The sequence below is a fragment of the Mesoflavibacter sp. genome, assembly GCF_964226795.1.
Lineage (GTDB): Bacteria > Bacteroidota > Bacteroidia > Flavobacteriales > Flavobacteriaceae > Mesoflavibacter > Mesoflavibacter zeaxanthinifaciens.
The window spans coordinates 346028-389648 of sequence record NZ_CAXQQP010000007.1; the positions used below are offsets into that span (position 1 = coordinate 346028).

At 30.9% G+C, this 43621-nt stretch carries 42 protein-coding genes and 1 tRNA gene (1 of these 43 only partly in view); 22 read left to right on the top strand and 21 right to left on the bottom strand.

Annotated features, from left to right (window positions below; translation table 11 throughout):
• The 4 genes from ACEQT4_RS06765 to ACEQT4_RS06780 all read left to right on the top strand — a co-directional run.
• Positions 1-569, top strand: the 3' portion of a protein-coding gene (locus ACEQT4_RS06765) for an NADH:ubiquinone reductase (Na(+)-transporting) subunit D (protein WP_027881108.1). 76 nt of this gene lie to the left of the window's left edge; only the last 569 of its 645 coding nucleotides appear in the window; the start codon falls outside the window, past its left edge; the stop codon is at positions 567-569.
• A gap of 52 nt (positions 570-621) precedes the next feature.
• Complete coding sequence (gene nqrE, locus ACEQT4_RS06770; protein WP_027881109.1) at positions 622-1356, top strand: NADH:ubiquinone reductase (Na(+)-transporting) subunit E; 735 nt, start codon at positions 622-624, stop codon at positions 1354-1356.
• Between the two features lies 1 nt (position 1357).
• Complete coding sequence (gene nqrF, locus ACEQT4_RS06775; protein WP_027881110.1) at positions 1358-2668, top strand: NADH:ubiquinone reductase (Na(+)-transporting) subunit F; 1311 nt, start codon at positions 1358-1360, stop codon at positions 2666-2668.
• Positions 2669-2851: 183 nt separating this feature from the next.
• Positions 2852-5656: a M43 family zinc metalloprotease gene (locus ACEQT4_RS06780; protein WP_370226673.1), complete on the top strand. Its 2805-nt coding sequence runs from the start codon at positions 2852-2854 to the stop codon at positions 5654-5656.
• A gap of 54 nt (positions 5657-5710) precedes the next feature.
• Here the strand turns inward: ACEQT4_RS06780 and ACEQT4_RS06785 are convergent, their stop codons facing one another.
• The gene (locus ACEQT4_RS06785) at positions 5711-6184 is read right to left on the bottom strand and encodes a Na(+)-translocating NADH-quinone reductase subunit F (protein ID WP_223077392.1); all 474 of its coding nucleotides are present in this window, start codon (positions 6182-6184) and stop codon (positions 5711-5713) included.
• Positions 6185-6261: 77 nt separating this feature from the next.
• Here ACEQT4_RS06785 and ACEQT4_RS06790 point away from each other — a divergent pair, with 77 nt between their 5' ends.
• Positions 6262-6639 carry a Na(+)-translocating NADH-quinone reductase subunit F gene (locus ACEQT4_RS06790; RefSeq protein ID WP_370226675.1) on the top strand — a complete coding sequence of 126 codons (378 nt, stop codon included), beginning with the start codon at positions 6262-6264 and terminating at the stop codon, positions 6637-6639.
• A gap of 4 nt (positions 6640-6643) precedes the next feature.
• Complete coding sequence (locus tag ACEQT4_RS06795; protein ID WP_370226676.1) at positions 6644-7627, top strand: FAD:protein FMN transferase; 984 nt, start codon at positions 6644-6646, stop codon at positions 7625-7627.
• Positions 7628-7629: 2 nt separating this feature from the next.
• Here ACEQT4_RS06795 and ACEQT4_RS06800 read toward each other — a convergent pair whose 3' ends face one another.
• Genes ACEQT4_RS06800 through map form a run of 4 tightly spaced genes read right to left on the bottom strand, consistent with a single transcriptional unit; the run spans position 7630 to position 10047 of the window.
• A complete protein-coding gene (locus ACEQT4_RS06800) occupies positions 7630-8004 on the bottom strand; it encodes a DUF423 domain-containing protein (RefSeq protein WP_370226678.1) in 375 nt (124 codons plus the stop codon).
• An 8-nt stretch (positions 8005-8012) separates the two neighbouring features.
• Complete coding sequence (locus tag ACEQT4_RS06805) at positions 8013-8780, bottom strand: class I SAM-dependent methyltransferase (RefSeq protein WP_370226679.1); 768 nt, start codon at positions 8778-8780, stop codon at positions 8013-8015.
• 25 nt (positions 8781-8805) lie between these two features.
• Complete coding sequence (locus ACEQT4_RS06810) at positions 8806-9180, bottom strand: GxxExxY protein (RefSeq protein ID WP_370226680.1); 375 nt, start codon at positions 9178-9180, stop codon at positions 8806-8808.
• Between the two features lie 48 nt (positions 9181-9228).
• On the bottom strand, positions 9229-10047 hold the full coding sequence (gene map / locus ACEQT4_RS06815; protein WP_370226712.1) for a type I methionyl aminopeptidase: 819 nt from the start codon (positions 10045-10047) through the stop codon (positions 9229-9231).
• A gap of 122 nt (positions 10048-10169) precedes the next feature.
• On the opposite strand from map, the gene ACEQT4_RS06820 reads away from it, so the two are divergent.
• Positions 10170-11441 carry an acetyl-CoA hydrolase/transferase family protein gene (locus ACEQT4_RS06820; protein WP_370226681.1) on the top strand — a complete coding sequence of 424 codons (1272 nt, stop codon included), beginning with the start codon at positions 10170-10172 and terminating at the stop codon, positions 11439-11441.
• Here the strand turns inward: ACEQT4_RS06820 and ACEQT4_RS06825 are convergent.
• The 4 genes from ACEQT4_RS06825 to ACEQT4_RS06840 form a co-directional block, all read right to left on the bottom strand.
• A complete protein-coding gene (locus ACEQT4_RS06825) occupies positions 11438-11836 on the bottom strand; it encodes a BT0820 family HAD-type phosphatase (protein WP_027881119.1) in 399 nt (132 codons plus the stop codon). The two genes, ACEQT4_RS06820 and ACEQT4_RS06825, sit on opposite strands and share 4 nt — an antisense overlap.
• Before the next feature lie 127 nt (positions 11837-11963).
• On the bottom strand, positions 11964-13481 hold the full coding sequence (gene gpmI / locus ACEQT4_RS06830; protein WP_370226683.1) for a 2,3-bisphosphoglycerate-independent phosphoglycerate mutase: 1518 nt from the start codon (positions 13479-13481) through the stop codon (positions 11964-11966).
• 80 nt (positions 13482-13561) lie between these two features.
• Entirely contained in the window at positions 13562-14323 is a 762-nt protein-coding gene (locus tag ACEQT4_RS06835) for a M48 family metalloprotease (protein WP_027881121.1), read from the bottom strand.
• Between the two features lie 97 nt (positions 14324-14420).
• On the bottom strand, positions 14421-15359 hold the full coding sequence (locus ACEQT4_RS06840; protein WP_370226684.1) for a GNAT family N-acetyltransferase: 939 nt from the start codon (positions 15357-15359) through the stop codon (positions 14421-14423).
• 51 nt (positions 15360-15410) lie between these two features.
• On the opposite strand from ACEQT4_RS06840, the gene ACEQT4_RS06845 reads away from it, so the two are divergent.
• A complete protein-coding gene (locus ACEQT4_RS06845; RefSeq protein WP_106680216.1) occupies positions 15411-15836 on the top strand; it encodes a GNAT family N-acetyltransferase in 426 nt (141 codons plus the stop codon).
• A gap of 48 nt (positions 15837-15884) precedes the next feature.
• Positions 15885-15957: transfer RNA gene (locus tag ACEQT4_RS06850), tRNA-Gly, on the top strand.
• A gap of 185 nt (positions 15958-16142) precedes the next feature.
• Here the strand turns inward: ACEQT4_RS06850 and pepE are convergent.
• The gene (gene pepE / locus ACEQT4_RS06855; RefSeq protein ID WP_370226686.1) at positions 16143-16850 is read right to left on the bottom strand and encodes a dipeptidase PepE; all 708 of its coding nucleotides are present in this window, start codon (positions 16848-16850) and stop codon (positions 16143-16145) included.
• Positions 16851-16964: 114 nt separating this feature from the next.
• Between pepE and ACEQT4_RS06860 the strand changes: the two genes are divergently transcribed.
• From ACEQT4_RS06860 to ACEQT4_RS06880, 5 genes are all read left to right on the top strand, one after another.
• The gene (locus ACEQT4_RS06860) at positions 16965-17780 is read left to right on the top strand and encodes a carboxypeptidase-like regulatory domain-containing protein (protein ID WP_370226687.1); all 816 of its coding nucleotides are present in this window, start codon (positions 16965-16967) and stop codon (positions 17778-17780) included.
• Positions 17755-18564, top strand: coding sequence for a hypothetical protein (locus ACEQT4_RS06865; protein WP_370226688.1), 810 nt, complete (start codon positions 17755-17757; stop codon positions 18562-18564). Before ACEQT4_RS06860 ends, ACEQT4_RS06865 begins: the two co-directional genes overlap by 26 nt.
• 57 nt (positions 18565-18621) lie before the next feature.
• A complete protein-coding gene (locus ACEQT4_RS06870; RefSeq protein ID WP_370226689.1) occupies positions 18622-19122 on the top strand; it encodes a DUF6702 family protein in 501 nt (166 codons plus the stop codon).
• A 62-nt stretch (positions 19123-19184) separates the two neighbouring features.
• Positions 19185-21494: a M1 family metallopeptidase gene (locus ACEQT4_RS06875; RefSeq protein ID WP_370226690.1), complete on the top strand. Its 2310-nt coding sequence runs from the start codon at positions 19185-19187 to the stop codon at positions 21492-21494.
• Positions 21495-21629: 135 nt separating this feature from the next.
• On the top strand, positions 21630-21959 hold the full coding sequence (locus tag ACEQT4_RS06880; protein ID WP_370226692.1) for a thermonuclease family protein: 330 nt from the start codon (positions 21630-21632) through the stop codon (positions 21957-21959).
• A 45-nt stretch (positions 21960-22004) separates the two neighbouring features.
• On the opposite strand, the gene ACEQT4_RS06885 is transcribed toward ACEQT4_RS06880, so the two are convergent.
• From ACEQT4_RS06885 to ACEQT4_RS06895, 3 genes are read right to left on the bottom strand one after another with little or no spacing between them, the layout of a single operon-like run.
• Positions 22005-22550: a DUF4136 domain-containing protein gene (locus ACEQT4_RS06885; RefSeq protein ID WP_370226693.1), complete on the bottom strand. Its 546-nt coding sequence runs from the start codon at positions 22548-22550 to the stop codon at positions 22005-22007.
• Between the two features lie 13 nt (positions 22551-22563).
• Positions 22564-24558: a urocanate hydratase gene (locus ACEQT4_RS06890; protein WP_370226714.1), complete on the bottom strand. Its 1995-nt coding sequence runs from the start codon at positions 24556-24558 to the stop codon at positions 22564-22566.
• Between the two features lie 14 nt (positions 24559-24572).
• Positions 24573-24740, bottom strand: a complete 168-nt coding sequence (locus ACEQT4_RS06895) for a DUF5522 domain-containing protein (protein WP_162138988.1) — start codon at positions 24738-24740, stop codon at positions 24573-24575.
• Positions 24741-24789: 49 nt separating this feature from the next.
• Between ACEQT4_RS06895 and ACEQT4_RS06900 the strand changes: the two genes are divergently transcribed.
• The gene (locus tag ACEQT4_RS06900) at positions 24790-25113 is read left to right on the top strand and encodes a hypothetical protein (RefSeq protein ID WP_370226694.1); all 324 of its coding nucleotides are present in this window, start codon (positions 24790-24792) and stop codon (positions 25111-25113) included.
• A 3-nt stretch (positions 25114-25116) separates the two neighbouring features.
• On the opposite strand, the gene ACEQT4_RS06905 is transcribed toward ACEQT4_RS06900, so the two are convergent.
• Positions 25117-26541, bottom strand: coding sequence for a hypothetical protein (locus ACEQT4_RS06905; protein ID WP_027881132.1), 1425 nt, complete (start codon positions 26539-26541; stop codon positions 25117-25119).
• A 284-nt stretch (positions 26542-26825) separates the two neighbouring features.
• On the opposite strand from ACEQT4_RS06905, the gene ACEQT4_RS06910 reads away from it, so the two are divergent.
• Genes ACEQT4_RS06910 through hemL form a run of 3 tightly spaced genes read left to right on the top strand, consistent with a single transcriptional unit; the run spans position 26826 to position 29847 of the window.
• On the top strand, positions 26826-27749 hold the full coding sequence (locus ACEQT4_RS06910) for a 1-aminocyclopropane-1-carboxylate deaminase/D-cysteine desulfhydrase (protein WP_370226696.1): 924 nt from the start codon (positions 26826-26828) through the stop codon (positions 27747-27749).
• 4 nt (positions 27750-27753) lie between these two features.
• Complete coding sequence (locus ACEQT4_RS06915) at positions 27754-28566, top strand: glucosaminidase domain-containing protein (protein WP_106680186.1); 813 nt, start codon at positions 27754-27756, stop codon at positions 28564-28566.
• Positions 28567-28569: 3 nt separating this feature from the next.
• Positions 28570-29847 (top strand): glutamate-1-semialdehyde 2,1-aminomutase, encoded by a 1278-nt coding sequence (hemL, locus tag ACEQT4_RS06920; protein ID WP_370226698.1) that lies wholly within the window; start codon positions 28570-28572, stop codon positions 29845-29847.
• Positions 29848-29925: 78 nt separating this feature from the next.
• Here the strand turns inward: hemL and ACEQT4_RS06925 are convergent, their stop codons facing one another.
• From ACEQT4_RS06925 to lysS, 4 genes are all read right to left on the bottom strand, one after another.
• The gene (locus tag ACEQT4_RS06925; RefSeq protein WP_027881136.1) at positions 29926-30282 is read right to left on the bottom strand and encodes a hypothetical protein; all 357 of its coding nucleotides are present in this window, start codon (positions 30280-30282) and stop codon (positions 29926-29928) included.
• 135 nt (positions 30283-30417) lie between these two features.
• Positions 30418-30891 carry a hypothetical protein gene (locus ACEQT4_RS06930; protein WP_027881137.1) on the bottom strand — a complete coding sequence of 158 codons (474 nt, stop codon included), beginning with the start codon at positions 30889-30891 and terminating at the stop codon, positions 30418-30420.
• A gap of 223 nt (positions 30892-31114) precedes the next feature.
• Positions 31115-33166, bottom strand: a complete 2052-nt coding sequence (locus tag ACEQT4_RS06935; protein ID WP_370226699.1) for a response regulator — start codon at positions 33164-33166, stop codon at positions 31115-31117.
• 148 nt (positions 33167-33314) lie between these two features.
• Positions 33315-35009 carry a lysine--tRNA ligase gene (gene lysS / locus ACEQT4_RS06940; protein ID WP_370226700.1) on the bottom strand — a complete coding sequence of 565 codons (1695 nt, stop codon included), beginning with the start codon at positions 35007-35009 and terminating at the stop codon, positions 33315-33317.
• Positions 35010-35185: 176 nt separating this feature from the next.
• Here lysS and ACEQT4_RS06945 point away from each other — a divergent pair, with 176 nt between their 5' ends.
• Genes ACEQT4_RS06945 through lipB form a run of 3 tightly spaced genes read left to right on the top strand, consistent with a single transcriptional unit; the run spans position 35186 to position 36862 of the window.
• Positions 35186-35344, top strand: coding sequence for a YqaE/Pmp3 family membrane protein (locus ACEQT4_RS06945; protein WP_081653219.1), 159 nt, complete (start codon positions 35186-35188; stop codon positions 35342-35344).
• A 41-nt stretch (positions 35345-35385) separates the two neighbouring features.
• On the top strand, positions 35386-36147 hold the full coding sequence (locus tag ACEQT4_RS06950) for a hypothetical protein (RefSeq protein ID WP_370226701.1): 762 nt from the start codon (positions 35386-35388) through the stop codon (positions 36145-36147).
• Positions 36148-36151: 4 nt separating this feature from the next.
• The gene (gene lipB / locus ACEQT4_RS06955; RefSeq protein WP_027881141.1) at positions 36152-36862 is read left to right on the top strand and encodes a lipoyl(octanoyl) transferase LipB; all 711 of its coding nucleotides are present in this window, start codon (positions 36152-36154) and stop codon (positions 36860-36862) included.
• Between the two features lie 39 nt (positions 36863-36901).
• Here lipB and ACEQT4_RS06960 read toward each other — a convergent pair whose 3' ends face one another.
• The 3 genes from ACEQT4_RS06960 to ACEQT4_RS06970 are packed head-to-tail and all read right to left on the bottom strand — an operon-like array spanning position 36902 to position 41004.
• On the bottom strand, positions 36902-37951 hold the full coding sequence (locus tag ACEQT4_RS06960) for a nucleoid-associated protein (RefSeq protein ID WP_370226702.1): 1050 nt from the start codon (positions 37949-37951) through the stop codon (positions 36902-36904).
• 8 nt (positions 37952-37959) lie between these two features.
• Positions 37960-40371, bottom strand: a complete 2412-nt coding sequence (locus ACEQT4_RS06965) for a DUF3352 domain-containing protein (protein ID WP_370226703.1) — start codon at positions 40369-40371, stop codon at positions 37960-37962.
• 33 nt (positions 40372-40404) lie between these two features.
• Positions 40405-41004 carry a ribonuclease HII gene (locus ACEQT4_RS06970; protein ID WP_370226705.1) on the bottom strand — a complete coding sequence of 200 codons (600 nt, stop codon included), beginning with the start codon at positions 41002-41004 and terminating at the stop codon, positions 40405-40407.
• 139 nt (positions 41005-41143) lie between these two features.
• On the opposite strand from ACEQT4_RS06970, the gene ACEQT4_RS06975 reads away from it, so the two are divergent.
• Positions 41144-43102: a putative porin gene (locus ACEQT4_RS06975; RefSeq protein ID WP_370226706.1), complete on the top strand. Its 1959-nt coding sequence runs from the start codon at positions 41144-41146 to the stop codon at positions 43100-43102.
• Positions 43103-43621: the final 519 nt, after the last annotated feature.

Consider the following 43621-nt stretch of genomic DNA (forward strand, 5'->3'; position numbering starts at 1 on the left):
TATTAGGTATTTGTTCTGCGTTAGCAATTACTGCAGAACTTAAAGCTTCTATAGTAATGGCAATTTCTGTATTATTTGTATTAGGAGTTGGTAACGTTGTTATTTCTTTAATGAGAAATATCATACCTTCAAAAATTAGAATTATAGTACAACTTATTGTTGTAGCTGCTCTTGTAATTATTGTAGATCAAGTACTAAAAGCTTTTGCTTACGAGTTAAGTAAAACACTTTCTGTATTCGTTGGTTTAATTATTACAAACTGTATCATTATGGGACGTTTTGAAGCATTTGCTTTAGGTAATGGACCGTGGAAATCTTTCCTTGATGGAATAGGTAACGCATTAGGATACGGTGTTATATTAATAATAGTAGGTTTTTTTAGAGAATTATTAGGTTCTGGTACTTTATTAGGATTTAAAGTTTTAGGAGATCCTATCGAAAAATCAGGATTGTATGCAATAGGATATGAAAATAACGGATTTATGTTATTATCGCCAATGGCATTAATTGTTGTAGGTATTATTATTTGGGTACAACGTAGCAGAAACAAAGATTTAATAGAAGACTAAACATTGACTCGTTTTTTGAAGTATACTTCAAAAAGACATCAAAAAATAACATATGGAACATATAGAATTATTTTTCAAATCAATCTTTATAGATAACATGGTATTTGCAACATTCCTTGGGATGTGTTCTTACCTTGCAGTATCTAAAAAAGTATCAACAGCTGTAGGTTTAGGTGCTGCAGTAATCTTTGTATTAGCAGTTACTGTGCCTATAAACTGGCTTTTAGATCAATATGTATTACAACCAGGTGCATTATCTTGGTTAGGAGAAGAATATGCTAGTTATGATTTAAGTTTCTTATCATTTATCATGTTTATTGCAACTATAGCAACCATGGTACAATTAGTAGAAATTGTTGTAGAAAAGTTTTCTCCTTCATTATATAACTCACTAGGTATATTTTTACCGTTAATTGCAGTAAACTGTGCAATTTTAGGAGGATCTTTATTTATGCAGTCAAGAGAAATCGAAACTATAGGTTTAGCATTTAATTATGGTATAGCTTCTGGTATAGGTTGGTTCTTAGCAATTTTAGCTATCGCAGCAATCCGCGAAAAGATTCGTTATTCTAACGTACCAGCTCCCTTAAGAGGACTAGGAATTACATTTATTATTACTGGTCTTATGGCAATTGGATTTATGAGTTTTGGAGGAATGTTAACTGGAGGAGATGATGAAGGTTCTAAAAAAACAGAACAAGCAGCTCAAATTGAAAAGCAAGATAAAACCGAAACTAAGGTTATAGAGAATAACTCAACTATAGCTAACAATACAACAGTAGAGTAATATGATTTTAGCAGCAAGTACATTAGGAACAGTTTTAACAACTGTTATCGCATTCTTAGTAATAACATTGGTATTAGTATCATTATTATTATATGTTAAGCAAAAATTATCACCATCAGGTCCTGTAACTATTAAAATAAATGGTGAAAAAGAAATTGAAGTATCATCAGGTGGTACATTATTATCAACATTAGGTAACCAAAAAATATTCTTGCCATCAGCATGTGGTGGTGGTGGAACTTGTATCCAATGTGAATGTCACGTTTTAGATGGAGGAGGAGAAGCTTTACCAACAGAAACACCTCACTTTACAAGAAAAGAATTACAACATGGTGCGCGTTTAGCTTGTCAAGTTAAAGTTAAACAAGACATGGAAATTACGATACCAGAAGAAGTATTTGGTATTAAAAAATGGGAAGCAACAGTTGTACGTAATTACAATGTAGCCTCTTTTATTAAGGAGTTTGTAGTTGAAATCCCTGAGGATATGAATTACAAAGCAGGTGGATACATTCAAATTGAAATTCCTAAATGTGAAGTAAAATATTCAGATATGGATATTACCGCACATCCAGAAGAACACGATTCACCAGATAAGTTTCAGGCAGAATGGGATAAATTCAATTTATGGCCATTAGTAATGAAAAATGACGAAACTGTAGAACGTGCTTACTCTATGGCTTCTTACCCAGCAGAAGGTAGAGAGATTATGTTAAATGTTCGTATTGCAACGCCACCATGGGATAGAAATAAAAATGGATGGATGGATGTAAACCCAGGTGTAGCATCATCATACATATTTAACTTAAAGAAAGGTGATAAATGTGTAATTTCAGGACCTTATGGAGAGTTCTTTATTAACGAATCTGATGCAGAAATGCTTTACGTTGGTGGAGGAGCAGGTATGGCACCAATGCGTTCTCACTTATATCATTTATTCAAAACGTTAAAAACAGGACGTAAAGTAACATATTGGTATGGAGGTCGTTCTAAGCGTGAATTATTCTATATTGAACATTTCCGTGAGTTAGAAAGAGATTTCCCTAACTTTAAATTTTACTTAGCTCTTTCAGAACCTTTAGAAGAAGATAACTGGAAAGTTAAGAAAGACATACATGATGAAGAAGGAGATGGTTTTGTAGGGTTTATTCATAATTGTGTAATAGATAACTACTTAAATCATCATGATACACCAGAAGATATAGAGTTATACTTCTGTGGTCCTCCTTTAATGAATAAAGCAGTACAAAAAATGGGTGAAGATTTTGGTATTCCAGATGAAAACATCCGATTTGATGACTTTGGAGGATAGTATAAAACCTCTTCAAATAAAAAAAAGCCAATGTTTTTACATTGGCTTTTTTTTTACTTAAAATCAGAAAAAAACCGAATATTTCCTTTTTTTTTAGTTTTTTATCGAAAAATGATTAAAATCATTCTATTTTTAAGTTTAAAAGTTAATTTGCATCGGTTAAATGTAAATATTCTTATATCTATGAAAAAAAATACTAAATTATTGTTAATAGCGATACTTTTGTTAAGTGTTAATCTCAGTTACTCTCAAAATAGAAAGATTAATAAAGAAAATTCTAAAAGTATTAGTCATAATCATCCTAATACAGAGCAGGATGTTATATTAAATGAAGAAAATCAAAGATTTTTAAATGAGAATGGTGTTGTTCGTTGTCTTACTGAAGAAATGAATAACAAGTATAGATTAAACAACCCAAATGTGCAATCTAAACAACAGTTTGAAGATTGGATTGCTCCTTTAGTTCAGCAGTATAAAGCTCAACAGGCTTCAAGAGTCGCTAATAGTGTAGAATCTGCTCAAATGCAAGTATATACTATTCCTATTATTTTTCATGTAGTTTCTGGAACACAAGGTGATGCAGCAGATTTAGATGCTCAGTATGTAAATGCTCAAATCGAACAATTAAATCTTGATTTTTCTAACCAAGCAGGCGGAGCAACAGGATATTGGTCTTCTGTAGCAGCAGATGCACAAATTGTATTTGTCCCTGCTCAAGTAGATCCCAATGGAAATCCTTTAGCAGAACCAGGTATTAATCGTGTTTACGGATATCCTGGACAATTATCAACTGCAGATTTTGATAATACAATTAAACCTGCAACAATTTGGGACAGAACATTATATGCTAATTGTTGGACAGGAAATTTAGGAGGTGGATTATTGGGATATGCTCAGTTTCCTGATAGTTCAGGATTGCCAGGTATGCCAGCTTCAGGAGGATCTGCAAATACAGATGGTGTTGTTTGTTTATATACATCAATAGGATCTGTAGCTAACCCACATCCAAACGGAGGTGTTTATGCAGCAGGAAGAACTTTAACACATGAAATAGGTCACTGGATCGGTCTAAGACATATTTGGGGAGATGGAAATTGTAGTGTAGACGATTTTTGTAATGATACACCAAACCAAAACGGATCAAGTTCAGGTTGTCCAAATACTAACGATACCTGTACTGGTGGAGATAGAGATATGGTAGAAAATTTTATGGATTATAGTTTTGATACTTGTATGAATTTATTTACTGCAGATCAAGTTGCAAGAATGGCTGTAGTTATGCAAAACTCTCCTGGTCGATCTGAGTTAGCTAGCTCTAACACAGGTAACGCTGGACCTATAATTTCTTTTGCTTTAGCTAGTGATAATGTTATTGAAGGGTCTGATTGTAATTTTACAGATGTAACTGTAGATTTAACAATTGCCGAAGGAGCTTCTCAAAACACAACTGTTAACTTATCAGTACAAGGGGCAACAGCAGATGCACAAGATTATACGCTTTTAAATAATTCAGTAGTCTTCAGTGCAGGTTCAACAGCAACACAGTCTGTAGTAATAAGAGTTTTTAATGATGGCTTTGTTGAAGGAGAAGAAAGTATAGATTTAACTTTTACAGTTAATGCTAATGGAGGAGATGCTACAGCAGGTAATAATAACTTTACATTAGTAATTACAGATGATGATGTTGTTCCTGTAAATATTCAAACAATTACTCTAATAGATTCTAATTTAGAAACAACAGATGCTACAAATTGGTTTGTAATAGATAATGATGGTGATGGAAATAATTTCTTAAGTGCTAATTCTTCAGGTACAGATTTATATGGTAATGGGACAATAGTAAGTGTATTTTTTGCTTCAGAATCTAATGGTGCAATTTTTGGTACAGGAGCTAATTTTACACCAGATAATTTCTTACTGTCTGATATGATATCTATACCTTCAAATGCATCTTCAGTTAACTTATCTTATGGTATTGCAGGATATGGGGATAGTGAACCGTATGAGGTTTATTGGACTACAGATAACACTAATGTAAGCACTATAACTAGCGGTAATTTAATTGATTCAGGAAATACACTTGATGATAATGGTGAGTTTAGAAATATAGATATGTCTGCTTATATTGGTCAGACAGGTTATTTAGCATTTAGGCACAATAGTCCTGGTACAAACAACGGTAACGGGGTAACAGAAGGACTGTTCTTATTAGATAATATAAATTTTGAAGCTATAGTAGCTAAAAGTATACAAACAGATGTTAATACAGGTACATCTAATGATTTATTAGCTTTAAGGTCTAGTGGATCTGTTTATGCTTCAGATTCTGTTAGTACAGATTTAATGTTAGATATAACCAATATAAATAATGATGATTTTGGTTGTGTAGACATATCTGTATCTAGAGCAGGTACTAGTGCACAGAGTTATAACGGAAGTTCAGTGTCTAATTATGTAACAGATAAGACGTTTACTATAACACCTTCAAATGTACTTACGACTTCTAATATTACTGTAGATTTTTATTTTACTGAAGCAGAAATATTAGGTTATGAAGCTACTACTGGACAAAGTAGAAACTCGATTAGTATATTAAGAGATAATGGAGTTACAACAGAAGTAGTATCAGCTTCAGTCTCATCTTTTGGTTCAGACTATAAATTATCAGGAACATTTACATCAGGAATTGAAGGGACTTATTATTTTGGTGTGCCTGCTGCATTATCAACTTCAGAATTTGATTTTGACCAATTTGCAGTATATCCAAACCCAACAAATGGCAAAGTGACTATTGCTTTAAGCACCAATCAAGATGTTAATCTTTCTTTATTTGATATTAGAGGTCGTCAAATTTTTAATAATTTATACTCTAACAACAATTCAATATTTAATAAGACTATTAATTTAAATACAAATTCAACAGGAATTTATATACTTAAAGTTGAAGCAGGTAATAAGTCTGCATTTAAAAGAATTGTAGTGAAGTAGATTAATGATAAATATTTAGAAAAGCCCAATACTAAAGTGTTGGGCTTTTTTATTTTAAACATTTTCAAATTCAAAATTTGTAAATTTTAAATCACTATTTTTTGTAATTACAGCTTTAAATACGTTGGAATAATCCATAATATTTTCAATATTATCAAAGTCGCATAGTACTTTAATAGTTTCTTTTAAACCATTAAATAGTATGTCTTTATTTGTTGAGTTTTTAGGTCTTTTATTTTTATGATGAAGTGGTAGTTCGTAACCGCAACCTTTTAAAAAAGCAGCTTCAATTTTTAGTAACTCTAGTGGCGAATATCCGTTAAAAGTTCTTCCTAAATTTTGATGTACTAGTCCAAGGTAATTTAACTTTAAAGAGCCATGATCATCAGATAAATATTTCCAAGCATCTTTTTGGTCTAAAATATTTCCAACAGCACATTGTTTACAACATTCTGGGTTTAAAAGGTCTTCATTAAAAGCTGTGTATAGTTTTTTAATAGCGTTATCAAATCTTGTTGATGTTTTCATTTTAAATTTCTTAGCGATTTTCTTCTTTTAAAATAAGAAAATTTCAGCAAATAAATGTTAAAACGTATTTTTGTACTATGAGTAAAGCCTTAACAAAACAAGAACTTCATAATCTAGCAATGAACCATGTTGGAAAAGACTTAGAACAACGTGGTTTCGAGTTTATTGCTATAAATAGTAAGCTAAAAAGACATCCGCAATTTGTTTGTATGGATAAAAATAAACAGTACTACTTTGTAATAGTAAAAGCTGTAATTTTACCTGAAAATGCTAATAATTATGATGTCGTTTGGATGGAATCTTTTAAAAAACATGCACAAGAGCATAATGCAAAAGTTTTATATGCTGGTGTTGGTTTAGGTAATCCACAAGGAGAGGATTTACCGATATACTTAAATGAAGAGTATTTAATAGAATATAATGGTATCCAAGTGATAGAAACTCATTTAAATTAAATTTATGTTACAGCGTTTATCTTCAATTTTATTATTGTTATTAGTTTTTATTTCTTGTAAAAACGAACCAGAATTAGTAAAAATTAAAGGACCAATTTTTGGTACTGCTTATCAAATACAATATTATGATGTTGGCAGTAAAAGTTATCAAAAGGAATTTGATAGTATTTTTGAAGTACTAAATCAATCCATGTCAAATTACATTCCGTCTTCAAATATTTCTAAAATTAATAGAAACGAAAGCGTAAATACAGATCCTCATTTTGACACTGTTTTTAAGGCAGCTAAGAAAATTTACAGAGAAACAGAAGGAGTTTTTGATCCAACGATTGGTAAGTTAGTAAACGCATGGAATTTTGGATCAGAGAATAATAAATCTGCTGTAGATAGTATTAAAGTGGATAGTTTAATGAAGTCTGTAGGTTTTAATCGTGTTGGTGTTGTAAACGGAGTTATAATGAAACGCACTAATACGTTTATAGATTTTAATGCTATAGCTAAAGGTTATGGTGTAGATGTTATAGCAGATTTTTTAGAAAGTAAAGGCATAACTAATTATTTGGTAGATATAGGAGGAGAGTTAAGAGCTAAGGGAATAAATTTAAATAAACAAAAAGAATGGGCAATTGGCATAGAAAACCCAAATTTTGATGGCTCTCAAAGTTATTCTAAGGTTATTGGTATTACAGATAAAGCTATGGCTACTTCAGGAACTTACAGAAAGTTTAAGGTAGATAATAACGGTAACAAATACGCTCATATTATAAATACAAAAACAGGCTATCCAACACGAACCAGAATCTTAAGTGCTTCGGTAATTACAGATAAATGTATGATGGCAGATGGTTATGCTACAGCATTTCAAGCAATGGGAATAAAAAAAGTAGATTACTTTTTAGCAAAACACCCAGAATTACAAGTGTATTTAATTTTTGAAAACGAAAAAGGAGAGTTAGAAACGAAGTCTTTTAATGGTTTTCCTGAATAAAATTAAAAGTTAATAGCTTTAAGTATTAATAACAACCAACCAATCACAAAAAGTAAGCCGCCAATAGGTGTAATTGGACCTAAAAACTTTAGTTTTTTTCCTTTAGCATCACTTAAAACCAAACCGTAAATACTAAAAGAAAAAAGTAGAATACCTAAAGTGAAACACCAATACATTGCAGAAGTTGAAAACTGAAAATTAAACCCAAGAAGTAATAAAACAATAGCATGATACATTTGGTATTTAATACCGGTTTCAAAACTTTTAAGTTGATCATCTGATAAGATTTTCTTTAAAGCATGTGCTCCAAAAGCGCCAAATATTATGGCTAACATACCAAAAAATGCACCTGTAATGATAAAAGTTTGTTGTGTCATAATTGTTTCTATTTATAACAAACAGGGATAATTTCCCCTTTTGCTAAACGATATTTGTCTATTTTTTCTAAAGAAAGTTTACTTGTATAATCTACTTCTTCAACTTTAAAACCTATGCTTCTAAGTTTGTCAAAATAATCACGACCGTAAATGCGTACATGATCGTATTGACCAAAAATTTCAGCACGTTCTTTTTTGTCTGTAATGGTGTTATCCTCAAAAGTAGTTTCACGATTTAAGTCTTGCGGTATTTGCAAAATAGCAATTCCGTTAGGTTTTAAAACACGATACAGCTCTTGCATTGCTTTAGTGTCATTAGGAATATGTTCTAACACATGATTACATAAAATAACGTCGTAAGTGTTATCTTTAAAAGGCAAATCGCAAATATCTGCTTTAACATCAGCTAATGGAGATAGTAAATCTGTTGTTGTGTAATCTAAATTTTTAAGTTGCCTAAAGCGTTTGTAAAATGCTTGTTCTGGAGCAAAATGAAGCACTTTTTTATTAGAAGTAAAAAAATCTGTTTCATTTTTTAAATAGAGCCACAAAAGTCTATGTCTTTCTAAGCTTAATGTAGAAGGCGACAGTACATTAGGTCTTTGCTTACCATAACCATAAGGTAAAAAAGACTTAAAACTCTTACCATCTATTGGGTCTGTATATTTTTTGCCTCTTAAAACAAAAGCTAAAACAGGTTTAGCTAAATAACTTAACCTGATTAAAATAGGTCTCGGTATAATATTAAGTATGTATTTAAAGAGTTTTTTTGACACTAATTTCACGAATTAACACAAATTATTACAAGACAATTCGTTTATATTTTAAACTTTCATCACCAAAATTAATTAATAAACCTAATTTTAATTTTGAGACAGCAAGATAGTTTAATGTTTGTTTTACATGAGCAGAATTTAAAGCTTCAATAGCTTTTAGTTCTAAAATTATTTTATCATCAATGATAAAATCTGCTTTATATTTATGAGGTAAAGTGTTTCCTTTATAGCTTATTGCAAATTTAGTTTCTCTAGAATAAGCTATATTGTTATCAATTAATTCGATTTCTAAAGCATCAGCATATACAACTTCATTAAAACCTTTTCCAAGTTGGTTATGTGCTTCCATACAAAGACCAATTATCTTATAAGCTTCATCTTTATAAATTAAATTTTTCAATAGAAAGTGAATTATTAGTGAGAATTAGTGTAATTCGTGTCTTTAGGTCTATAAAACTAAAGCTTGTTGTCTAAATTCATCTTCCTCGTCACTTTCAATACCTAAAGCGTCATAAATGTATTTAAAAGTAGATAATAGCTCTGGTTTACCATCTACAATAGCAACATCATGCTCGAAATGTGCGCTAGGTTTACCATCTAAAGTTGTAATTGTCCAGCCATCACGGTGTTGTTTAATTCGTTTTGTTCCCATGTTTATCATAGGTTCAATAGCTACGACCATACCTTCAATAAACTTTTTTCCTCTTCCTCGTTTTCCGTAATTTGGCATTTCTGGATCTTCGTGCATAGTGCGTCCTAATCCATGACCTACTAATTCTCTTACCACGCCATAACCATGATCTTCGCAATATTTTTGAATAGCATAACCTACATCTCCAACGCGGTTTCCTAATTTAAACTCTTTGATACCAACATACAAAGATTCTTTAGTAACTTGAAGTAGTTTTTCTGTTTCAGGATTAATTTCACCTACAGCAAATGTGTAAGCATGATCACCGTAAAAACCATCTAAAATAGCACCACAATCTATAGATATTATATCTCCTTCTTCAAGTGGCTTGTCGTTAGGGATACCATGTACCACTTGCGAGTTAGGACTCATACAAAGTGTGTTAGGGAAGTCATATAAACCCAAAAATCCAGGTATAGCTCCAAGATCTCTTATGTGTTCTTCTGCAATTTTATCTAGTTGAAGTGTTGTTACACCAGGTTTTACAGCTTTAGCAACTTCTCCTAAAGTTTTAGATACCACTAAAGCAGCTTGGCGCATTAATTCTATTTCTTCTCTTGTTTTTACAATAATCATAATCTCTAAAATATCTGCAAATATACTTAAAATAAAAGTCAAATTTCTTTTAGAAACATGACTTTTAGCAGGATTTATCTATACGATGCATTGTAATTTTGTAAAATAAAAACAAAACCAATATGTATTCGCCAGTAACCGCAGAAGAAGCAGTAAAAGTTATAAAATCTAATGACAGAGTATATGTGCAAGCTGCAGCAGCTGCACCGCAATCTTTAGTAAAAGCAATGTCTGCTAGACATGAAGAATTAAAAAATGTTGAAATATGCCACTTACATACCGAAGGTGAAGCGCCATATTCAAATCCGGAGCTTAAAGATAGTTTTCATGTTAACTCATTTTTTATAGGTAAAAATGTACGTCATACTTTAAAAGAAGGAAATGGCTCATACACACCAGTTTTTTTAAGTGAATTACCGCTTTTATTTAAAAGAAATATTATTAATTTAGATGTAGCGTTAATCCACGTATCGGTACCAGATAGACATGGGTATTGTTCTTTAGGTGTTTCTGTTGAAGCAACATTAGCAGCAATAGATAATGCTAAAATTGTAATAGCTCAAATTAATAAATATATGCCACGTACACATGGTGCTGGTATTATTCATATTTCTGAAATTGATCAATTTGTAGAACATCATGAACCATTACCAAGTCACGATGCATTACCACCTAATGAAGTTGAAGCAAAAATAGGCGAATATGTAGCTAATTTAATTGAAGATAGAAGTACGTTGCAAATGGGTATTGGTAGTATTCCAAATGCAGTTTTAGCCCGATTAACTAATCACAAAGACTTAGGTTTACATACCGAAATGTTTTCTGATGGTGTTATAGATTTAATTTTAAAGGATGTAATTAATGGTAACTATAAAGAAATTAATCGTGGTCGTGCTTTGGCTACTTTTTTAATAGGTTCGCAAAAGTTATATGACTATGTAGACGATAACCCATTTATAGAAATGCGTGCATCAAATTACACAAACGATGTTTCGATTATTAAACAAAATCCAAAAATGGTAGCCATTAATTCTGCTATTGAAGTAGATGTAACGGGACAAGTTTGTGCAGACTCTATTGGTGCACATATGTATTCTGGAGTTGGTGGACAAATGGATTTTATTAGAGGCGCATCTTTAAGTGAAGGTGGTAAAGCAATTATAGCATTACCATCTGTAACTAGAAATGGTATTAGTCGAATTGTACCATCTTTAAAACCAGGTGCTGGTGTGGTAACTACAAGGTCGCACGTACATTATGTTGTAACAGAATTTGGTGTGGCTAGCCTATACGGGAAAACTATTAAAGAGCGTATAAAAGCTTTGGTTAATATAGCTCATCCAGATCACAGAGAAGAAATAGATAAAGCGTATTTTGAAATGATTGGTTGTTAAAATTTAAACCAGCTTTTTTTCTTAGGTTTTGATTGTTGTGGTGTTTGGTTGGTAAGCATTTGATAAATTTCTCCCCAACCTAAAATGCCACCAATATTACGATCGTCTATAAATAAATCGGCGTTAATTTTTCGGCTTACATCACCTTTAAACGTTTCTTCAGGAAAACTTTTATTTACAGCGTAAAAGTCTATACCGTTGTCTTTACAGAAATTAACAGCTTCCTCTAGACGTTTACCATGTCTATAGGTCCAAAGTATAAGTCGATGACCATCATTTTGAAGACGTTTTAAGGTTTCAAAAGCAAACAAACGAGGTTTGCCTATACCTGGATATGCATCTTCTACAATAGTGCCATCAAAATCTACAGCTATTATTTTTCCTTGTATATTCATTTATATAGAAATAAGATTGTAAAAGTACAATAAATTTAATTTTTTGAATTTAAAATTCAATTGATTTAAAATGAAAAATCCGCTTCGTATTGAAGCGGATTTTTTTAATTACAATTATTTTTTTGTATTAAACTAAAGATTTTTGCGTCATCGCTTCAGGTTGCTTTACACCCATTAACTTTAAGATAGTTGGTGCCATATCTCCTAAAATACCGTTTTCTATATGCTTTAATTCATTATCAATTAAAATAACAGGAACAGGATTTGTAGTATGTGCTGTATTTGGGCTACCATCAGGATTTATCATAGTTTCGCAATTACCATGGTCGGCAATAAGAAGTGTTGTATACCCGTGATCTAATGCAGTTGTTACCACTTTTTCTACACATTTATCTACAGCTTCGCAAGCTTTAACAGCAGCGTCCATAACACCAGTGTGACCAACCATATCACCATTTGCAAAATTTAAACAAACAAAATCTGTTGTTTCGTTTTCTAATTCTGGTACTAAAGCATCGGTTAGCTCAAACGCACTCATTTCTGGTTTTAAATCGTAAGTTGCTACTTTAGGCGAATTTTTTAAAATTCGTTTTTCGCCTTTAAAAGGTGTTTCACGTCCACCAGAAAAGAAAAATGTAACGTGAGGATATTTTTCAGTTTCTGCAATTCTAATTTGTGTTTTATTATGCTTTTCTAAAACTTCACCTAAAGTATCTGTTAAATTTTCTTTGTTGAAAACAACGTTGATACCTGTAAAAGTTTCGTCGTAATTAGTTAATGTTACATAATGCAGATTTAACTTATGCATGTTTTGCTCATGAAAATCGCGTTGGGATAACGCTTCTGTTAATTCGCGACCACGATCTGTTCTAAAGTTGAAAAAGATAACCACGTCATCTTCTTTAATAGTTGCTATTGGATTACCAGCTTCATCTGTTTTAATAATTGGTTTGATAAATTCGTCTGTGATATCATTATCATAATTTGTCTGAATTTTATTAGATAAATCCAGCGTTTTTTCACCGAAACCATTTACTACAGCATCGTATGCTAATTTAACACGTTCCCAACGTTTGTCTCTGTCCATTGCATAATAACGACCAGTAACGCTTGCAATTTTTGTGTTTGTATTTGAAGTGAAATTTTCTAAATTTTCAATAAATGCTTTACCAGATTTTGGGTCTACATCACGACCATCTGTAAAGGCATGAACATAGCTATTTGTAACTCCAGCATTTTGAGCAGCTGTAATTAATCCTTTAATATGGTTGATGTGCGAGTGTACGCCACCATTACTTACTAACCCTAAAAAATGAACATCTTTATTATTTGCTTTAGCATAATTAAAAGCATCTATTAATACTTGTTCTTTGGCAAGTGTGTTATTTTCTACAGCAAGATTAATTTTTGCTAAGTCTTGATAAACAATGCGCCCAGCACCAAGATTCATGTGGCCAACTTCACTATTTCCCATTTGTCCTTCTGGAAGACCAACATGTAGTCCGTCTGTACGCAATTGTGCATTAGGAAATTTGGTGTATAAACTGTCTATAAAAGGTGTGTTAGCATTATCTATTGCAGATACTTTTGGGTCTGGAGATTTTCCCCAACCATCTAGTATCATTAAGATGACTTTTTTATTCATTACTGTAAATTTTATTATAACAAATATAAAAACAAAAGTCCTGCAAAAGCAGGACTTTGTTGGTTTTCTACTAAATCGTTTTAGTTTATTGTGTATTTTTTAATAGAGGCTTTAATTTTTTCAATTCTATTTTCTGGATCAGGATGTGTGCTCTGGAATTCTGGTACACGGTTTGGACCAGCTGCTTGTTTTAAAATTTGCATAACGCCAATCATTTCTTCTGGGTCATAGCCAGAACGCATCATAAAACGTACACCTAAGTCGTCACTTTCTAACTCATCACCACGACCATTTTTTAATAGTTTAGACATGCCATATTGACTAACTACATCTCCCATATTACCGCCAACAGAACCTGCGGTTGATAAACCTTGCCAAAGCTCAGAATTCGCAATACGCTCTGCACTATGACGACCAATAACGTGACCAATTTCGTGCCCTAAAACACCAGCTAATTGGTCTTCGTTTTCTAATTTAGAAAATAAGGCATAGGTAATAAAAATTTGTCCGCCAGGTAAAGCAAACGCATTAATTGTATTTTTATCTGCAAGTAAATGAAACTCGTACTTGTAAGGCGTGTCTTTTGCGACACTATTTTGTACTAGTTTGTTGCCAACTCTATCTATAAATGCTTGATATTCTTGATTAGGATATAATCCACCATGTTGTGCTGCCATTTGATCACGACTTTGCAAACCCATTTGAATTTCTTGGTCTGGCGTCATAGAGATTGCTTGTTTTTTTCCTGTGTACTCATTTGTTTCCATTGAGTTGTAATATTTAAACAAAGCAAATGCAGCAAGAAGAACACCAATTAGAAGTCTACCTTTAAAATTTCTCATGATAATTGATTTAGATAAAGCAATTTACGAAAGTTCAACGTTAAATGTTGAGTTTATTTTTTTGGTTGAATGAATTTAGACGAAATACAAATAAAATCTATAATCGTTTATACATTACATAATGTGGACCAACTTTAGGGACTTCAAATTGGTCACCAATAATTGTAAAACCTAATCGCTTGTAAAATCCAACAGCAATTAATCTAGCATCAAACCAAAGTAGTTTAGCTCCTTTTTGTTTTACCATAGTTTCGGCTGTTTCTACTAGTAATCTACCAAATCCATAGCCTTGATATTGATCTAAAATTCCCATTCCGCGTAAGCGATATTGGTATTGTTCTTCAAATTTTTCGTTGTTAAGTTTCATTAAACTAACTACACCAGACAACTTGTTTTTATAATATAAGCCTAAGTGAAATGTGTCTTCGTGGTCATCAAAAGTTAGCTTGCAATCTTCAATAGGTCTACCAGTTCTTAAAACAGGATGACGTACTGGATAGGTTTCTAAAGCAGTGATTTGTTTAATTTTAATATCAGGATTTTCGATTTTATATAGATTTGCTGGCATACCTGCGTAATTAAAGGTTTTTATAAAATTCATATTGCATTTTTCTAAGACTTTATGTGATGCATAATTGTCTATATGTGCATGTGCATATATGGTTTTAAGGTTAAGGTTTTTAAAACCATAATCTATTGCAGCTTGGCAGCTTTCGGTAGCGTAACCATTGTTCCAATATTTTTTATAAAATCGGTAGCCAACTTCAACTTTGTTTTCTTTAGGATGAAATTTTAATCCGCACCAACCTAAAAACACATCTGTTTTTTTATCGCAAACTGCCCATCTTCCCATATTATGCTTTTCATATTCTTTGTAGTTTAATAGGAATTGCTCTGCTTCATTTAAAGAAGAAAACGGTTTGTCTCCAGTATATTTTAGTACGTCTTGGTCAGAATTCATCTCGTAAAAATGAATAGCATCATCTACAGAAAATTCTCTTAAATATAACCGTTGTGTACTTGCTATGATTTGCATTATTTGTATAATAGTATTTCAAAATTAACTAATTTTGCAATAAAAATTGAGATGTCTTTTAAGTTTAAAATAATAGATAAAACTGAAATTTTTAGCATTATTCCGTTAATGCAAAAATTAACTAATAATGCTAATTCTGATGCAGTATTAAAAGAGCGTTTTGCCGAAATGATTACTCAAAATTATGAGTGTGCAGGTGTTTATGATGGCGATACTTTAATTGGTATGTCAGGAATGTGGTTTCAAACAAGACATTACGTTGGTAGAAGTATGGAAGTAGATCATGTTTATATAGAAGAAAAATATAGAGGAAATGGTCTTGGTAAACTTTTTTTTAAGTGGTTATACGATTATGCCAAAAGTAAAGGTTGTACTACTTGTGAATTAAATACTTACGTTCAAAACTACCCGTCACACAAATTTTATTATAACGAAGGTTTTGAAATTTTAGGCTATCATTTTTTAAAGAAATTATAATTTTTTGCAAATAATTAAAATCTTTGTTTATATTTGCCACCGCAAAAAGCGGGAGTAGCTCAGTTGGTAGAGCGTCAGCCTTCCAAGCTGAATGTCGCCGGTTCGAACCCGGTCTCCCGCTCAAAAAGCTTCATCAAAAACGATGAAGCTTTTTTATTTTATTCATTGTAATTCATTATGATGCTTTTGTCTTTTCGAACATAGTGAGAAATCTCATCTTAATAATATGAATATGAGATTCCTCCTCGTACCTCGTTCGGAATGACATACTTTGATGAAAAATAATTTGTTTTAAATTTTTGTACTTTACTTCAATTCGTTTAAGAATGTATCAGGATCAACTTCGTAAGGTTCTTGATTGTGCTCAAAAATGCGTGCTTGTAAATTTCCTTTTAATTGTAAATTGTTGTCTTTAACTTCTATCCAACTTCCCTCGCGTAAACCAATTACTGGTTGTGTATTAAATTGATGAAATTCTTTTATTCTAGTTTCTCTAGTTTCACCCATGTGTTTGCTGTTTGGGTCTGGATCTAAATAGTGTGGATTAATATTAAATGGCACAAAACCTAATGTTTTAAAACTTGGCGGATAAACAATAGGCATATCATTAGTTGTATTCATGGTAAGACCACAAATGTTGCTTCCAGCACTGGTTCCTAAATACGGAGTTCCTTTTTTTATGGCGTCTTGTAAGCTTTCAATTAAATTAAATTTGTAAAGTGCATTGACTAAAACAAAGGTGTTTCCGCCACCAACAAAAATACCTTTTGCGTTGTCTATTGCTTCTTTTGGGTTTTTAAAAGTATGTAAGCCAATTAATTTTTTTTCAATTTTATTAAAAGCATCGCTAGCCTTTTCTGTATACTGTTTATGTGTGATTCCGCTAGGTCTAGCGTAGGGAATAAAGATAACTTCTTCTGTGTCTTTAAAATGAATTTTTAATGTGTCTAAAAGATAGTCTAAATATTGACCGCCATGTACGGTAGAAGTGCTTGCAATAATTATTTGCTTCATTGTAATAAATAGTTTTTGTAAATTTATGTAAAGCTAGCTTTTAACAAAAGTTTAGTGCCTAATTAGAATTAAATTAAGAGTAAAAATGCTTAATTTACAGTAAAATCAACCGTTATGAAATATTTTCTATCCTTATCTTTATTCTTTTTCACTATTTTTTCTTTAGCACAAGATTCAACCAGAGTTACTGTAAAAGGTAAAATTATTGTAAATACACCAGATGTAGAAGGTGTTACAGTTTTTAATATATCTTCTAATAAAGGAACAATTACAGATGAAAAAGGAGAGTTTACCTTGCAAGTTATGCTTAATGATAAGGTAGAGGTGTCTGCGCTTCAGTTTAAAGACTTTAGTTTAACTGTAACAGAATCTATTATTAAAAATAAACAAATGACTGTTTTTTTAGTAGAACGAGTTAATAAGTTAGATGAAGTTGTAATATTACCATACGATTTAACTGGTGTTTTAAAAGAAGATATTGAAAGTGTTGAAGTATTTAACCCAGATATGGATGCTATTTATTTTGGAGTAGATGATATTTCTGTTTACGAGTTTTCTGATGATCAATATAGTAAGGTAGAAAATTATGCAGCGATGAATCAAAACGATCGTATACGTTATCAAGCTAACGGTGTTGCTATTGTTGAAGGTTTGGTAAATTTAATTTTTAAACCAAAAAAGAAATCTAAAAATACTAATACAGAAACAGAGAAAATACCAACCCAGACTTTAGCAGATAAATACCAACATGATTATTACACTAAAAATTTTAATATCCCAGAAGAACAAGTAGAAGCTTTTATAGCATTTGTTCAAAAAAATGATTTTGATGTATCTCTTCTAGAAAAAGGTAAAGAGATACAGTTAATAGAGGATTTAAACAAAAAGAGTAAAAAATTTTTAAGTGAGAATCCAGTTGAAAAAGAGTAATCAACTTTTTATTTTATTAGCTTTTATTGTACAATTTTCAATATCTCAAACGGTTACAATAAAAGGGCAAATAGTTGCAGATGATGATTTAGAAAATATTCATGTTCTAAATAAAACTTCTTTGACAAATGCTACAACAGATAGTTTAGGAGTTTTTAAAATCAAGGCTAAGCAAAATGATACTATTGTTTTTTCAGGTGTCCAATATCAAGTCTTAGTTAAAGTTGTATCAGAAGAAAATATTAAGACAAAAACTTTAAGAGCCAAATTAGAATTATTTACTAATGATCTGGATGAAGTTTTTTTAACCAAACAACTTTCTGGAGATTTAACTAAAGATGTTTCTTCCTCAACAGCAAAAGCAGATATTAACTTTTATGATGTAGGTATACCTGGTTACAAAGGAAAACCATTAACCCAAAACGAAAACCGACTTAATGAAGCAGGCGGAAACGAAAAAATGTTTGCAATAGGCTTAGGTGCTGCTGTTAACTTTAATAAGTTTTTAAACACTATTACCGGTCGCACAAAAATGCTAAAAGAACGCGTAAGATTAGAAAGTAATGACGCGTTATTAGCTAGATTAAAAAATGATTTAATCGAAGATTTCTTTACCCAAAATCCCTTACCAGAAGAGAAAAAAGACGAGTTTTTTTACTATTGTCAAGAAGATCCAAACTTTAGATCAAGATGTACAAAAAGTAACTTAGAAGCATTACAATTTTTTACTGATAAGTATAATGAGTTTATAAAAAATGTAAATCAATCACAAAATGATAATTAATTAGAATGGTTTTTGGTTACTAACCATTAGATTTGTGACTCTAAATAATACACTTAAATGAAATCAATTAAACTAATATCTGTAATAGCAATTTTCTTTTTATGCTCTTTTAATACACTACACAAATATTATGTAAGTATTACACAAATAGAGTTTGTGAAAGAGCAACAATCTGTGCAAATAATTTCTAGAATATTTATTGATGATTTTGAAAGTGTATTAAGAAAAAGATACGACAAAAATATAACTTTAGATAGAGGTGATGACGAAACACAAATAGACGATTACATTAGAAAATATCTTTTAACAAAGATTGAAATATCAATAAATAACCAAGAGGTAATACCAAATTTTATAGGTAAAAAGTATGATGATGGTATTATGCATTGTTACCTAGAGATAGAAAACATAAAATCAATTTCTACTTTCCAAATTAAAAATAAGGTTTTGTTTGATATGTTTGAAGATCAAAAAAACGTTATAAGAACCAATATTAATAACAAAAATAAAACCGTGGTATTAACTGCGCAGAACGATAAAGGTTTGTTAAACTTTTAGTAAAGCCTTTATAGCAACGTTAAATTTTGTTAAATTCACATCCTTTATAACTAATTCTAAAAATGAAAAAACTAAAGTATTTATTCCTTTCAGCTTTATTTGTTTCAGCAAGTGTATTTGCGCAAGACCAAGCTGAAGACAAAAAAGAAAGACAACCAGGTCACACAAACAACAACAAGTTTAAGCAATTATACGACGAGTTTTCTACACCAAACATGTTTAGAACTGCGTCTGGTGCACCAGGTCCTGCTTATTACCAACAACAAGCAGACTATAAAATGGACATCGAGTTAGACGATGTTAACGCTAGAATTTATGGTGAAGAAACAATTACGTACACAAACAACTCACCAGACAACCTAGAGTATTTATGGGTGCAATTAGACCAAAATATGAGAGCTAAAGACTCTAAAACACCTTTAATCCAAGGAAGCGGTATAGCACCAGCACAACAAACATCATCTTTTGCTAATAGCTATATGACAGAAGGTTTTGATGGAGGCTTTAACATAGAATATGTAAAAGATGAAAAAGGTAATGCTTTACCACACATGATTAATCGTACCATGATGAGAGTAGAAATGCCTTCAGTATTAAAATCTGGAGATCAATTTACTTTCAAAATCAAATGGTGGTATAATATTAATAATCACGTAGAAGGAAGAGGTCGTTCTGGTTACGAATACTTTGAAGAAGACGATAATAGAGCATACGTTATAGCTCAGTTTTATCCTCGTATGGCAGTTTATAATGATGTAGAAGGATGGCAAAACTCTCAATTTTGGGGACGTGATGAATTTGCACTACCATTTGGTAATTTTGAGGTTAACATTACAGTGCCAGAAGATCATATGTTAGATGGTACAGGTAAATTAACTAACCGTAAAGATGTTTTTTCTAAAGAAATGATGAAACGTTATGAGAAAGCAAAAAAATCTTATGAAGAGCCTGTTTTAATCGTAACAGAAGAAGAAGCAAGAGCAGCAGAAAAAACAAAAGCAACAAAGAAAAAAACATGGAAGCTATATGCTGAAAATGTTCGTGATTTTGCATTTACAACATCAAGACGCTATATCTGGGATATGATGGCTGTTAAAATAGGAGATAAAGATGTAATGGCAGTATCATTATATCCTAAAGAAGGAAATCCTTTGTGGGAAGAATGGTCTACAAAAGCAGTAGCAAGTACTTTAAAAACGTATTCACGTATGACTTTTGATTACCCATATCATAAAGCAATTTCAGTTCATGCTAAAAATCAAGGAATGGAATACCCAATGATTTGCTGGAACTATGGAAGACCAGATGCAGATGGTAATTATAGCGATCGTGTAAAATACGGAATGATAAGTGTAATTATTCATGAGGTTGGACACAACTTCTTCCCAATGATTGTTAATAGTGACGAGCGTCAATGGACATGGATGGATGAAGGTTTAAATACATTTTCTCAATACGTAGCAGAACAAGATTTTGCAGAGTGGTATCCATCTTCTTTATCTCCAGGTATGGACAAGTATCCTTCAAGACGTGGTCCTGCAGAAAAAATTGTAAATTACATGGGTGGTGATCAAGATTACATAGCACCAATTATGACAAAAGGTTTAAATACATATCAGTTTGGTAATAATGCTTACGGAAAACCAGCTACAGCGTTAAATATTTTACGTGAAACAATTATGGGACGCGAATTATTTGATTACTCTTTTAGAACATATGCACAAAGATGGATGTTTAAACACCCAACTCCAGAGGATTTCTTTAGAACAATGGAAGATGCTTCTGCTGTAGATTTAGATTGGTTTTGGAGAGGATGGTTTTATACAACAGATTATGTAGATATAGCAATTAAAGATGTTAAAAAGTTTTATATATCTAATGAACCAACACAGCAAATCAAAGACATGGTTAAAGCGCGTGGTATGAGTTTAAGTGATTTACCACCGTTAGTTTATATGGTAGAAGAAGGAAGTGAAGATTACAAAGAAGACATGAAAGCAAAAAGCTTAATGGAAGGTTCTCAATCACTAAAAGAATACATTATGGATAACTTTACACCTGCAGAACAAAAGCAATTAAAAGAGCCGAAGTATTTTTATAATGTGACTTTTGAAAAACCAGGAGGATTGGTAATGCCAATAATTGTAGAGTATACTTATGCAGACGGAACATCAAAAACAGAAACTTACCCAGCGCAAATCTGGAGACTTAACGATAAAGAAGTAAGTAAAGCTGTAGCTTCTGAAAAAGAAATTGTAAAAATTACAGTCGATCCAAAACTAGAAACTGCAGACGTTGACACATCAAACAACACTTGGCCAAAAGAAGAGCAAACAAGCGAGTTTGATAACTTCAAACAAAATAAAGATTAATCATAAAGACTTTATTAAGTTATAAATCTAACCCTTAAAACTTTAGTTTTAAGGGTTTTTTATTGCATATAATAGTTTGATTGACTGTATTTCACTTAGTTTTTATATATTTAAATAGCTATTAAACAATTAGATATGTACAATTACAAAGCAAAGATTATAGACGTTTATGATGGAGATACTGTAACAGCAATGGTAGATTTAGGTTTTTTACATTTTCAAGAAATGAAATTACGTCTTTACGGTATAGATACTCCAGAGCTTAGAGGAGAAGAAAGAGAACAAGGTATTGTTGTAAGAGATATACTAAGAGAAATGGTATTAGGGAAAGAAGTAACAATACGTTCTTACAAAGATAAACAAGGTAAATATGGTCGTTATTTAGCAAATATTATTTTAGAAGATGGATTAGAAGTTAATCAATGGTTAGTAGATAATGGTCACGCTAAAGAATATTACCCTTAAAATAAAAAAAAAGCGACTATTTACTTAGTCGCTTTTTTTATGCTATTATTGCATACTTCCAGGAGGATATTTCTCCATGATTTTTGCAACAAATTCTTTTATTCTTTGTTCTTTCTTTTCCATATTAGAACTTAGGTAACCAGTACCTTGTCCTTGCCAGACTAATTCTTTTTTCTTAGCGTCTATAAGGTCCACAAATAAAACACCTTGTGTTCTGGTAGAAACATTAGGTTGCATATTCCAGCCCCATCCCCAACCAGGTGCGCCCCATCCCCAAGCACCAAAGCCCCATGAGTTATTATAAACATCAACACGTTGGTTAGATTTGGTAAAAATGCTAACTAGCATATCAGGATCTTCTGATTTTGTGTATCCTTTTGCTAATAATTCTGCTTCTATTGCACGTAAGATACGTTTTTTATCAAGGTCGCTTATTTCAGCTTTATCTATTCCAGATTTGAAAAAAGCAAACGTTTTATACTGGCTAAAATCTACTTGTCTATCGTAATCAGCAGCAACTCTAACTGAGCTACAAGATGTGATTACCATAGCTATTAGAGCAATTGGTAAAAGTTTAATGATTGTTTTCATAGCGTTATGTGTTTTAAATTGAATTCAATAAATCATCATCCACAATATTTGGTAATGTTACTTTTAAGTTAGGCTCGGTTTGCATGGCGCGTTTAATGGCAAAAATAGCCTCGTCATTTCTTGCCCAACTACGTCTTGCAATTCCGTTATTAACATCCCAAAATAACATTTGTTTTAATCGGGTTGATGCTTCTTTAGTACCATCAAGAACCATACCAAATCCACCGTTTATAACTTCGCCCCAACCAACGCCACCACCGTTGTGTATGCTAACCCAAGTAGCGCCTCTAAAGCTATCGCCAATTACATTATGTATTGCCATATCTGCTGTAAAACGAGAACCATCATAAATATTTGAAGTTTCGCGATAAGGACTATCTGTACCTGATACATCATGATGATCTCTACCTAAAATAACAGGTCCAATTTCATTATTTTTTATAGCTTGATTAAAGGCTTCGGCTATTTTCATACGTCCTTCAGCATCTGCATATAAGATTCGAGCTTGAGAGCCAACGACTAATTTGTTTTCTTGAGCGCCTTTTATCCATTGAATATTATCAGCCATTTGTTGCTGGATTTCTTCTGGAGAATGTTGCATAATTTCTTCTAAAACTTGACAAGCAATTTCATCTGTTTTAGCTAAATCTTCAGGTTTTCCAGACGCGCAAACCCACCTAAATGGACCAAAACCATAATCAAAACACATTGGTCCCATAATATCTTGCACGTAACTTGGATATTTAAACTCTCTGCCTAAAGTTGCGTTTGTTGCCATTATATCTGCTCCAGCACGTGATGCTTCTAATAAAAAGGCATTACCGTAATCAAAAAAGTACGTGCCTTTTGCGGTATGTTTATTTATAGCTTTAGCTTGTCTACGTAATGATTCTTGTACTTTTTCTTTAAATAAATCTGGTTGATTAGCCATCATTGTATTGGCATCTTCAAAAGATAGTCCAGCAGGATAATAACCGCCAGCCCAAGGATTATGTAATGAGGTTTGATCACTACCTAAATCAATATGTATGTTTTCTTTATCAAAAGTTTCCCAAACGTCAACTACATTACCTAAATAGGCTATAGAAATGGTTTCTTTTTCTGCTTTAGCTTTTTTAACACGGGTAACTAATTCATTTACATCTGTAATTTTTTCGTCTATCCAACCTTGGTCTAATCGTACTTGTGTGATTTTTGGGTTGACTTCTGCGCAAACCGTAATACAACCAGCAATATTACCTGCTTTTGGTTGTGCGCCAGACATACCACCTAAACCAGAAGTTACAAATAGATTTCCTTTAGGTTGTTTTTTTATTTTTCTAAATCCGTTAAGTACTGTAATTGTTGTGCCGTGAACAATACCTTGCGGACCAATGTACATGTAACTACCAGCAGTCATTTGACCATATTGTGTGACACCAAGTGCATTAAATTTTTCCCAATCATCAGGTTTGGAGTAATTAGGAATCATCATTCCGTTGGTGACTACAACTCTTGGAGCTTCTTTATGACTAGGAAATAAGCCCATTGGATGACCAGAGTACATAACCAAAGTTTGCTCGTCGGTCATTTCGGCTAAATATTTCATGGTTAATCTATACTGTGCCCAATTAGAAAAAACTGCACCGTTACCGCCATAAGTTATTAGCTCGTGCGGATGTTGTGCAACTGCGTAATCTAAATTGTTTTGAATCATTAACATGATTGCAGCTGCTTGTCTAGATTTTGCAGGGTATTCTTCTATTGGTCTTGCATACATTTTGTAATCAGGACGTAAGCGATACATATAGATTCTTCCGTAGGTGTCTAATTCGTTTTTAAACTCTGGAAGTAACGTTGCATGATGTTTTTTATCAAAATAACGAAGTGCATTTTTTAGTGCTAATTTTTTTTCTTCATCATTTAAAATAGCTTTTCTTTTTGGTGCATGATTTAAAGAATGATCAAATGGTTTAGGTTGAGGTAATTCATTTGGAATTCCTTCTAAAATTTGTTCTTTAAATGATATACTTGTTGCTTGCATTACTTTTTTTTTAATGTATTGGTTGATTTATCATACCCATAAGGACAATGTCTGCAACCGCTTTGGCAGCAATAACCACGTTTAAGGTGATATTGCGCTGTAAAACAACGGTAACCTTCTGGTGTTAGATAATAATCACCTTCTTCTACAGGAATGATTTTCTTCATATTTACAAAGATAATGTAATTTTACTACTACTTTTATATCAAAAACCTTATGCTTTTAGTTTTTAAATATTTGGTGCCAAAAGGTTATACGGCTATAACTATTTATCCATTTATAGTGTTAAAGCATAAAAGACAAAAAGATGACATGATTTTAATTAATCATGAAAAAATACATTTAAGACAGCAATTAGAATTGTTAGTGATTGGTTTTTATTTGTGGTATTTTATTGAGTTTTTATTACGGTTAATAAAGTTTAAGAATTGGTATAGAGCTTATTTAAATATTTCTTTTGAAAGAGAAGCTTATAAAAATGAAAACGACCTAAATTATTTAAAATCTAAGTCGTTATGGAGTTTTTTTAAAGAGATTTAAATTCTATCTTCTTTTTGTTTCTTTAGAGCTTTCAGGAGTTCTTTTTAGTGGTTTTGGTCCATAAGGAAATCTTAATCCAATGTGTTGAGATGTAATGTTTCCATTTTCGTCTGTAGAATTAGCTCTGCTAGCTACTATTTGCCATGAAAAAGAGACATTACTATTACCGTTTGATAGTTCTTTTACAGTAAAACCTTCAGCTGATTTATTTGTGACAAAAACTCCATTACAATCACCCTCAAGTTGAATGAAAACTTTTAATGGGTGTTCTTCATCAACGTAAATATTATCTGTTAGTAATTTTTCTAGCTTAATGACTGCTTCACCATTATTCAGTTTTCCTGTTCCAAAATCTTGAAATAAAATTTCCGGAGCTTCAGGAGAAAACATAACTCTAGGTTCTCTGTTTTTGTCTAATACTAGAGTAGAGTTAGAACCGTTACCTACTACTTTGTAGTTTGTGCCTCCAGTTGCATTAGCATCATTATTGTGATTATATTTAAGTCCAACATAGCTATAAGATTGACCGCCGCTTGATGTACCTCCAATAAAATAGCCTCCGTATAAAATTCTTCTAGAAGTACCTCCTAAAACAGGTATTAATTGTTCATCTTTTCCAGCTATTTTTGCAAAAGCACTTGTGTTATTAGTACTTGGGTTGTTGTCACTATCTAAGGAAAAATAACCAGCTGCATGACCATTATGTGCAGAGTTATTTGGTGATCCATTTCCTACCATACCGCTAATGCCGAATCCATCTACAGCAGATCCAGCAACTCCAGCTCCAGTGGTAGGATAGTAACCACCAATACCATTTGCAGCGCCAATAATAGCAGTTCCGCCAGTATTTAAGTTTAGTCCCCAAAACGCATTAGCAAGAGTATCATCATTTCTTCCAGCTACAGCATCATTTGTACCTGCTGCTTGAACATAAACTTGACTAACGGCAGAACCTGCAGAATTTACTCCAATTGTACCAGTACTCAATATTCTAGCTCGTTCACTATTATTAGTAAAAAACCTTAAATCTTGCGCATCTGTTGTTCCTAAAAAATTTGTACCAGCAGTTGTGCCGCTGTTACCAGTTAAAGACCAATCTAATCCACCAGGTGAGCCTGCAAAAGCAATCCATCTAGATCCATTCCAGTAGTATAAACCAGGAGCTACATTGTTTGGAGATGTACCAGATGTTGCAGTGTTATAAACTACAGTACCTGTAGGTATAGATCCTCCTTGAGGATTAACTGCGGTTTCTGTAATGGTATTTACAAGAGCTACATTAGGGAAAACTAAACCTTGTGTGGTAGAAGCTATATCTACTGCGCCTCTTGGTGCAGTAGTCCCAATCCCAACTTGTGAGTAGCTATAATAAAAGCTTAAAAAGGCAAATAAAACAAGTGTGTTTTTTTTTGTGGAAATTCTCTTCATTGCTTTAAGTTTTTTTTAACATTTTAAATAACAAAATTAATCAGTTCTTTACTTTTTAACATTTAAATGCTTTTTTTATCGATAAAAAACATGATATTTAAAATTGTTCATATGCTTTTTTTTACTGATTTTGCTGGTTTTTAGGAGTTTTTTTGCCTTGTAAGAAAACACTTAATTGCTTAAAAATGAATTTTTGGTCAATTCTGTATTTAAATTTATTTATATAGTTTTTCTTTTTATTTTAAATCAGTTTTTTTGAAGTTTGGTACTTAATAAAATAAGTAATGAGTTTAAATTTATTTTCTTCTAATTTTTTATCAGATAATCAGCATGTTTGGTTAGATGATAAAAAAAATATTGAGCTTTCAATAAAGAGAGAAGATTTAATACATCCTTTTGTATCTGGTAATAAGTATAGAAAACTTAAATACAACGTTTTACAAGCTAGAGAAGAAAATAAAACAACCTTGCTAACTTTTGGAGGTGCATTTTCTAACCATATTGCAGCAGTTGCATCTGCAGGTAAAGCTGAAGACTTTAACACTATAGGAATTATTAGAGGAGAGGAATTGAAAGATAAAGTTGACACTAATCCTACACTAAGTTTTGCTAAATCTTGTGGAATGACTTTTATTTTTATAAGTCGTAAAGACTATAGAGATAAGTCTAATCCAAAATTTATAGCAAAACTGAAAGAACAGTTTGGTGATTTTTATTTAATACCAGAAGGAGGAACAAATAATTTAGCCATAAAAGGATGTGAAGAAATTTTTAATGAAAAGGATAGTAAGTTTGATTATATATGTTGTGCTGTTGGAACAGGTGGTACAATTTCTGGGATAATTAATGCGTCAAAATCTAATCAAAAAGTTTTAGGGTTTTCGTCATTAAAAGGTGACTTTTTAAATAAAGATATTAGTAAATTTGTCACAAGTACAAATTGGGAATTAATTACAGATTATCATTTTGGAGGCTACGGAAAAATAAATGACAGTTTAATTGCGTTTATCAATAAATTTAAAGATGAAAATGAAATTCCGTTAGACCCAATTTATACAGGAAAAATGATGTTTGGTATTTTTGATTTAATTAAAAAGGGATATTTTAAACCAAACTCAAAAATTTTAGCCATTCATACAGGAGGATTACAAGGAATAGAAGGAATGAATGCAAAACTTAAAAAACAAAACAAACCGTTAATTCTATAAATTAATGAAGAAAATTTTTACGCTTTTACTACTTTCAATATTAATAGTAAGTTGTGGTAGTTCTAGAAAAGTTACAACTAGAAAAACTAAAACAAAACCAAAAGTTGTTGTAAAAACAACACCAAAAGTAACTGATAAAGAAGAGACAAAAGATGTCGTTGTAGAAGTAACACCAAAAAGTACACCTGAAGTTTATGCAAATAAAACTGAAGAATACATTGCAATATACAGTGATATAGCTCAAGAAGAAATGCGTAATTATGGTATACCAGCTAGTATTACATTAGCGCAAGGAATTTTAGAGTCTGCTTCTGGAAAAGGAAGACTATCTGTAGAGGCAAATAATCATTTTGGTATCAAATGTCATGGTTGGACAGGAGCTAAAATATATCATGATGATGATGCATCTCAAGAGTGTTTCAGAAAATATAAAAACTCAAAATACTCTTTCAGAGATCATTCTTTATTCTTAAAAGAAAGAAAACGTTATTCAAAACTTTTTACACTAGAAAAAGACGATTATAAAAATTGGGCAATAGAGCTTAGAAAAGCCGGTTATGCTACAGATAGAAAGTATCCAGATAAGTTAATAAGCTTGATAGAACGTTATCAATTACATAGATTTGATGCTGAAGTTTTAGGAAAGCAAACCGTTAACAATGATAAACATGTTGTCGTAAAAGGCGATACACTTTATGCCATTTCAAAAAAATATAATATAACAGTAGACCAGTTAAAATCGTTAAACGGTTTACAAAGTAACGATTTACACGTAGGTCAAGTTTTATTTGTAAAACCAATTCCAAAAGATTTTTAATACATGATTTATAAAAGAAGTAGTGCCTTATTTGCTGAAGCAGAAAAAGTAATTCCTGGAGGCGTTAATAGTCCTGTTAGAGCATTTAAAGCTGTTGGCGGAACACCAATTTTTGTTAAAGAAGCAAAAGGAGCATATTTATATGACGAAGATGGAAACCAATTAATAGATTACATAGCATCTTGGGGACCGATGATTTTAGGTCACGCACATGAGCCTGTAGTTAATGCAGTAATAGATAAAGCTAAAAAAGGAACCTCTTTTGGAACACCTACAGAAATTGAAACTAAAATAGCAGAATTAGCTGTGTCAATGGTACCTAATATTGATAAAATTAGATTTGTAAACTCAGGTACAGAAGCATGTATGAGTGCTGTTAGACTAGCTAGAGGTTATACTAAAAGAGAAAAAATAATCAAATTTGCTGGTTGTTACCATGGGCATTCAGATTCGTTTTTAATACAAGCAGGAAGTGGCGCAGTTACTTTTGGTACACCAAATAGTCCAGGAGTTACTCAAGGAACAGCAAAAGATACATTGTTGGCAAAATATAACGATCTAGATAATGTAAAATCTTTAATAGAGGCTAATAAAGATGAAATAGCTTGTATAATTTTAGAGCCAGTTGCAGGAAATATGGGGTGTATACCTCCAAAACCAGGTTTTTTAGAAGGACTTAGAGCTTTATGTGACGACAATAATATTTTGTTAGTATTTGATGAAGTTATGACAGGCTTTAGATTAGCAAAAGGTGGTGCGCAAGAATTACTTGGTATTAAGGCAGATATTGTTTGCTTCGGAAAAGTAATTGGTGGTGGATTGCCAGTTGGTGCATTTGCAGCAAGAAACGAAATAATGAATCATCTTGCGCCTTTAGGACCAGTGTATCAAGCAGGAACCTTAAGCGGAAATCCTTTAGCTATGGCTGCAGGTTTAGCCATGCTTACAGAATTAAATAGTGGAAATGTTTTTGAGAGTTTAGCTAAAAAAACAGAATACTTACATAAAGGTTTAGTAGAAGTTTTAGACAAAAACAATGTGACTTATACTATAAATAGAGTGGGTTCTATGATTTCGGTACATTTTTGTGAAGATGAAGTTGTAGATTTTGAAACATCTGCAAAAGGAAATAATGAAACATTTAAAACGTTTTTTCACGGTATGTTAAACCAAGGTATTTATATAGCGCCAAGCGCATTTGAAAGTTGGTTTTTAAATGATGCTTTAACTTACGAAGATTTAGATAAGACTATAGCTGCTTGTAATACTATATTTAGTTAGATAAAAAAGTATGTTTTGAAATAAAAAAATCCGATTGAAATTTTCAATCGGATTTTTTTATAATAAATATGATAATTATTACTCGTCTTTGATTTGGTCTGTTAATTCTAAATATTTTCCAAATTGTTCTTCATTTAAAACACTTTCTAAAGATGTAAGTAAACGTTTGTTGATTTTTGTTTCTAAATCAGTATAACCGCTAGAACCAATTTTTTGAGTCTTGTTTAATGTATTTGTTTTGTCATAATATTCTTGAAAAGCAGTGTACATAGCTTCTTGTGTTTCTTGATCTGCTTTTAAGTGTCTACCATATTCTACAGCTTTTTGATAAGCTTTTTGGTTAACTTCTGTGCTAAACTTTTGTTGTGCATTAACTGATTGAGTAGTTAATAAAAGTCCAAAAACAAATAAACAAAGAGTAAATAATTTTTTCATTGTAGTAATAGTTAATTAATTGTATCTCAAAGTAACGCTTTTTGATTAATAATTACAAATAAAAAAGCATTGATTAGACAAATCAATGCTTTTTATCTTTTAAAGTGATTAAAATACCAAGTAATTAAGATTATGTTAATCTTTTGATAGCTCTTTATGCATTTTTTTCTCTTCCATACGTTTTCCTCTTTTCATTCTGCTTTTCATTCTAGCTCTTTTCTCTAACATGGTTTCCCATTTTTTGTATTGTTCTTCATTTAAGATGCTTTTCATTTGTTTTTTATTTTCAATTTGAGCATCTAATTTTTTGTTCTCAAAAGCTAGGCGTTCTTCTTTTGTTGGTTTTTTACCTTTTTCTTTAGCTTCTTTACGTTTTTCCATTGCGGCTTTACGTTGTTTAGCTTGCTCTAAATTAAGCGCCATTACTTTTTTTTGTTGTGCTTCGGTAAGATCTAAATGTAAAGTCATTTTTTTAGTTTGAAGCTCAGCCATTTCTTGAGGCTCTAACTGCATCATTTTTTCTTTACGTTCTTTTTTTACTTCTTTTTTGTCTTGTGCATTAGCTTGAAAAGTGATCAATGCTAAAGCTAGTATTGCTAATTTTTTCATCTGTTTTGTTTTTTAAGTTATTTACTACTTTGACTTTTAAAAACTTAAATGGTTTAATAGTGTTTTATTTTTGTGAATTAATTAACAATCTGATTTTTTATTAATAGTTGATAATACTTTGTAAACGAAGGATAGTTGTTGATTTTGATAAAAAGTAATTTATCTAGTTTTAAAACAAGTGATAGAAACTTGACCTGAGTTAGAAAAATAAAGTAGGTGCTAGTTAATCTTTATTAAAATGGAAAAATAGTAGCTTATACAAGTGTTCTTTTTTGAAAGGTTTTGAAAGATAGTTATTCATGCCACTTTCTAAAGCTTTGTCTATAGCTTCTGTAGTTACATTAGCAGATAGTCCAAATATAATAACCTCTTTATTAAATTCTCTAATCTTTTTTGTTGCTTCCCAGCCGTCCATTTCTGGCATATGTATATCCATAAATATAAGCTGATAATTTTTTTCTTTAAATTTTCTTAGGCCTGCTTTTCCGTTATTAGCAGAGTCGGCTTTAACTCCTAAATCTTCAAGAATTTTTTTAAGAACAATAATGTTTAATTTGTTATCATCTACAATTAATACATTTAAATCATTAAGATTAATGTCTTTTTGGTTTTCAAACTTAATATTGTTGTCTTCTTGGTTTTTTAAAATTGGATATTTTAAGTAAAATTCAAACGTTGTTCCTTTATTAGGTGTGCTTTTTACAGAAATTTCTCCACCCATCATTTTTATAAAGATTTTACAAATAGCAAGTCCTAAACCACTACCTTCATATTGCTTTTTAACACTGTTTTCTAATTGTGTAAACCTTTCAAAAATTGTATTTAATCTATTTTTTGGTATACCAATACCAGTATCTGCTATAGATATATTAATATGTAACTTGTTATCGTTTGTGATTTCTTCATTATATGTTAGTGTAACACCGCCATTATTTGTGAATTTTAACCCGTTTTTAAGTATGTTATTTACGACTTGAATAAATTTACTTTCGTCACCTAAAACAAATTTGTTTTCTATGTTTATGTATTTTCCTTTAAGGTATAAGTCCTTCTGTATAAATAAAAATTGATTAACCTCTATTAATTCAATTATTTTTTGATATGGGTTAAATTTAACTTTTGTTAATTCTAGTTTGCCAGACTCGATTTTATCAATATCTAAAATATCGTTTACGATATTTAATAAGTTGCTTGAGGACTTACTCATTAAGTTTAGATATTCTTTGTCGTTTTTATTAAGATTGCTGCTTTTTAAAAGATCTATAAAGCCTAATATAGCGTGTAAAGGTGTTCTTATCTCGTGGCTCATATTAGATAAAAACTCTGTTTTAGCTAAAGAAGCTTTTTCTGCCTTTTTACGTTCTATGTTTAGTTGCTTGTTAGTTTGTAAAAGTTCTTTGTTAGATTTTAAAACTAATTTTCTTTCAGCTCTTGCTCTTTGGTAAAAGTAGATTAATAAACTAATTAAAAAACTTAAAATAAGACCAATTATAAGTGTTATATTGGTTATGTATCTTCCGTTTGCTGTAAAAAGGTTTTTATTTGCGGTTACTTGAAGTTTCCATTTTTGATTGTCTAGTTTATCTACAAGAATGCTATCTTGAAAGATGATGTCATTGGTAGTTTTTGAGTCTTTATTTAATTCGTAAAATAAGGTGTTGTTATGGTCAAATAGCTGTATGGAAAGATGGTTGTTTAAGTTTTTAGCCAGCTTATCAAAATTGTCTTTAAAATTCATTCCGCCAGTAATCGTTCCTTGAAATTTATTTTCAAAATAAACTGGTACATCTACCAAAAAAGCATTTCCACCTTGTGTTAGTTTAGCCCATGGTGTTATGTTTACAGAACTGTCTTTGCTATGTTGTATCCATTCATCTCTTCTATATTCGATTTTAGAGATATCTAAGTTTATAGCTTTTTGGTTACCTTTTAAAGGGTTTATTTTTCTGATAACCATAGCGCTATCAATCCATTCTAAAAACTTAAATGATTGATTTTGCTCAAGAAGCATAGAGGCATCTTTTTCCCAATAATCTAGATATAAACCATTGGTGAATTCTATTCTGTTTTTAAGATTTTCAAGTCTAGAGACATCGGCTTTAAAGATGTTTTTAAATTCTTTAGATATTAACTTGCCATTTTGTAGGACGCTTTCTCTAACTAAATCTTTATTATTATTTAAAGCTTCTTGCCAAGCTGTGATTACAATTAGTGTTATTACTAAAAATGTAGCCAAAGGAAATATAACAATCTTTTTGTTTAAAGTTTTAAACATTGTAATAGGTTTTGGCTTACATAATCTTAGAAGATATAAGCTTTTTCTTAAGTTTAAGTAAATTAGTTTTACTAGTACAATTTACAAAAAAAACCTAAATTATATCGATAGATAAAATTTAGGTTTTATGTGCTAATTAATTTAGGTTTTAAGCTATTTCTACAAATAAACCTTCGTCGGTTTTGTTGACTTTTGCAACACCAAGTTTGGTTAAACCTTTTATGGTTTTGTCCCATTTTTTATTACTTAATCCAGATTGAGATTTAAGCTCGTTAAGGTCTATTGGGTTATTTGCTTTTAAGATTGCAAACACTGCTTTTTCTTCATCTGTCATTGGTATTGCTTTTTTCTCAGGTTTCATTTGAGGGAAAAACAATACTTCTTGTATAGATTGGTTATTGGTTAAAAACATGATTAATCTGTCCATACCAATTCCCATACCAGATGTAGGTGGCATACCATATTCTAAAGCACGTAAAAAGTCGTAGTCTATAAACTCTGTAGCTTCGTCGTCTCCTTTTTCGGCTAATTTTAATTGGTGTTCAAAACGTTCTTTTTGATCAATAGGATCGTTAAGCTCTGAATAGGCATTTGCAATTTCTTTACCGCAAACCATAAGTTCAAAACGTTCTGTTAACTCAGGGTTATCACGGTGTTCTTTACATAACGGACTCATTTCTTTTGGGTAATCTGTGATAAATGTTGGTTGGATGTAATTACCTTCACATTTTTCTCCAAAAATTTCGTCAATTAACTTTCCTTTACCCATGGTTTCATCAACTTCAATACCCATGTCTTTTGCAGCTTGTCTTATTTCTGCTTCTGTTTTACCTGTAATATCAAAACCTGTAAAATGTTTTATGGAGTCTGCCATAGTCACTCTTGCGTATGGCGCTTTAAAGTCTATTTCGTGTTTGCCAAATGTAGCTTTTGTTGTTCCGTTTACAGCTGTTGCACAATGCTCTAATAATTGCTCGCAAAAATCCATCATCCAGTTATAGTCTTTGTAAGCCACGTAAATTTCCATAGCGGTAAATTCTGGATTGTGTGTACGGTCCATACCTTCGTTACGGAAGTTTTTAGAAAACTCATAGACACCTTCAAAACCACCAACAATTAATCGTTTTAGATACAGTTCGTTAGCAATTCTCATATATAAAGGAATGTCTAAACTGTTGTGATGCGTTATAAATGGTCTTGCAGCAGCGCCACCAGGTATTGGTTGTAAGATTGGTGTTTCAACTTCAAAATAACCAGAGTTATTAAAAAATTGACGCATAGCGTTAAACAATTTAGTACGTTTTACAAATACGTCTTTAACTTTTGGGTTAACCACTAAATCTGCATAACGTTGGCGGTAACGTAATTCTGGATCATCAAATTTATCATGAATATTACCTTCTGCATCTACTTTTGGTAATGGTAAAGGTTTTAATGCTTTACTTAATAAAGTAAAGTCTTTTACTAAAACTGTTTTTTCGCCAACTTTAGTTGTAAATAATTCACCTTCAATACCAATAAAATCGCCTATGTCAAGTAATTTTTTGTAAACAGTATTGTATTTTGTTTTGTCTTCGCCAGTACAAATTTCGTCTCTATTAAAATAAACTTGAATACGACCTTCGCTATCTTGTAGTTCGGCAAAACTAGCATTTCCTTGAATACGACGACTCATTAAACGACCGGCAATAACTACCTTTTTACCTTCTTCAAATTGAGATTTTATTTGTTTAGAGTTTTCGGTTACAGGAAATAAATCCGCAGGATAAGGATTAATACCAAGTTCTCTTAATTTACATAGTTTTTCTCTTCTTACAAGTTCTTGCTCAGATAATTGTGACATGTTTATTTTGAATATAATTTTAGCTGGCAAAGATAAGATATTAACAGAGGAATTAAAACTATTTTTTTACGTAATGCAGCGTCTAGAATTGAATTAAAATAAGGATTATTTTTTGTAACAAATGACTTTTGTAAACGTCTTATATGTAATCATCAATCATTAAAAATCAAATTATTATGTCTTTTTGGCGCGTATTATTATGCATTTTCTTTCCGCCTTTATCCGTTTTAGATAAAGGATGCGGATCAATTCTAATCGTATTTATATTATGGTGTTTGGGTTGGATACCAGGTACTATTGCGGCTTTGATAATTGTAAACAATCCTAACAGATAAATCGTATCTTTGTACTTTAATCAACTTAATCAATAATTATAATGAACAAATTTTTTACTCTAGTTTTTAGTCTAATGACTCTGTTTTTAACCAGTTGTAACTTTTCTGAAGATGTTTATATCAACGAAGACGGATCAGGTAAAATTTCTTTCTCTTTTGATGGCTCTCAATTAATGCAAATGGCAGGAGATAAAATAAAAGAAGATGGTGAAAAAGCTATAGATTCTACCTTTAGTTTTAAAGAATTGTTTGACGAAAAAAGAGATAGTATATCTAAGTTACCAGCTGAAGAACAAGCGAAATTTAAAAAGCTAGAAAACTTTAGTATGCATATGGTTATGAATCCTGAAACAGAACAAATGACATTTGAGTTGTTTACAGAATTTAATAATGCTTCTGAAATGCAAAATATGTTTGAAGCAATGAATACTTTTAGTGAGTTAGAAGGTAATAAAAAAGGTAAGAAGCAACCAATTAATGATCCGGCAAACCCTTTTAGTCAATTAGATAATACAGCTACAAAACTAAACTATAATTTTGACGGAAAAACATTTACAAGAACAGTAAAAATTCTGGATCCAGAAGCTCATCAAAAAGGAGCAGACAGTATTAAAGATATGATGGCTATGTTTGGATCTTCTACCTATAAATTAAATTATCATTTTCCTAGACCAGTAAAATCTGTAAATAATGATAACGCTATGTTTAGTGCAGATAGAAAAACTATAATGGTAGAATTTCCTTTTGCAACTTATGTAACAGATCCAGAAGCTTTAAATTTGGAAGTAATTTTAGAAGATTAATACATTGAATAAACAAATAATAATAGAAGATTTAGGATTTAAAGACTATAAAGATACTTGGGATTACCAAGAAACTTTATTTAAAGAAATCCTTGATATAAAAATTAAAAATAGAAGAGAAGATGCAGGTTTAGAAACTCCAAACTATTTTCTTTTTGTAGAGCATCCGCATGTATATACTTTAGGTAAAAGTGGAGATATGTCTAATTTACTTTTAGATGAAAAACAGTTAGAAGAAAAAGGTGCTACATTTTATAAAATAAATAGAGGCGGAGATATAACTTATCATGGACCAGGACAAATTGTTGGTTATCCTATATTGGATTTAGACAATTTTTTTACAGACATCCATAAGTATTTACGTTTTCTTGAAGAGGTTATTATTTTAACTTTAAAAGAATACGGTTTAGATGCTACCCGTAGTGAAGGCGAAACAGGAGTTTGGTTAGATGTTGGTACACCGTTTGCACGTAAGATTTGTGCTATGGGCGTACGTGCTAGTAGATGGGTAACTATGCATGGTTTTGCACTTAACGTGAATGCAAACTTAGGATACTTTGATAATATTATTCCTTGCGGCATAAGAGGAAAAGCAGTAACTTCTTTAAATGTAGAGTTAGGTGTAAAGGAAGTAGATGAAGCTGAAGTAAAAGAAAAACTACTTAATCATTTTAAAACTCTTTTTGAAGCTGAATTTGTAACAGCGACAGTATAAAAAAAAAGCGATTTGAAATTTCAAATCGCTTTTTTGTTTTTAATCTTCTGCATTAAAATATACTTTATAGTAATGCATTTTTTTGTCCTCGTCGTAACCGCGTTCTAGATGTTCGCTAGCAGCATCTGGTGCGTCAATATCAAGTTTTATTTGGATATGCGTATCTAATTTTATATCGGTTTTTATTTTCTTTTTTTCTTTGGTTAATACTTTTTCAGAAACATCAAATTGATTTCTGATAATTATGTTTTGTTCGGCTTCAAAATCTTTTTTATAACTTTCAAATAAATCTATGTGTTTTTCTTCTTCAAAGATTTCTTCTTTAAAACGCTCTACATTTATAATTTCATTTTCTTTAAAGAAGTCTATGGTTTTGGCTAAAAAGTCATTTCTTTCTTTAGATCCGTAACTGGTCTTTATAACTTCTGTAGAAAACTCTTTACATAATTCTAAATAGTTTTGGGTATGACTATTATAATCGTCTGCATATTTTATGTTTAAAAACTTGTCTGTCCAATATGCTGAATCATAATTATTGTTATCTACGGTAAGCACTACTTTTCCTTCTGCATCACCAGTGTTTAAAATTAAACAACCTTTGTCTAGTTTTTTGGCATTGATTCCTTTTTGAACAATAACATCGTAGCTATTATTTTCTAAATAGGTTTGAAAGAAATTGCTCTTGTTTTCAATTTTGAAAATACCAACTGCATCAATGACCATTTCATTATATTCTATACCATCAAAATAAGCTACAATAACATCTCCTGTTTTAATTTGTGCACTTGTAGATTGCTCATATAAATGTTTTACTATGTTTTTTGAAGTTTCTACTAATGCATTATCATCACTAAAAATTTCTTTAGAGTAGGCGTTAATTTCATTTAACTCGATATTGGCGTGATGATTAAATCTGTGACTTTGTACTAAGCTGGTAAAAGGTCTTAGTAAAAAGGGTAACATTAGCTCGTAGCTTTCTTCGTCAAACTGTAATTCGTTTTCAGAAAATGCATTTTTTGTATCGTTATGTTTATTACCAACTTTATGGATTATACATTTAAGTATGCTGGCTTTGTTTCTGTTTATCATTAGTGCTATTAGTTAATTTTGTAAACTAAAATATTGTTGCTTTCTCCTTTAGTAACAAATTCTAATTTATTGTCTGTGTCAATATTGTTTAAGTCAATGCTTGAAGTGCCGTAAACCGGGAAGTTTTCAATCATTTCAGCATTACTATCATAAAGAAGAATTTTTTGATTTTGAACATCTGTTACCGAAACGTATATCTTATTATTGATATAAAATAACTTTGGCGCCGTGTAATTTGCTAAATCTAAATTAAGCGTTTTGTCTTTAATATTAAGTATGTTTTCTGATTGAGATACCAATGTTTTTGTAGTTGTAACTAGTTGATGTTTTTCTTTTAGATTGGTATTAGCAACGTTTACATTCCCGTTTTGATCAATTGTAGCTGATTTTCCGTTGTTTGTTGTTGTAATAAATCCGTTATTAAATTCAAAAACTGGTTGATTAGAGTAATTTAACTGTTGCTTTACTTTGATTCTGGTTTTACCTCGCCTTGATAAAATGTGTAAATGATTATCTGTTTTTACAACAATATAGTCTTTAGAGCCAATTCTTATATGTTTTGGAGGTGTATTAATTAAGTCTTTGGCAGATTCAAATTCAAAACCTTTTACTGTTTTTCCTTTTGCATCGTATAATAATACGTTTTTACCTTGAGTGACAAACAATCTGTATTTACGTCTTTTGTCATAATCAAAAACAGCTAAAGGTTGTGTGATTTCGTCACTAAATTTAAGAGGAAAAGGATCTACGTCTTTACCATTTCTGTCTATAACATAAACACGATGCGGAGTTGCAAAAGCTAATTGTAACCTGCTGTTTTTGTACATGTCTATTTGGTTGACTTCGCCTAAAATTGGACCGTCTAGTTGTTTGGTCCATAAGATTTTTCCGTTATTAGAAATTAAATACAACTTGTTAGTAATGTCTTGTACTATAATTTCTTTTTGATTGTTTGTATGATTAGTAACAAATTGCGGCGTGTTAAGTACATCATTTTCAATTTTTATATTGAATACTTCAGAAATAATATTGTCTCTATAACTTTGTTTTGCTTTTTTGAAATTAGCATTGAAATGTGCAAAATCGCGATCATATATAAATTGTATAGCAGAAGTTTTATAACCCTTTAGGTTGAAATCTTCTTCAGAATCTAAGTTGTGTTTAACTGTTGCTTCTAAACTTTCAGGAGTTAAAATCTGTAATATTGAAGCATCATTGCTAATTTTAGATTTTATGTTTTTGTAATAATCACGGTGACTAAAAGTAGTTTGATTTTGATAGTTTGCAATCACGTTTTCTAAAGCTTCTGTAGTTTTAGCAAACACAACAAACTGATCCAATACACAATAATGATTAGCTTCAACTTTATTAATAAAAGGTGCTAATGTGTTATTGAAAATTTCAGGATTACTAAAATTAAACACATCTACATTTCGGTAAGTTTCTACAAGGTGTTGTTCGCTTATTAAGGCTTCTTCTGTAGCAATAACATCTTCTGTGTTTATGATAAATAGGTTGCCAGATTCAAAATAAACTTCTCCAAATTCAATACTATTTTTTAAAAGTGAATTTGCTAAAGTGTCATTTTTCTTAGTAAAAGCGTTTAGGTTGTTTTTAAATGTAGTGTAGTTGTTATAAGTCAAACTTAAAAAACCATTACTGTTAGAAGGTGCAATTTGTGCCAGTTGGTTGGTTTGTGGTATTGTGTTTTTAAAAACATTAATTAAACTGTTGCTACTATCTATTGCTTTGGTAATACCATTTAATATAATTTGGTCTTGAGATATATCTGCATCAAAAGTTAGCGAATTACTGAAATTTGAAAACGTAATTTTCTCGTTTTTGAAAAGACTTTTTACTGGTGAATTGTTTGTTGCAATTACAGAAAATGAAGCATTTTTATCCTGGACGTTAATTAAACTTTTAATGTGTTCAGGTTTTTGCTTGCTGTTTATGATTTGCTCTAATTCGGTTTTAGTATTACTTCCTATTAAAACACTATCTTTTTTAGTGACGTAAAGTTTTAAACTATCTATTGAAATTTCTTCAGCAGAAAATCCTTTTAATTGTAAAGACTTTCTTTTTGTGCTATCTAATGTGAAAATCGAATCTGATAATCTAGTTGAAAAACTAAAAACAGTTTCTTTTTTAGAACCTATACCTATATATATAGGATGTTTTGTTTTTAGATTTTTTATAAAGGCAAACTGCGCAATTGTATTTTGATAGCTTTTAGTTTTGTTTAATGAAGAAAGAAGATCATTATTATTAAGGTTGTTTGTAAAACCTTCTAGGTTGTTGATGGTTAAAACAACATCTGCCTTTTCTGAAATAAAATCTACAACCTTAACTTTTTTTGAGTCTGAATTACAAGAAAAAACTAAGAATACTATTGAAAGGTAATACCAAAAATGTTTCATATAAATAATGAGGGTTTATGCAAAGATAGAAAGTTACAGGTCTAATTTCAATTGTTCTGGTAATAGTCTAAAAGATTTTCTATGATATTTTGTAACGCCAAATTCCTTAATGGCTTCTCTATGCTCTTTTGTTGGGTAACCTTTGTTTTTTTTCCAATTATACATAGGGAATTCTTCATGGATTTTATTCATATACTCATCTCTATACGTTTTTGCTAAAACCGAAGCAGCTGCAATGCTTAAAAATTTACCATCTCCTTTTATTATAGTTTCATGCGGTATTTCTTTAAAAGGTTTAAACTTGTTGCCGTCAACTATGATGAATTCGGGTGTGTTTTTTAAAGTTTTAATAGAATTGTGCATTGCTAAAATTGATGCATTTAAAATGTTTATCTCGTCAATTACATCAGGATAGATATGAGAAAAGCCAAAACATAAAGCTTCATTTTCTATAACAGGTCTTAAAATGTCGCGCTTTTTTTCGCTTATCTGTTTAGAGTCGTTAAGAATAGAGTTTTTAAAATCAGGTTTTAATATAACAGCAGCAGCAGTAACAGGACCAGCAAGACAACCACGACCAGCTTCGTCTGTTCCACATTCAAGGTTAAAGCCAGAAAAATTTAGTTTAAGCATTAAATAAAATGAATAATAAAACGTTTAAAAAATTATAGATTTATGCCTTTCTTTACTAAAAATCAAATACCATAAAGATATTTGCTATTTTTGGCACTTAGATAATTTAAAAATTAAAGACTAAAATAGTCAGCAATTAATGAAAAAAATAATTTTCAGTATAATTTTAATAATGTTTACAGTATTTGGTTTTGCTCAAAGAAAACTTGGAGGGAAGTCAGATGTGTCAAAAGAAGATCAAGAGTTAATGGATTCTATTGGTCAAGGAGGAGAAAAAAAATGGAAAAAAGTCAAATTTGAAGACACAGAAATAACACAATATCTAATAATTACTCCTGAAAGGGACTCTACTTATTTAGATACAACCTTATCTATAAAAAAAGAGTATAAATATAATTATTTAAGACGTGATGATTTTGGTTTAATGCCTTTTGCCAATGTTGGACAAACGTATAATAGTTTAACGCATAATTTTAGTGATAATAATTTATTGCCCAAATTTGGCGCTAACGCAAAACATTTTAATTATTTAGACGCAGAAGATGTTAATTATTACCATGTCCCGACGCCTTTAACAGAAATTTACTATAAAACAGCTTTTACACAAGGTCAGCAATTAGATGCTTTTTTTACGGTAAACACATCAAAACGACTTAATTTATCTATTGCATATAAAGGAATGCGATCTTTAGGGTTTTATCAAAATTCTTTATCAAGTACAGGAAACTTAAGGATGACAGCAAGCTATAAGACTAAAAACAATAGATATATAGCTAATATGCACTTTACCTCTCAAGATATTTTAAATGAAGAAAATGGAGGTATTACAGATGAAAGTATTGAGTTTTTTGAAACTGGAGATGAAGATTTCTTGGATAGAGGTGTTTTTGAAGTAAATTTTGAAAATGCCGAAAGCTTATTTTTAGGAAAACGATTTTATCTTAACCATACATATGATATCATTAAACAAAACGATTCTACACAAACCAATAAGTTACAAGTGGGGCATATAATGATGCTAGAGGATAAAATATACAAGTTTGAACAAAGTAGTAGTAATGACTATTTTGGAGAAGCTTTTAAGACCTCAAATCTAGTAGACAGAAATGAGTATGAGCGTTTTTACAATCAATTGCGACTAGATTATACAAATAAAACAATAGGTAACATACAATTTAATGCAAGTCATAATAATTATAATTATGGTTACAATAAAGTATTGTATTTAGATTCTGGGAAAATACCTAATAGGATTAAAGGAGACATATTAAGTGTTGGCGGAAAATATAAAAAACAATATAAAGGTTTCTTACTATCCGGAGAAGCACAATTAAATATCGTAGGTGATTATGATTCTAATTATCTGTCTGCAAAAGCAGGCTATAAGTTAAGTGAAAACTTTGATGCTTCTGTAGGAATTAATCATCATACTGTAGCGCCAAACTTTAATACTTTATTGTATCAAAGTGACTATGTAAATTATAACTGGAAAAATAATTTCAACAATATAAAGACTCAGCAAATAGTTTTTGACATTAAATCAGATAAATACGTAAACCTATCATTAGACTTTAACACCATAACAGACAATGTGTATTTTGCAAAAAACGAAGATGATAACGTAAAGCCTTTTCAAAATAGTGCTACAATTACATATCTTAGAGCAAAACTTCAAAAAGAAATACGATATAAAAACTTCGCTTTAGATAATACGGTACTATATCAAAATGTCTCCGATGAGAATAATACATTAAATGTACCTCAAATAGTAACACGTAATACATTGTACTATTCAAATCACGTGTTTAAAAAAGCGATGTTTCTTCAAACAGGTGTGATATTTAATTATTTCACTAAGTATAATATGAATGGTTATGATCCTTTGTTGGCAGAATTTTATACGCAAAATCAGCAAGAGTATGGTGGGTTCCCTAGATTAGACTTTTTTATTAATGCTAAAATTCGTCAAACAAGAATCTTTTTAAAGGCAGAGCACTTCAATGCAGCTTTTACAGGATATGATTATTACTCAGCACCAAACCAACCATTTCGAGATTTTGCTGTTCGTTTTGGGTTGGTATGGGATTTCTTTATGTAGAATTCTTTTAAGTACAGAACTTAATTATTTTTAAGGCTAGTGCTTTTTTTCCTGGTATGATATAAATTGATTAATGTTTTAGATTTATAAGAAGTATTTATATTGTATATATAGTTGAAACACTATTTAAATGTTTATAAGAAATAAGTAACAATATATGTATACTCTACATAAAAGTATAAGATTTAAAAGGAGTATTAAGTGTATTATATAGGTTGAAAAAACAGATTAGAAAAAAAGATAAAAAAAGTTAAGTTGTAAAACGCTGAAAACAAGGTGTTAAAAAGCAAGAATAAAAAAAAAGCAAAAAAAGTTTCAAAAAAGGGTTGTGGGAATGAAAAAGGGTCTTATATTTGCACCCCGAAACAATAACAACTGAGCAATCAGGGATAAGATTTCGAGAAAGTTCTAGATAAAATATTGATTAAGCAAAACGGTGAAAAAATAAATTTTAAATTTTTTTAAAAAAAGTTTGCAAGGTTTAAAAACTTGTTTTATATTTGCACCCGCTTAGGAAAT

Coding starts and splice junctions, on each gene's coding strand:
- nqrE (WP_027881109.1), top strand. CDS start 622: ATGGAACATATAGAATTATTTTTCAAATCAATCTTTATAGATAACATG.
- nqrF (WP_027881110.1), top strand. CDS start 1,358: ATGATTTTAGCAGCAAGTACATTAGGAACAGTTTTAACAACTGTTATC.
- ACEQT4_RS06780 (WP_370226673.1), top strand. CDS start 2,852: ATGAAAAAAAATACTAAATTATTGTTAATAGCGATACTTTTGTTAAGT.
- ACEQT4_RS06785 (WP_223077392.1), bottom strand. CDS start 6,184: ATGAAAACATCAACAAGATTTGATAACGCTATTAAAAAACTATACACA.
- ACEQT4_RS06790 (WP_370226675.1), top strand. CDS start 6,262: ATGAGTAAAGCCTTAACAAAACAAGAACTTCATAATCTAGCAATGAAC.
- ACEQT4_RS06795 (WP_370226676.1), top strand. CDS start 6,644: ATGTTACAGCGTTTATCTTCAATTTTATTATTGTTATTAGTTTTTATT.
- ACEQT4_RS06800 (WP_370226678.1), bottom strand. CDS start 8,004: ATGACACAACAAACTTTTATCATTACAGGTGCATTTTTTGGTATGTTA.
- map (WP_370226712.1), bottom strand. CDS start 10,047: ATGATTATTGTAAAAACAAGAGAAGAAATAGAATTAATGCGCCAAGCT.
- ACEQT4_RS06820 (WP_370226681.1), top strand. CDS start 10,170: ATGTATTCGCCAGTAACCGCAGAAGAAGCAGTAAAAGTTATAAAATCT.
- ACEQT4_RS06825 (WP_027881119.1), bottom strand. CDS start 11,836: ATGAATATACAAGGAAAAATAATAGCTGTAGATTTTGATGGCACTATT.
- gpmI (WP_370226683.1), bottom strand. CDS start 13,481: ATGAATAAAAAAGTCATCTTAATGATACTAGATGGTTGGGGAAAATCT.
- ACEQT4_RS06835 (WP_027881121.1), bottom strand. CDS start 14,323: ATGAGAAATTTTAAAGGTAGACTTCTAATTGGTGTTCTTCTTGCTGCA.
- ACEQT4_RS06840 (WP_370226684.1), bottom strand. CDS start 15,359: ATGCAAATCATAGCAAGTACACAACGGTTATATTTAAGAGAATTTTCT.
- ACEQT4_RS06845 (WP_106680216.1), top strand. CDS start 15,411: ATGTCTTTTAAGTTTAAAATAATAGATAAAACTGAAATTTTTAGCATT.
- pepE (WP_370226686.1), bottom strand. CDS start 16,850: ATGAAGCAAATAATTATTGCAAGCACTTCTACCGTACATGGCGGTCAA.
- ACEQT4_RS06860 (WP_370226687.1), top strand. CDS start 16,965: ATGAAATATTTTCTATCCTTATCTTTATTCTTTTTCACTATTTTTTCT.
- ACEQT4_RS06870 (WP_370226689.1), top strand. CDS start 18,622: ATGAAATCAATTAAACTAATATCTGTAATAGCAATTTTCTTTTTATGC.
- ACEQT4_RS06875 (WP_370226690.1), top strand. CDS start 19,185: ATGAAAAAACTAAAGTATTTATTCCTTTCAGCTTTATTTGTTTCAGCA.
- ACEQT4_RS06880 (WP_370226692.1), top strand. CDS start 21,630: ATGTACAATTACAAAGCAAAGATTATAGACGTTTATGATGGAGATACT.
- ACEQT4_RS06885 (WP_370226693.1), bottom strand. CDS start 22,550: ATGAAAACAATCATTAAACTTTTACCAATTGCTCTAATAGCTATGGTA.
- ACEQT4_RS06895 (WP_162138988.1), bottom strand. CDS start 24,740: ATGAAGAAAATCATTCCTGTAGAAGAAGGTGATTATTATCTAACACCA.
- ACEQT4_RS06900 (WP_370226694.1), top strand. CDS start 24,790: ATGCTTTTAGTTTTTAAATATTTGGTGCCAAAAGGTTATACGGCTATA.
- ACEQT4_RS06905 (WP_027881132.1), bottom strand. CDS start 26,541: ATGAAGAGAATTTCCACAAAAAAAAACACACTTGTTTTATTTGCCTTT.
- ACEQT4_RS06910 (WP_370226696.1), top strand. CDS start 26,826: ATGAGTTTAAATTTATTTTCTTCTAATTTTTTATCAGATAATCAGCAT.
- ACEQT4_RS06915 (WP_106680186.1), top strand. CDS start 27,754: ATGAAGAAAATTTTTACGCTTTTACTACTTTCAATATTAATAGTAAGT.
- hemL (WP_370226698.1), top strand. CDS start 28,570: ATGATTTATAAAAGAAGTAGTGCCTTATTTGCTGAAGCAGAAAAAGTA.
- ACEQT4_RS06925 (WP_027881136.1), bottom strand. CDS start 30,282: ATGAAAAAATTATTTACTCTTTGTTTATTTGTTTTTGGACTTTTATTA.
- ACEQT4_RS06930 (WP_027881137.1), bottom strand. CDS start 30,891: ATGAAAAAATTAGCAATACTAGCTTTAGCATTGATCACTTTTCAAGCT.
- ACEQT4_RS06935 (WP_370226699.1), bottom strand. CDS start 33,166: ATGTTTAAAACTTTAAACAAAAAGATTGTTATATTTCCTTTGGCTACA.
- lysS (WP_370226700.1), bottom strand. CDS start 35,009: ATGTCACAATTATCTGAGCAAGAACTTGTAAGAAGAGAAAAACTATGT.
- ACEQT4_RS06945 (WP_081653219.1), top strand. CDS start 35,186: ATGTCTTTTTGGCGCGTATTATTATGCATTTTCTTTCCGCCTTTATCC.
- ACEQT4_RS06950 (WP_370226701.1), top strand. CDS start 35,386: ATGAACAAATTTTTTACTCTAGTTTTTAGTCTAATGACTCTGTTTTTA.
- ACEQT4_RS06960 (WP_370226702.1), bottom strand. CDS start 37,951: ATGATAAACAGAAACAAAGCCAGCATACTTAAATGTATAATCCATAAA.
- ACEQT4_RS06965 (WP_370226703.1), bottom strand. CDS start 40,371: ATGAAACATTTTTGGTATTACCTTTCAATAGTATTCTTAGTTTTTTCT.
- ACEQT4_RS06970 (WP_370226705.1), bottom strand. CDS start 41,004: ATGCTTAAACTAAATTTTTCTGGCTTTAACCTTGAATGTGGAACAGAC.
- ACEQT4_RS06975 (WP_370226706.1), top strand. CDS start 41,144: ATGAAAAAAATAATTTTCAGTATAATTTTAATAATGTTTACAGTATTT.